A 45681-nucleotide genomic window follows, 5' to 3' on the forward strand; every position below is an offset into this window, starting at 1 on the left:
GCTTTGCTCCTTTCCCCTCCGGGGAGAGGGTCGGGGTGAGGAGCCGGGGCGGCTTGCGAAGGTGCCTGCGTGTGCGTTGAGTGGTTTCGAGCTGCTCCGGTCCTGATGGCTGGTTTCTCGCCAGCCCGAGCGCTCACCCCAGCCCTCTCCCGGAGGGGAGAGGGAGAAAAGCAAAGGGGGCGCATCGCTGCGCCCCTTCCTCAACCTTTTCGTGCGGCTCAGAAGCCCAGGCCGTACGGGTCGTTGCCGACCAGTTCGGTCGCCTCCGCCCCGCCGCCTTCGGACAGCCGGATCTTCAGCGCCAGGCCATCGCGCGAGTCGGCCTTGGCCAACGCCTCTTCCAGCTCGATGCGGCCGCTCTTGTAGAGCTTGTAGAGCGACTGGTCGAACGTCTGCATGCCTTCCTGCAGGCTGCGGTCCATCGCTTCCTTGATCTCGTGGATCTGGCCGCGGCGGATCATGTCGCGGATCAGCGGCGTGTTGAGCAGCACTTCCACCGCCGGCACGCGGCGGCCGTCCTTGCCGATCACCAGGCGCTGGCTGATCACCGCGCGCAGGTTGAGCGCCAGGTTCATCAGCACGTTCTTGTGCGCCGATTCGGGGAAGAAGTTGAGGATGCGCTCCAGCGTCTGGTCGGCGTTGTTGGAGTGCAGCGTCGCCAGGCACAAGTGGCCGGTTTCGGAGAAGGAGATCGCCGCTTCCATCGTGTCGGTGTCGCGGATCTCGCCGATCATGATCACGTCCGGCGCTTCGCGCATCGCGTTGCGCAGGGCCTCGTGATAGGTGTGCGTATCCAGGCCCACTTCGCGCTGGTTGACGATCGACTTCTTGTGGCGATGCAGGTATTCGATCGGGTCCTCGATGGTGAGGATGTGCCCGGACGAATGGCTGTTGCGCTGGTCGAGCATGGCCGCCAGCGTGGTCGACTTGCCCGAGCCGGTGGCGCCCACCACCAGGATCAGGCCGCGCGGTTCCATGATCAGGTCGCGGAAGATCGCCGGTAGCTGCAATTGATCGATGCTGGGGATTTCGCTCTTGATGGCGCGGATCACCATGCCCACTTCGCCGCGCTGCTTGAATACGTTGATGCGGAAGCGACCGGCTTCTTTCACCGCCAGCGCCATATTGAGTTCCAGGTCACGCTCGAACTGCGGCACCTGTCCTTCGTCCATCAGCGAATAGGCGATTTTCTTCACCATGCCGCTGGGTAGCCCGGTATTGCCGAGCGGGTACAACTTGCCCTCGACCTTGATGTTCACGGGGGCGCCCGTCGTCAGGAACATGTCCGACGCGCCCTTGTCCACCATCAGCTTGAGGAAGTAACCGATATCCACCTTAAAGACCCCAGTTTTTGATGCATTGCATTCAAGGATTATGCCCGACCACAATACGCCTTGACGCTCCGAGAGGAATGAGTGATGGTCCACATATTTTCCCCGTTCGCGGTGCGTAAAAGGCGCATCCCGACGGTGGCGCCGGCGCTGGCGCTGGCTGTAACGCTGAGTCTGGGCGGCTGCGCAAGCGTACCGCCACCGGACAACCTGATGAACCAGGCGCAAGCACAGTTGCAAAGTGCGCGCGATGCAGGCGCGCCTGATTACGATCCGGTCGATTTCGGCTTCGCGCAGGACAAATTCCAGCAAGCGCAGCAAGCCATGGCCAATCGCAAATATGCGCAGGCGGCCGATCTGGCCGACGAGTCGCGTGCGGATGCCACGCTGGCGCGCACCAAGGCGCAGCTCGCGCAGGCACGTGCCCAAATACAGTCCAAAATGGACGCAAACAGTCGCTTGCGCGCGCAGAACGCCGCAGCGCAATCGGAAAACGATCAGCACTACCAGCAGCAGAAGGCGCAGCTCGCCGCACAGATGGCCGCCGCGCAGCAGCCGGCCGATGGCCAGGACAACGGCGACAACGGCGGCAACCCGGCGTCATCTTTGTCCAGTGCGCCCGCGCCGGCCGCCAGCTCGCCGCTGCCGCCGCAGACGCCCATGCAGCAGGACATGCCGGCGCCTTCGTCCTCGGTGCTGGGCAATCCGCAGCCACAGCAACAGGGGCAGGGCTTCCAGACCTTGCCTGATCCTGGTCAGCAGAACCCTGGTCAGCCCAATCCTGGTCAGCAACAGAATCCGGGAGGCCAGTAATGAAATCCGCCATGTCTAAGAAATTTCGCCTGTCGCTCATCGCCGTATCGCTATTGACCCTGCTCGCCAGCGCAACCGTGCAGGCGCGCAAGGACGACATGGATGTCGACCGTTTGACCAATAACTTGAATCAGCTCGCTGCCGATCCGAATCTAGGCACCTACGCCCAGGCCGACCAGGCGCTGGCGCGCGATGCGATCAACCAGCTCGCCCAGGCCGGTTCGCGCGAACGGCCGCATGCGCTGTACATCGCGCAGCGCCGGGTCGACCAGGCCAAGACCGAAGCGCAGCTGCAGGCGTCGCAGCGCCAGCTCAACCAGCTCGACCAGGAAAACGCGCAACTGCAACTGGAGCGCAGCCGCATCGACGCCACGTCTGCGCAGCAGCAGCTGGAGATCCAGCGCATGCAGTACCAGATCGCCCAGCAGGAAACCATGCGCTTGCAGGCGCAAGGCCAGATGGCCGCCGACCAGGCCGCCCAGGCCAAGGCCGAAGCCGAGCAGGCCCGCAAGCTTGCCGCGGCCCAAAGCAGGGTCGCCGCGGCGGCCCGGCGCCAGGCCGATCTGGCCGCCAAGGCGGCCAAGGCGCTGCGTTCGCAGATGCAGGACCAGTCCGGCGGCGGCAAGTAGGCCGTCCTCCATTCCCTCTCCCCGCCCGGGGAGAGGATTGCGGCGAGGGGCCAGCCACGTCCCGCGATTTCGATGAAATATCCTCCCTCTTTACAGCTTTTTGACTACCTTCCGCGCTGCCATGCGCCTTCCCGAGGGGTCCTTGCGCACCTGTCAGGTCGGGAGTAGGGTCGAAGTCGCCGCGGCCCATCAGCCGCCGCGGCCTACCGACTGAATCATGCGCATACCTGTCATTTCCATGTCGCCCATTTCCCCTTCCAGGGGCGTGGGTTTTGGTCATGCGTGCGATTTGCATTTGTTTGCGAGCGCCCCGCGCGGGCGCCGTGAGTCTTACCGCGAGGAGGTTGGATCATGTTCGAAGATCAGCAGCGTGATGATGTTGAAGCTCTAAAAAAAGCGGACGCCAATTTTCGCCGGCTCTGCCAGCGACATACGGAGCTCAACAGCAAGGTGGATAGTGCCGAACGAGGCATACTCCCTGTTGACGACATGGCCCTCAAAGCGATGAAGAAAGAAAAACTGCACATCAAGGAACGCCTGCAGGATATGTGGGATCACCGGCGCGAAAATTACGTGCATTGAAGCCAAAGGATGTACCGCAAAAACCCTGGAACGGAAACGTTCCAGGGTTTTTTTTGACGGGGCCGAGGCGCCGCTCACTGCTTCCATGCCGCGCCCATTATGATTGCGCCTCATAACCCAGCCCTGCCGACGGAGTTTTCATGACGGTCAATGCCAGTGTCCTCGAACTGATCGGCAACACCCCCATGGTGCGCGCACAGCGCCTGGATACCGGCCGTTGCGAGCTGTTCCTGAAACTGGAAAGCGCCAACCCGGGCGGCTCGATCAAGGACCGCATCGGCCTCTCGATGATCGAAGGGGCGGAAAAGGCCGGCAAGATCAAGCCCGGCGCCACCCTGGTCGAGGGCACCGCCGGCAACACCGGCCTGGGGCTGGCGCTGGTCGCGCAGGCCAAGGGCTATCGCCTGGTGCTGGTGGTGCCCGACAAAATGAGCCGCGAGAAGATCTTCAACCTCAAGGCGATGGGCGCCGAAGTGGTGCTCACGCGCTCGGACGTCGCCAAGGGGCATCCGGAGTATTACCAGGACATGGCCGAGCGCATCGCGCGCGAAACGCCTGGCGCGTACTTCATCAACCAGTTCGGCAACCCGGATAATCCGCGGGCGCACATCGAAACTACCGGCCCGGAAATCCTCGCGCAGATGGATGGCAAGGTGGATGCAGTGGTGGTCGGCTGCGGCTCCTCCGGCACCATGACGGGCTTGTCGCAGTACTTCGCCAAAACCTCGCCGCACACGGAAATCGTGCTGGCCGATCCGGTCGGCTCGATTCTTGCGCAATACATCAACGAAGGCGTGCTCTCCACCAAGTCCGGCAGCTGGATGGTGGAAGGCATCGGCGAGGATTTCCTGCCCACCATCAGCGATTTCTCGCGCGTGAAAAAGGCCTACGCCATCTCCGACAAGGAAAGCTTCCTCGCCGCGCGCGAACTGCTGGCGAAGGAAGGCGTGCTGGGCGGTTCCTCCACCGGCACGTTGCTGTCCGCCGCTTTGAAATACTGCCGCGAGCAGACCGAACCCAAGCGCGTGGTGACGCTGGTATGCGATACCGGCAACAAGTATCTGTCGAAGATGTACAACGACTATTGGATGCTCGATAACGGCTTCATCGAGCGCGAACAGCATGGCGACCTGCGCGATCTGCTGCTGCGCCCGTTCTCGCGCCGCGACACCGTGGTGGTCGGCCCGAACGAACTGCTGATGACGGCGTATACACGCATGAAGCTCTACGACATCTCGCAGTTGCCGGTGATGGACGGCCACCGGCTGGTCGGCATCCTGGACGAATCCGACGTGCTGATGCATGTGCACACCGATGAAACGCGCTTCCGCGATTCGGTCGCCACGGCGATGATCAGCGATCTGCAGATGCTCGACGTGCGCTCGCCCATCCAGGCCTTGCTGCCGGTATTCGAGCGCGGCCACGTCGCCATCGTGATGGACGACGGCCAGTTCCTCGGCCTGATCACTCGCATCGACCTCTTGAACTACCTGCGCCGCAAAGTGCATTGACGATCTGCTCACTCGCTTTCCGGCAAGGATGGCAGGAGTTGATCGAAATCAAATTTGCCTCGATGCAAATGCGTGCGCCAGCTTCCATGGCGGTGGGGCGCAGCGTAGTCTCGCCAGCCATGAACCCTGTTGTCGAAAGTTTGTCGAAACGGCAGCTCGTCAAAGTCGCCGCCTTCATTGGCTTGCCATAGGATCCCGACCATGTGTGGAATCGTTGCCGCCACCGCTCAGCGCGATGTCGCGCCATTGCTGATCGCCGGCCTCAAGGCGCTGGAATATCGCGGTTACGATTCGGCCGGCCTGGCCGTGCTGGAAGACGGTGAAGTGCACCGTGTACGCGCCAAGGGCAAGGTGCGCGAAATGGAATCGCTGTACCTGGCCCATCCGTTCCCGGGCGGCACCGGTATCGCGCATACGCGCTGGGCCACGCATGGGGTGCCCAACGAAGTGAACGCGCATCCGCACATGATCGGCCGCGTCACCATCGTGCATAACGGCATCATCGAAAACTACGCGCAGCTGCGTAGCGATCTGCAAGCGAAAGGCTATGTGTTCGCTTCGGAGACCGACACCGAAGTGATGGCTGCGTTGATCGATCGGCACCTGGACCAAGGCATGAAGCTGCGCGAAGCGGTGCTCGCCACCGTGCGCGAACTGGAGGGCGCCTATGCCATCGCCGTGATCGATCGCAACGAGCCCGGTCGCGTGGTCGGCGCGCGCCGCGGTGCGCCGCTGCTGGTGGGTGTGGGCATCGGCGAAAACTTTCTCGGTTCCGATGCGCAGGCCCTGGTGCAAGTCACCAACAAGATCATCTATCTGGAAGAAGGCGACGTCGTCGAAATCAGCCGCGAAGGCGTGCAGGTCTATACGCTGGATGGCAAGCCGGTCGAGCGCGGCGTCCAGGAAAGCGAACTGTCTGCCGATGCGGTGGAGCGCGGCGAATACCGCCACTACATGCAGAAGGAAATCTTCGAACAGCCGCACGCGGTCGCCAATACGCTCGAGGCCCGCATCAACGCGCACGGCGTACTGCCCAACGTCTTCGGCATCGACGGCGACCAGCTGCTGGCCAAGGTAAAAGGTGTGCACATCGTCGCCTGCGGCACCAGCTACCACGCCGGCCTGGTGGCGAAATACTGGATCGAAGACTACGCACGCCTGCCCGTCAACGTGGAAGTGGCCAGCGAATACCGCTACCGCGAAACCGTGGTGCCGGAAGGCTCCTTGTTCATCGCCATCTCGCAATCGGGCGAAACCGCCGACACGCTGGCCGCCATGCGCGAGTCGCGCCGCCGCGGTTATCTAGGCACACTCGCCATCTGCAACGTGCCCGAATCATCCGTGGTACGCGAAGCCGATTTGAAACTGATGACGCACGCCGGCCCCGAAATCGGCGTGGCTTCCACCAAGGCGTTCACCACCCAGCTCGCCGCACTCGCACTGCTCACGCTGCATCTGGCCAAACAGCAAGGCCTGGATGCAGAGCGCTACCGCGACCTCACCGAACAACTGTTGCGCCTGCCGCGCGCGCTCGACGAAGCGCTGCGCCTGGAACCGCAAGTGATCGAACTGGCCGAACGCTTCGTCCATCGCCACCATGCATTGTTCCTGGGCCGCGGCGCGCACTATCCCGTGGCTTTGGAAGGTTCGCTCAAGCTCAAGGAAATCTCATACATCCACGCCGAGGCCTATCCCGCCGGCGAACTCAAACACGGCCCGCTCGCCCTGGTCGACGAAGACATGCCCGTCATCGCCGTCGCCCCGAACGGCCCCCTGCTCGACAAACTCAAATCCAACCTGCAGGAAGTCCGCGCCCGCGGCGGCGAACTGATCGTCTTCGCCGACACCAAAGCCCAATTCGACGGCCACCCCACCCGCGGCGCCGTACTGCGCATCGACGCCGGCGGCGATTTCATCGCCCCGGCGGTATTTACCGTGCCGCTGCAATTGCTTGCGTATCACGTGGCGGTGTTGCGCGGGACGGATGTGGATCAGCCGCGTAATTTGGCGAAGTCGGTGACGGTGGAGTGAGGCCTGACTGGCCCGGAAGGTTGTTGGAATTATTTTGACGCGCATTTGCTGGAGTCTAGTAACTTGAAACCGCACGGCTGCGCGGTTCCAGTTGGAATTTCTATTAGGTCGTACCACTGGGATAGTTGTTCCAATTACGTCATAGATGGACCAGCTGGCTTGCAGATGCCGCAAAAGCTGGTCCAACTGATTGCTGGGGCCAGCAAGGTTTCGAGATCCTCGGCGGCCTCGTATTTGGACGTAAACGGGCAGGTGCGCTAGCTGCAGCATGCCTACGCCAAGCTTGCGTGAGGCTATCTTTAGAAAAATTTCGCGTCGGCATTTCCGTCGGAGCGGCGTCAAACGTCTTTGAGTCAATGACGTGCTGACAGTGAAGCGAGCCAATGGTACGCAAGCTACCTGAAAGGGTTTATTGCAAAAGGGTCATGACAATGACCGACAATTTTACTTTGCGTCCCCACGCGAATTGAATCTCTGACGCCTCTTCGGGTTTCTCGAATCCATGTACAAATATTCAACAGTAACTGCGGTGTCCGACATCGCGGCAGCAGCCAGACGCATGCCGCTTGTCGGCATTCTCGGTTGGCAGGATGTTCGCCAGCGCTATCGAAGGTCAGCCCTCGGGCCGCTGTGGCTGACGATCAGCATGGGGGTAATGATCGCGACGATCGGTATCGTCTTCGGCTCGCTCTTCAATAGCCCGATGACGGAGTTTCTGCCATCGCTGGCGAGCGGCATCATCCTGTGGGGCTTCATATCGACGGTAATCAGTGAAGGGTGCACCAGCTTCATTGCCTCTGATGCGATCATCAGGCAATTGCCGATTCCGCTATTCGTTCATGTGCTTCGCATGGCGTGGCGCAACGTGATCATCCTTGGTCATAACCTGTTGATATTGCCGATCGTGTTTATTGCGGTCGGTAAATCCGTTCATCCCGTCCTGTTTGTTTCCATACTCGGGTTCGCATTGCTGGTTGTGAACCTTCTATGGATGGCGCTGATTCTGGGTGCGGCATGTGCGCGTTTTCGCGACTTGTCCCAAATCGTTGGCAGCGTATTGCAAGTGATATTTTATCTAACGCCCATCATGTGGTTGCCGCAGAGCCTTCCAGCGAAGGTGTCTGCGTATCTGCTGGACTTCAACCCTGCCTACCACTTGCTGGAAATTGTTCGGGCTCCGCTGCTGGGACACCCTCCGAGCGCGATGAACTGGACGATATCGGGTGCATTGGCAATCGCCGGCTGGACAGTGGCGGTGCTCTTCTATGGTCGCTTTCGGCGGCGTATTGCTTACTGGCTGTAACGGCGAAAGATGCGTGTCATCCCCAGCCATCCTGCATTGACTGAAGGTCCTATGGCGCTCATAGAATTTGAAAACGCGACTGTCGAATTTGCGATATACAACGCAACCGGGCGTTCATTGAAGAAGCAGCTCTTCCAGATGGCAACCGGCGGCCAGATCGGTTCGGATGAACGTGGTCGCGTTGTAGTACGTGCGCTTGAGAACCTGACATTTTCCCTGCGCGAGGGGGACAGGGTAGGGTTGCTTGGCCATAACGGAGCGGGCAAAAGCACCTTGTTGCGGGTGCTCAGTGGGGTTTATGAACCCTCCTCGGGGAGTGCGCGCATCCGAGGAAAAGTCGGTTCGCTTATCGATATCTCGCTCGGTATCGACCACGAGGCCACTGGGCTGGAGAACATATATACGCGTGGTGCACTGCTTGGTATGACGCGTGCAAGCATGAAGCAGCATATCGACGAGATTATTGAATTCTCCGAACTTGGCGATTTCATCAACATGCCGTTGCGCACGTATTCCACGGGCATGCATCTGCGTCTTGTCTTTGCTGTTTCGACCATTCTTCGTCCCGAGATACTACTGATGGACGAATGGCTTTCCGTTGGCGATGAGGGATTCAAGCATCGTGCGGAAGCGCGGCTGACCAGCATGGTCGAGGCCACCAAGATTCTGGTGCTTGCATCGCATTCCAGGGAGCTCATCATGAAAACGTGCAACCGCGTCATCTGGCTGGAACATGGGAAGATCCGCATGATGGGCGACACCCGGACAGTGACGGATGCCTACTTCGGGATGCCAAACGAGCTTCATGCTGCCTAGTAGATCGTCGAGAAACCTGTGCAGATATTCGCGGTCATCTCCCTGGCCATGCCGAAACCCATCTCGCCGACGGACCCAAGCGCAGCCTTCGGTCGGTGAGGATCCAGCTTGCAGAACGTGCAGGCTGCAAACTCGGTAACGGTGGAGCGAGTGTTTTAGCGTGATCCGCCATTACGCCGCTTTGCCGATCAAACGCCTGCTTGCCACCGTCTGAGAACGCACCAGCAAATAAAACGCGACACAATGCGTGATCATAAGCACCGGCACATAGATGACCGGAATCGCGTACGCGGCGCCCAATTCGCCCGCAATCGATGGAAGGTCCGCACGCACGGCGTGGTAATAGTCGAGCAGGATGTCGATGGTTCCGGCTACGTTGAATGCAACGACGAACAGCCAGAACAGGGGGCGTATCTTTGCTGAAAGCAGCGCCAGCATGGCGAGTATGGCCGTCGCCAGGTCGCCGTATGCGGCGAACGGGGCGAAACTGGCGGGTAGATGGCTGCCTACGACGCCGGGCAGGATGATCACGAGGCCGAAGAAGCGGAAGCTGTGCAGCGTGGCAATGGCGCGTTGCGCTTCGAAGAGGTCGAGTGTCTTCAAGCGCGGCCAGATGTATGCGCCGAAACACAGCAGCCACGCGACGTAGCCCAGGATAAGGCCGGAAAGAAACACGAGTTGCGCTGGCATGTTGCCCCCTGTCACCGATGAGTGGATGTGGCTTCGAAGACCGCCATCAGGATGCCGAGCCGGCCTTCCATAAGGTTCCGGCCAAGATTGCTGGTCAGTTGCACAAAGTCCGGTCCCATCACCACGCCAAGATTGGGAGACGGCGGCGGTCCGGATGCGCGCAATTGAGTGACCCAGGTTCGCGCGGCCTCGGTGTCGTCCTGCCATGCCAGCGTGTGGAAGCCGGCTTGTTCGACCGCTTCGCGTGTCGCCTCGGGCGTAAGCAGAAAACTCGTTTCCGGCGTGCGCGCCCAGGGAACGGGATAGTGCGGTTCGCCGCTGTTCAGGACGACATCGAAGGTGGCGAACTTGCCGCCGGTTTTCAGTACGCGACGGATTTCCCGATAAAGCTGCGCGCGATCGACGATGTTCATCGCCACGTGTTGCAGCAACACCACGTCGAAGCGGCCATCGTCGAAGGGAAGCGCCAGCGCGCTGGCGGTCTGGAACGATACTTGTCCGTCTTGCCCGGTACGTTCGGTCAAATAGCGTGCGGCGTCCACGAACGGTTCGCTCAAGTCGATACCGGTAACCCGGCAGCTGCAGGTGTCGGCAAGGAAACGCGCGGGGCCGCCGACGCCGCAGCCGACGTCCAGCACCAAGGCGCCGGTCGCGATGCGGACCAAATTCGCCAGGTCGGCGGTCGCGGCGAGTCCGCGTGTATGGAATTGATCGAGGATGCCCAGTTGCTGGGGTGTCAAACGCTGGTCTTCCGGGCCGAACACGGCGAGCGCGGTCTTCAGTCGTTGGGTCAGGCCCGTGGCGCGGTAGTGGCTGCGCACGTCTTCGAGTAGTACATCGGCCATGGTGGTTTCCTCGCAGGCAGGGATCGAGGCATGTGCTGTATCGGCACAGGCCCTGTGGACGAAACCAGATGTACCATCGCGTCGATTGGGTGACTATTCGCCATAATGTGGACGGGGTATGAAGCAGAACTTCACAGTCCGGCAAGGCGCGCTCGATGGGGTCGAGGTGTTCCTGAGCGTTGCTCATCACCGCAGTTTTCGCAAAGCGGCGGTGGAGCTCGGGGTAAGTCCCTCGGCGATCAGCCAGGCGATACGTGTGCTCGAAACACGCGTCGGCGCGGCCTTGTTCATGCGCACGACGCGCAGCGTCGGCCTGACCGAAGCCGGCGAGCGATTTTTTTCGCGCGCGAAACCTGCCTTCGAAGAACTCATCGCGGCAAGCGAAGCGGCGCGCGGACTGGGGCAACGGCCAGCCGGGTTGTTGCGGCTATCGGTGCCGCGGGCCGTGGTACCGATCCTGCTGGAACCGCTGATCGCATCCTTCTGCCAGGCCTATCCGGAGATCGAAGTGGAAATCGCTGCCAGCGAGGAGTTGGTCGATCTTGCGGCCGAAGGCTTCGATGCCGGCATCCGAATGGGCCAGTTCGTCGCCGCCGACATGGTTGCGGTAAGACTGACGCCGCCGTTCCGTTTCGTTACCGTCGGCAGTGCCGCGTATTTCAAGCGCCATGCGCAACCCAAGCATCCGAATGACCTGCAGCAGCATGCGTGCTTGCGGATGCGCCGCTCCAGCGGTGCGCTTGCGCCGTGGTCGTTCAACGAGAACGGCCACGTCTTCGAGATGGCGGTCTCCGGCCCGATGATCGCCAACGACTTTCCTACCATGCTCGGCGCAGCCATCGAAGGCGTGGGGCTTGCGCAGGTGCCCGAACCGATCGCCGCCGCACCGATGCGGGCCGGAAACCTGATGCAGGTGCTTGAACCGTTCGCGCCGATGACGCCGGGTGTGTTTCTTTACTATCCCAGCCGCCGGCAGATCATGCCGAAATTGCGGGCGTTCATCGATCACGTGAAGAGCCGCGAGAATGCCAAGAGCGAAGCCCGAAACAAGCCGCACAAGAAACATTGAGTCCCGACGGATAGGGCGCACCGCCTTGTCATAAGCAAGCGCGTGCCTGCGAGCGCCACCCGTGCGTTAGCATAACCATCGCCACAGTCAGGGGGCGAAGGGGCGCATGGTCTCGACAGGGGAGCTTGTTGCATTGAATCCGGTGCTCGTCGTCGAAGACGACGGGCCAACGCAGCAGCGTCTTGTTCGCCTGCTGGAAGAACTCATGGGCGCCAACGGCGATATGGCGGTGGTGGATACCATTGCGGAGGCCAAAGCCATCGTCCCCATCTTTCAGCCCCGCCTGGCGCTGGTCGACATCGGGCTGCCTGATGGCAATGGCGTGGAGCTGATCGGCTGGGTTGAAAATCGCCACCCCGGCACGACCACGGTAGCGATTTCGGCGTGGGGGCATGAGGAGACGGTGTTGGCTGCATTGCGCGCCGGCGCTGTTGGCTATCTGATGAAGGAGCGCGACGATGTCGAGCTTCGCGCGGCCTTGCAAAGCATTCGCCACGGCGGCGCCTTGATTGATCCGCTCGTCGCACGCCGCATTCTTGCCTACGTTCCATCGATGTCCAAAGAGCCCACCGCACCGCCCACGTCTAGCGTCGAAGCGCCACGCGCCGATATAGCGCTTTCGGACCGGGAATCGGAAATTCTGCAGTTTGTCGCGCGTGGGTTCAGCAATCGGGAAATTGCCGATCTCACCGGTCTTTCGCGCTTTACCATCGAAGGCTATACCAAAAGCATCTATCGCAAACTGGCCGTCAGCTCGCGTACGGCTGCGGTATTCGAGGCCAAGTCCATGGGACTGCTGTAGGTGCCCATGTACTCAAGCACAGCAGCGCATTGCGGGTGCATGTTGCCGCCATTGTGTCCTTAGAATTGTTTTTGCACGCCAATCCGGATGCTCTGGTCGCGCGCATGCGGCATCAGTAGATACTCGTATTCGGTGGTGATCAGCAGATCGTTCTGGAGCTGCCAATCGCCGCCGAGGCCTGCTCGCAAGCTTGTGCCGTTCGCCGAATAAGGATTGGCCAGCACGCTCCACGAGCCGGCCGATGGAACGAAGGCATAGCTCAATGCAGCGTTGCTGGTGCCCTGGAAATCGTGGCCGACTTCCAGGCGCGCGTGCGGTATCAGCCAGCCGCTGCGCCACGTCAGCTTGCCGCTCGCACGAACACCCGCAACGGCTTGTGACGTGCGTATCGTCTGCGTGCCATAGCGCAAAGCGTCGGCGGCACCACCGCTTTCCGAGAAACCGTTGAGCGATGACAGCGACCAGGCCAGTCGACCATAAGGCGACACCGCCCATCCGCCGGTTTGATATTCATAGCCTGCCGTGAGCGAAGCGAACCATTGGCTGCCGTTGCGATGGCCGATCAAAACAGTGCCACTGTCAGTCGCATCGCGGCGGCTGTCGAAACGCAAACCGCCGCCGCCCACAACGCCGTCGAGATATACGTGCGCAGCCGGTTGGTAGCTGCCGTAGAACGCCGCGGTGTAGCCACGTGCCAGGCTACGCGTACCATCGTGGCCGATCTCGCTGTTGTCGTGGTTGTAGCCGACGCTGAAACCCATCAGGGCGCGTTCGCCGATGCGCTGATCGACGCCCGCGCTGACGGCCACGTTGTCCGAATCGAAACCTGCCGCTTGCCGGTATGCATCGAACGCACCGAAGTTGGCCGTGCCATTGATCCATGTGCCCAATCCCGAGGATGGCTTGTCCGCGGCGCGCGTGTTGCTTTGGGGTGTCATATTTGTCGAAGGCAATTCGCCACCGGCACCTTCGCTGGCGCCAATGCCCGGAAGCATGTCGGCCGGCTCTCGGTTTGCTTGCTGCGCATTGGGTGGTGCGTTGCGCGACGGCGCACTCAATGGCTTGCCATCCAGGCTGATCGACAGGTTATTGGTGAAACGCGAAGCGTCGTTTCCATCATGCAAGCTGTCCAGACGGCTTTGAATATTGCTGAGCTGGTTCTGGGCAAAGCGTTCGGCCTGCATGGTCTGCGCGTTGACCAGACCAAGCACGTCCTGATTGCGGGACGGGTCGGGCTGGTTGCTCACCAGCACCAGCACGTCGACCGTCTGCGATTGTCCGTTCGATGCGATCAGCACGGCGGTGATCTGCACAAGGCCGTGGAAATTCGACGCTGGCGTGAACGACAACATGGCAGGTTGGCTCACTGTCGCGTTGCCCGCACTGGCGGGTGACAGCCCCAGCAGCGCCGACGACACATAGGTGCCCGAGGCAATGCTGGCCAGATTCACCGATACCGCGCTGCCTGGCTGCGCTGTCACCGTGCGAGTCAGGCCCGATGCACTGCCTGCTGCCGTCACCGTTATGGTGATGGCACTCGGCGCGGATACGCCGAAGTGGTTGCTCAACTGATAAGTGAAAGTATCCGTCCCGACAAAACCGGAAGCCGGCGTATAAACGATCCGTTCGCTGTTTGCTGTGGCCGTTCCATGCGTTGGCTGCGTCGCTATATTCAAACCAGTCAAAGGCTGCGGACTGCTTGCTTCGGCTGCTGCTTCGATAAGCACTGGCGTGCCTGTCGTGGTGGCCACTGAAAGTGCGGCGGCAACGGGTGTGCTTAGGGGCGTCACCGTGACCGTCACCGTCGCGGGCAATGAATTTCCGCCCGGATTGCTTGCCACGTAAGTAAAGCTGTCGGTGCCGCCATAGAACGTGGCCGATGGCGTATAGGTAACGGTTTCGCCGGACATGCTCACGGTGCCATGGCTTGGATTGCCCGCGACGGCGATGCTCGTGACGTCCGTTCCCGTGATTGCATTGGCCAGATTGATGTTCGTTGCCGTGTTGTACGGCGTCGTCACCGATTTGGCGGCAACCGTAGGCAGCGCCACTTCGCCTACCGTCACGGTCACCGTCGCAGGCGATGAGGTTCCACCGGGATTGGTCGCCGTATAGGTGAAGCTGTCGATGCCGCCGTAGAAGCTTGCGGATGGTGTGTAAGTCACCGTTTCGCCCGACACGTTCACGGTGCCATGCATCGGGTTAGTGGCGATGCTGACGCGGGTAACGTCCGTTCCCGAAATCACACCCGCCAGGTTGATGCTCGTTGCCGTGTTGTACGGCGTCGTCGCGGACTTGGCGGCAACCGTAGGCACCGCGACTTGGCCTATCGACACGGTGACCGTCGCAGGCGAGGAGGTTCCACCTGGATTGGTTGCCGTGTAGGTAAAGCTATCGGTACCGCCATAGAAGCTTGCAGACGGCGTGTAAGTCACCGTTTCGCCGGACACGCTTACCGTGCCATGCGCCGGCGCGCTGGCGATGGTTACTGCGGTGATGTCCAATCCGGAAATTGCGGCTGCCAGATTGATGCTGGCTACCGTGTTATACGAAGTTGTCGTCGATACAGCGGCAGTGGTCGGTGCGGTCACCGTGCCCACGGTTACTGTCACGGTTGCCGGTGTCGACGTACCACCCGGGTTGGTTGCGGTGTACGTGAAACTGTCGGTGCCGCCATAGAAGGTCGCGGACGGCGTATAGGTCGCCGTTTCGCCTGACACGCTCACCGTGCCATGGCTGGGATTGCTGGCGACGGTGACGCCGGTAACGTCCAGGCCGGAAATCGCGCTCGCAAGATTGATGTTCGTGGCCGTGTTGTAGGGCGTTGTTGCCGATATGGCGGCGACGGTGGGTACCGGTGGTGGATTGACCGTGATCGACACCGTTGCCGGCGCGGAGGTGCCTGCACTGTTGCTTGCCGTATAGGTGAAGCTGTCCGCTCCGATATAACCGGCGGCAGGCGTATAGGTGATGGACGTGCCGCTAGCTTGAGCCGTGCCATGCGAGGCGGCGCTGGCCAAGGCCACCGATGTGGGGTTGCCGCTCGTGCTCACTGGAATGCTGTTGCTGCTGCTGTCGAATGCCACGCTGGTCGTGATGGCATTGGCCGTCGGCGCCTGGAACGTAAAAGAGCCATTGGTGGCCGTACCGGCATCGGTGATCACGATGATCGGCACCGTACCCGAGCCATCAGGAACGGTGGCGGTGATCGAGCTGCCGTTAGTGACCGTGAAGCTGGCCGGCGTGCCGCCGAAGCTCACGGCGCGGGTTCCGTAAAAGCCAGAACCTGTAATGGTTACTGTTTGTCCGCGGGTGGCGGACCACGGACTGATGCTCGACACGCCCGGTGCAGCCGATGTGCAGGTGAGGCTGTACGTAACCGAGCCATTGCTTAGATTGTCCAAGCCATCCGCGCCTGCACCGGAATCTGCTTCCGTGCCGGATACCGTGCCGCCGGAATCGAGCAAGTTGATAAAGGATCCGATGTAAGACACCGGTCCTCCCGAAATCGTGAGGCTGACCTGATCGCCCTGATTGACGGGCTGGCTGTTTGACAGAAGCCCGACGTACTGATGGGCAGCGAGCGTGCCCGACTGCCCATTTACAGCCTGACACCCCGGCGATGCCGACACCCAGCCAGGCAATCCAAGTGCAACGAGCAGCGCGAACCAAACTTCCCCACACCAAACCCGCCGTGTTCCCCTGCCGCACATGGCGCTCATGCCCCTGTCCCACGCTTTCAAAAGCCATCATTGTGTTCATGGCGACGTGGGTGGACACCCCTGATTTCGGGGATAGGCAACGAAGCGAAAACCTCTATAAAAGCCAGCGAGGCTCGGATGCAGTTCCAGCATGGACGCAAGGAGAAAAAGGGGGCTGTCATCCCGGCCTTGTGGCACGATGAACGCCCATGCCCAGGCGAGTATCGCGCGATGTTCGAGTTTTCCACGCTGACCACTTTCGTCGCCGTCGTGCTGGGCTTGTTCCTGATTCCCGGCCCTGCTGTTTTGCTGGTACTGACGCGCACGATGCAAGGCGGGCGCAGGACCGGCGTCCTCACCGGGCTCGGCATCGCATGCGGCGATTTCGTGCATGCGCTTGCGGCAGCGGTGGGGTTGTCCGCGTTGCTGATGACGTCGGCGCTGGCGTTCAATGCCGTGAAGCTGATCGGCGCGGGTTATCTCATCTATCTGGGGATCAAGGCCTTGCGCGCGCCGCCCGCGGATCCGTCGCTGCCGAAGGTGCCATCCGTATCGGCAGCAAGGGCGTTCTGGCAGGCAATTCCGGCGGAAGTGCTCAATCCGAAGACGGCGCTGTTCTTTCTCGCCTTCCTGCAGCAGTTCGTGCATCCGGAGCGGGGCTCCACCTTGCTGCAGTTCATGCTGCTCGGGGCGATCTTCGTGGTGATGAGCGCGGCCTACACGACGCTGATCGTGATGGTGATGCGTCCGTTATCGCATATCGTCAAACGGTTACGCTGGATCGGGCGCTGGCAGGGCAAGATCATCGGTTCGATCTTCATTGCGCTTGGTTTGAAGGTGGCGATGCAGCATCGTTAGGAACGCCGCGTAGGTTGGGGTGCAAACTCCAACATCGCATCACGTTTGAAATCGCAACGTTGGGGTTTGCACCCCAACCTACGACGTGGATCGCGCGTTGCTCAAAGTTCCAGATGCAGGAACTGGTTGAAATCGCTCTTTTGGTAATCGGAGAAAGCTGCGCCGTTGATGAAGCCGTATCGCCGATAAAGCGCAAGCGCAGGCTCGAAGGCTGGGCCACTGCCGGTCTCCAGGCTCAGGCGATGCAAGCCGCGCGCTCGCGCTTCGTTGATGATGTGCTCCAACAGCGCCGCGGCCACACCGCGGCGCAGGTAATCGGGATGGGTGCGCATCGACTTTATTTCACCCGCGTGGGCATCGAGCTGTTTCAGCGCGCCGATGCCGCAGATGTCACCGCCATTCCATGCACTCCACACCGTCACGTTGGCGCACGTAAGGCCGGACAGGTCGAGTGCGAAGACCTGTCCTGGTGGCGAATTGGAATGCATCCCCGCAAGGTGCAAATGCAACAGCGAGCGGGTCGCGGCACTGGAAAGATCGTCGATACGAATCTCCATATTCCCTCCCCCTACTGTCGATACAGCGCCACCACATAGCGGCACGGTTTGCTGGTTTCGTTGGCGAAGACGACGTCGGATGGTGCGCCAAAGGCCAGGCAATCTCCCGCGTTCAAGCTGTGCCGCTCGCCGCCTTCGGTGAGGGTGAGCGTGCCGGAGCGTACCCACACCAGCTGGCGGATCAGCGCGAAGCTGTGCGCGGGAAAGCTCACGCTGCCGGCCGGCGGCAATTCGATTTGCGCCAGCTCCAGCGGGTGATCAGGAATGGCCAGTACTTGCTTGCGGACATAACCGGTTTCCGGATCGGTCCATTGCGGTTGATCCGCGGCGCGCGAGATGCGTCCCGCATGGCCTTCCGCGCGCACCAGCAGGCCGGCAAGCGTAAGGCCGAACGCCGATGCGAGACGCACGAGCAAGGCGGCGGTGGCGCTGACCTCGGCGCGCTCGATCTTGCTGATCATGGTCTTGGAAACGCCCGAGCGTTCCGCCACTTCCGCCAGCGACCAGCCGCGCGCCTCGCGCTCGAGCCGGAGCCGTCGCGCCAGGCTCGCATCGATATCCAATACCTCACTCATGGGACGGAGCTCCTTCCGGTGTGCGGCGGGCGTCGAGCGTCAGCTGCAGAAAAACCAGGTCCAGCCATCGCCCAAATTTGGCACCAACTTGTTTCAAGTAGCCCGCCTGTTCGAAACCAAGCTTGTAATGCAGACGGATCGATGCGTCGTTTTTCGCTTCGATGCCTGCGACCAACACGTGCTTGCCGATGTCGCGCGCGCGTTCGATCAAGGTTCGAAGCAATGCCTCGCCGATACCCTGGCCGCGCTGGTCGGCGCGTACGTAGATCGAATGCTCCGCGCTATGGCGATAACCCTCCCACGCGCGCCAATCGCCGAACGAGGCGTAGCCGAGTACGTCACCGGCAACGTTCACGGCGACCAGCACCGGATGGCCAGCCTTGTTTCGATCGGCGAGCCACGCCATGCGCTGGGTGACGTCGGCCGTCTGCTCGTTCCAGATCGCCGTGGTGTGCAGGACTGCATCGTTGTAGATCGCCGTAATGCCTTCGGCATCGCACGGATTGGCTTCTCGGATGAGCATGGCCGGTCCATTCACTATAGGGGACATATGTTCACTATGGTGGATAGTTGCACGGCCGGTTCCACCGCCGCAAGCGGGGTGGAAAACCGAAACGCAGCGCCAAAGATGGCTGCGGAAACGCGTCCGGTGCTGCACCCTGTCGGTGCAAGCTCCAGCCGTATTAGCCCTTAGCTGGTGCTCGGCGCAAACTGGACATGCGCGGCTTGTGCTTGAAAACGCTAGGAAACTCGCGGACCGGATCGCTGGCACAAATGATGCAACGCATCATCCATCAAGGTCCGCTGATCGGCGTTTTCGCGCGACGGACGGGCCAGGGCCAGGGGCAAGTCTTCAGCGGGGTAGGGCATGTCGAGCAAAGCTACGCGGATCGAGTTATTCCAACTGCGCACGCCACAAATGCGGGCGTTCCATTTGAGCTGGCTGGCGTTCTTCGTCTGCTTCTTCGCCTGGTTTGCGGTGGCGCCGTTGATGCCGCTGATCAAGGGCGAGTTCCATCTCAGCAAGGACCAGCTCGCCAACATCAGCATCGCCGCGGTAGCGGTCACCGTGTTTGGACGGCTGATCGTCGGGCCGCTATGCGATCGCTTCGGGCCGCGGCGCACGTATACGTGGTTGCTGGTGCTGGGGGCGATTCCGGTGTTCGGCATCGCCTTTGCGCACAGCTATGCGTCGTTTCTGTTTTTTCGCCTAGCGATCGGCATCGCCGGTGCGGGCTTCGTCATTACCCAGTACCACACCTCGGTGATGTTCGCGCCGAACGTGGTGGGCACCGCCAATGCCGCGGCGGCCGGCTGGGGTAATGCCGGCGGTGGCGTGGCGCAGTCGGTGATGCCGTGGGTGCTGGCTGCGGTGGTTGCGCTGGGCGTGCAGCAGGGCATGGGTTGGCGTGCGGCGATGTTCGTGCCGGGTGTGGCGATGCTCATCGTCGCCGCGCTGTATTGGCGCTATGGCCAGGATTGCCCGCATGGCGATTACCGCGAGCTGCGCGCGATGGGCGTGCTGACCGAGTCGGGCAAGGCCAGCGGCTGGCGCGTGTTCGCCACCGCCGCAAGCAACTACCGCGTGTGGATGCTGTTCGTGACGTATGCCGGCTGCTTCGGCATCGAGCTGTTCGTGCACGGTGTGGCGGCCAGCTATTACGTGGATCGTTTCGGCCTGGATCTGAGCCATGCCGGACTTGCAGCAGGCAGCTTCGGCTTGCTGGCGCTGTTCGCGCGCGCGCTGGGCGGCATTGCATCGGACCGCTTGTCGCGCGGGCACGGGCTCGCCTCGCGCAGCTGGCTGCTGGGCGCGTTGATGCTCGGCGAAGGGCTGGGTTTGTTGTGGTTTTCCAATACGCAGACCGTGAGCCTCGCCGTGGCGGCGATGATCACCTTCGGCTTGTTTACGCATATGGCCTGCGGCGCCACTTATGCGCTGGTGCCGTTCATCGATCGCAAATCGCTCGGCGGCGTGGCCGGCAACGTCGGCGCGGGCGGCAATGTCGGCGCGGTGGCGGCGGGCTTTCTGCTCAAGAGCACCGGTTCCGTGCAGCACACCTTCGCCTTGCTCGGCGGCTTCGTGATCGCCGGTTCGCTGTGCGCGCTGGCAGTGCGCTTCAGTGCCGAACACACCGCGCGCGAGGAAGAGCTTTATCAGGAAGCGTTGGGATTGAACCAGGTCGAACCGGCGGCCTCGTCGGTGGCGGCGTAAGCGGAAAGGGGTGCGGCACATGACAGTGAAACTGTTGGTCATCGGCAACGGCATGGTCGGGCACAAGTTGCTGGAGGAGCTGATGGAGCGCCAGCCGCCGGATCTGGATATCACCGTGCTGTGCGAAGAAAGCCGGCCCGCGTACGATCGCGTGCACCTGTCTGAATTTTTCAGCGGCAAATCCGCGCAAGACCTGTCGCTGGTCAAGCCGGGCTTTTTCGATCAGCCGGGCATTCAGTTGCGCCTTGTTGCGCGCGCTGCGCATATCGATCGTCAGCAGAAGCGCGTCACCACTGCCGACGGCGAAGTGCTCGCCTACGACAAACTGGTGTTCGCCACCGGTTCCAGGCCGTTCGTGCCGCCGATCCCCGGCAATGATCGCGACGGCTGCTTCGTCTATCGCACCATCGACGATCTGCTGGCCATGCAGGAGTGCGGTGCGCGCTCGAAGATCGGCGTGGTGATCGGCGGCGGCCTGCTCGGCCTGGAATGCGCCAAGGCGTTGCGCGACTTAGGCTTGGAAACGCACGTGGTGGAATTCGCACCGCGCTTGATGGCGGTGCAGGTCGATGACATCGGCGGCCAGATCCTGCGGCGCAAGATCGAAGAGCTCGGCGTCACCGTGCACACCGGCAAGAGCACGCAGGAAATCGTCGACGGCGATGGCACGCGCCATCGCATGAAATTCGCCGACGGCAGCCATCTCGACGCGGACATGATCGTGTTCTCCGCCGGCATTCGCCCGCGCGACGAACTGGCGCGTCAGTGCGAACTCGGCGTCGGCGAGCGCGGCGGCATCCACGTGGACAACTACTGCCGGACACGCGACTGGGACGTCTACGCCATCGGCGAATGTGCGTACTGGGGCGGTAAAACCTTCGGCCTGGTTGCGCCAGGCTACGACATGGCACGCGTGGTGGCGGCGCACTTGGGCGCGCTGCTGGAACGCAAGCACGCGCTGCAGCTTCCGGAATTCGCCGGCGCCGACATGTCCACCAAGCTGAAACTGATGGGTGTGGACGTGGCCAGCCTCGGCGATGCGCATGGCGCCACACCCGGCAGCCGCAGCTATCAATTCAGCGACGAGCGCCGGCAGATCTACAAAAAACTCGTGGTGTCCGGCGATGGCAAGCGCCTGCTCGGCGGTGTGCTGGTGGGTGACGCCAGCGAGTACGGAACGCTGCTGCAGATGATGCTCAACGAGATCGAGCTGCCGGAGGAACCAGAATTCCTGATCCTGCCGTCCTCCGATGGCAAGGCCAAGCCTGGCCTGGGCGTGGACGCGCTACCGGCGTCGGCGCAGATCTGCTCGTGCAACAACGTCTCCAAGGGCCAGCTGTGCCAGGCGGTGGCCGATGGCGCCACTTCGATCGGCGCGCTCAAGAGCATCACCAAGGCCGGCACTACCTGCGGCGGCTGCGTGCCGCTGGTCACGCAGGTGATGAAGGCGGAGATGAAGCGCCAGGGCCTGGCGGTGAACAACCACCTGTGCGAGCACTTCGCCTATTCGCGCCAGGAGCTGTACCACCTGGTACGCGTGGAACGTATCAAGCACTTCGACGAATTGCTTCAGCGGCATGGCAAGGGCTTGGGTTGCGACATCTGCAAACCGACCGTGGCAAGCATCCTCGCTTCATGCTGGAACGAGTTCGTGCTGCAGAAAGAGCACGCCTCGCTGCAGGATTCCAACGACTACTTCCTGGCCAACATCCAGAAAGACGGTACCTATTCGGTGGTGCCGCGCATGGCCGGCGGCGAAGTGACGCCCGACGGCCTGATCGCGGTGGGCGCGATCGCCAAGAAATACGGCCTCTACACCAAGATCACCGGCGGCCAGCGCGTGGACATGTTCGGCGCGCGGCTGGAGCAGTTGCCGCTGATCTGGGAAGAGCTGATCGCTGCCGGTTTCGAATCCGGCCACGCCTACGGCAAATCGCTGCGCACGGTGAAATCCTGTGTCGGTTCCACTTGGTGCCGCTACGGCGTGCAGGATTCGGTCGGTACCGCGATCGACCTGGAAAACCGCTACAAGGGCCTGCGTTCGCCGCACAAGCTGAAGTTCGCCGTCTCCGGCTGCACGCGCGAATGCGCCGAAGCGCAGGGCAAGGACGTGGGGGTGATCGCCACCGAGAAAGGCTGGAACCTGTACGTGTGCGGCAATGGCGGCATGAAGCCGCGCCATGCGGAACTGCTGGCGGGCGATCTGGATACGCCCACGCTGATCAAGTACATCGACCGCTTCTTGATGTTCTACATCCGCACCGCCGACCGCCTGCAGCGCACCAGCGTGTGGCGCGACAACCTCGAAGGCGGGCTGGATTACCTCAAAGACGTGATCGTGCACGACAAGCTCGGCATCGGCGCCGAACTGGAAGCGGACATGCAGCGCGTGGTCGACACCTACGAGTGCGAGTGGAAGAAGGCAGTGACCGATCCGCAGACGCGCAAGCGCTTCCAGCATTTCGTCAACAGTCGCGAGCAGGACAGCAACGTGGAGTTCGTGCCCGAGCGCGGCCAGATCCGCCCGGCGCGTCCGGAAGAAAAACGCCGGCTCATTCACGCACACGTCACGACGGAGTAAAGGCTATGGACGATACGGTGACCGTGCAAGGCTGGGTCCAAGTGTGTTACCTGGACGACATCGTTCCGAACACCGGCGTATGCGCGCTGGTGGATGACGAGCAGGTGGCGATCTTCCGCGTCGGCGAAAGCGGGCTCTACGCGCTGGACAACTACGACCCGAATGCGGAAGCCTCGGTGCTGTCGCGCGGCCTGGTCGGCAATCTTGGCGAGCGCCTCGTGGTGGCCTCGCCGATCTACAAGCATCATTTCGACTTGCGCACCGGCGAATGCCTGGAGGCGCCGGAACATTCGGTGCACGCATGGCAGGTCAAGCTGCACGGCGAGCACGTGGTGTTGAGGCGCTCGTCACGATGAGCGCACCGCGGCCCAAGCTGGTCGTGATCGGCAATGGCATGGCCGGCATGCGCACGGTGGAAGAGCTGCTGCAGCTCGCTCCCGGCCTGTACGACATCACGGTGTTTGGCGCGGAGCCTTACGGCAATTACAACCGCATCCTGCTGTCGATGCTGTTGAGCGGCGAGAAGGGCGCGGACGAGATCATGCTCAATACGCGCGAGTGGTATGCGGAAAACGGCATCACGCTGCATGCGGGCGATCCGGTGGTATCGATCGATCGCCGCCGGCGGCGCGTGCATTCGCGCAAGGGCGTGGAAGTGCCATACGACCGCCTGCTGATCGCCACCGGCTCCAAGCCGTTCATGCTCCCGCTGCCCGGCGGTGATTTGCCGGGCGTGATCGGCTTTCGCGGCATCGACGATGTCGAACAGATGCTCGAGGCGGCCAGCACCTACAAGCATGCCGCAGTGATCGGCGGCGGCCTGCTTGGCATCGAGGCCGCCAACGGCCTCCTGCGTCGCGGCATGCAGGTGACGCTGCTGCATCGCATCGATGTGCTGATGGAGCAGCAGCTCAACGCGGATGCATCGCGCCTGCTTTCGCACAGCCTGAAGGCGCGCGGCCTGAACGTGCTGTTGAACGCGCAGACCTCGGAACTCTACGGCGATGGCCGCGTGCAGGGCATTGCACTGGCCGACGGTAGCCGCATCGACGCCGACCTGGTGGTGATGGCGGTAGGCGTGCGTCCGGATATCGCGCTGGCCAAATCCTGCGGGCTGCATTGCGATCGCGGCATCGTGGTCGACGACACCATGCAGACCTATGATCCGCACGTTTACGCCGTCGGCGAATGCGTGCAGCATCGTCGCCTTACCTTTGGCCTGGTGGCGCCGGTATGGGAGCAGGCGCGTGTCTGTGCTTCGCACCTGGCGCGCGTGGGTCATCGCCGTTATCGCTTCACGCGCACTGCCACCAAGCTCAAGGTGACGGGTATCGATCTCTATTCGGCCGGCGATTTCATCGGCGGTGCCGGCACGGAGGATCTGGTGCTGCGCGATCCGCGCCGCGGTATCTACAAGCGACTGGTGCTGAAGGACAACCAGATCATCGGCGCGGTGTTGTACGGCGATGTGAAGGATGGCGGCTGGTATTTCGACTTGATCCAGAGCGGGGCGGACATCACGCCGATTCGCGATCGCCTGTTGTTCGGCAGGCAGTATTGCCAGCCGGCGGAGGTGGCGGCATGAACCCGTGTAGGCTGGGGTGCGAACCCCAACATCGTCATCTCCCATGCATCACGACGTTGGGGTTTGCACCCCAACCTACGGAGCTGGCATGACCGTTGCCACCACCTGCCCCTACTGCGGCGTCGGTTGCGGCGTGCTTGCGCGCGCCGACGCCGATGGCTCCGTGCATGTGGAAGGCGATGCGAAGCATCATGCCAATCGAGGCCGCCTGTGCGTAAAGGGTTCGGCGCTTGGCGAAACGGTCGATCTGCGCGGCCGTCTTTTGCATCCCTTGCTGCGAGCGCCGGATGGCACGCTGCAACGCGTCAGCTGGAACGATGCGCTGGACCGCGTGGCCGAAGGCTTCCGCCGCGTGATCGAACAGCACGGCCCGGATGCGGTGGCGTTCTACGTCTCCGGCCAGTTGCTTACCGAGGACTACTACGTCGTCAACAAGCTGGCCAAGGGTTATATCGGCACGGCCAATATCGATACCAATTCGCGCCTGTGCATGTCCTCCGCTGTGGCCGGGCACAAGCGCGCGTTCGGCGAAGACGTGGTGCCGGGTTGCTATGAAGACCTGGAGCAGGCCGAGCTGATCGTATTGGTGGGTTCGAACACCGCCTGGTGCCATCCCATCGTGTACCAGCGCATCGCCAAGGCGAAGGAAAGCGGCACGCCGCCGCGCATGGTGGTGATCGACCCGCGCCATACGGCGACCTGCGAATCGGCCGACCTGCATCTGCCGGTGAAGGCCGGCACGGACGTATGGCTGTTCAACGGCCTGCTGGCGTTCCTGTTCCAGCATGGCGCGATGGATGCGCGGTTCGTGGAAGCGCATACCGAAGGTTTCGCGCAGACATTGGCGGCGGCGCAGGCAGATGCCGGCGATCCGGCCGAAGTGGCGCGCATCTGCGGCGTGCAGTTGGCGGACCTGTTGAATTTCTATCGCTGGTTCGCGCGCTGCGAGCGCACGATTACGCTGTTCTCGCAAGGTGTGAACCAGTCTTCCAGCGGCACCGACAAGGTCAACAGCATCATCAATTGCCATCTGCTCACCGGGCGCATCGGCAAGCCGGGCATGGGGCCGTTCTCGCTCACCGGTCAGCCCAATGCGATGGGCGGACGCGAAGTCGGCGGCCTGGCGAACATGCTGGCGGCGCATATGGAGCTGGAAAATCCAGTGCATCGGCAGATCGTGCAGACGTTCTGGCAATCGCCGCGCATGACGGAGCGGCCAGGCCTCAAGGCAGTGGATCTGTTCGACGCCATTGGCGATGGCAAGGTGAAGGCGTTATGGATCATGGCCACCAATCCGGTGGTGAGCCTGCCCGACGCCGATCGCGTAAAGCAGGCGCTGGCGCGCTGCGAATGGGTGGTGAGCTCTGACATCGTCGCGCAGACCGATACCAATGCCTACGCGCACGTGCTGTTGCCCGCGCTGGGCTGGGGCGAGAAAGACGGCACCGTCACCAATTCGGAGCGGCGCATTTCGCGCCAGCGCGTATTCATGCCCGCGCCGGGCGATGCGCGCGCGGATTGGCGCATCGTGTGCGACGTGGCGCAGCGTCTTGGCTTTGCCGAGGGCTTCCAGTTCGATGACGTGCATGCGATCTTCGCCGAGCACGCGCAGCTTACCGCCTACCGCAATCACGAGCCGCAATCGGAAGATGCGCCTGCCACCCGCCGCCTGCTCAACCTGGAAGGATTGGCCAACCTCGATCGGCACGCCTACGACGCGCTGGCGCCGGTGCAGTGGCCGGTGGCGGCAAACGGGGAAGGGGTGGCGCGCCTGTTTGCCGATGGCCGGTTTTCGCACGCGAACGGTCGCGCGCGCTTCGTCGCGACGCCGGCACGGGCGCCGGTGCATGCCGTCGACCGCGAATACCCACTGGTGCTCAACACCGGCCGCGTGCGCGATCAATGGCACACCATGACGCGCACCGGCAAGGCGCCGAAACTCACCGGCCATATTCCCGAGCCCTTCGTCGACATGCACCCGCACGATGCGCTGCGCTGCGGTGTACGCGAAGGCGAGCTGGCGCGTGTGCAATCGCGCTGGGGCGGCATGGTGGCGCGCGTCAAGCACAGCGGTGGCATGCGTGCGGGCAATGTGTTCGTGCCGATCCATTGGAACGATCAGTTCGCTTCCGACGCGCGCGTGGGCAGCTTGGTGAACCCGGTGGTCGATCCCGTCTCCGGCGAGCCGGAGTTCAAGCACACGCCGGTGAGCGTCGAACCGTTTCCGGTGCGCTGGTACGGTTTTGCGCTCAGCCGCAATCTGCTGGCGCCGGATGGTTTGAGTTATTGGACGTCGATCCAGGGCGATCGCTTTCGGCGCTACGAGATCGCGCATCGCGAACGGCCATCCGAATGCAGCGCCTGGGCGCGTGCCTGGCTGGGCGTCAGCGATCCGGATGCCGATTGGCTGGAATACGAAGACCGCAGTACGGGTGTGTATCGCGCAGCGCATGTGATCGACGATCGCATCGAGGCCTGCGTGTTTCTTTCATCGCGCCCGGATCTGCCGTCGCGGCATTGGCTGGCCGGCCTGTTCGTGCGCGAGCAACTGGACGAAGCCGACCGCATGGCGTTGCTGATCGGCGAACCGGCCGATCCCGGCGCGGCGACCGGGCCAATGGTGTGTTCGTGTTTCGGTGTGGGCCGCAACACGATCTGCGAGGCGATCCGCAAGCAGGGTTTCGAGTCGCCAGCGCAGATCACCGCGGCCTTGCGTGCGGGTGGCAACTGCGGTTCGTGCGTGCCGGAGTTGAAGCAGCTGATTGCGGAAATGAAGGCCGAAGTGAACGCGTAGGTTGGGGTGCAAACCCCAACATCGTTACGTTACGGCACCGGATGTTGGGGTTTGCACCCCAACCTACGAACCCAGCCGCGCGATCAACGCCTGCGTCAACGGCTTCAGGTAGAAATTGTCTTCCGGCACCACTTGCGGTTGCACGCCGTGTGCGCGCAACGCATCGGCGACGATCGGGCCGATCGCCGCAACCAGCGTATGCGCAAGGGCCTGCCGCAGCCGCTCGGCTTCGATCAGGCGAAACAAGCGCTCTACCTGCTGCAGGCTGGTGAAGGCGATCGCATCGACCTCGCCTTGTTGCATGGCTTGGATCAACGCCTGTACTTGTGCATCGGCGGCGGCATCGGCGTACACATACGGCCATACCGGCAAGGCGTGCGCACCCGCACCGGCGAGAAAATCCATCAGCGCCTGGTTCGGCTCCGTGCCGTAAAGCTGCACGCCCACGCGGCGTCCCTTGAGATCGAGTGTTTGCAACAGTGCGATCATGCCGGGCGTGGTGGCGGGATCGGCGACCAGCGTGGGCTTCAGGCCAAGCTCGCGCAGCACGCGGCCAGGCTTGGGGCCGCGCGCAAACGTGCGCACGGTGCCGAGTTGCGTGATGAAGCGTTCGCGCAGGTCAGGCGCATGGTGCTCGATCAGGCTCAACAGGCGGCGCACGCCTTCGCCGGTGAACAACAGCAGGTCATCGCAACCGCCGGCGCAGAATGTGCGCAGCCATTCCAGCACGGGCACGGGGTTGGGCGTGTCGCGAATATCGACCAGCGGGCAGCGCAGCACCGACGCGCCGCGGCGTTCCAGCAGCGAGGCGAACATGTCCAGCTCGCGCGATTCGGGAATGGCGATGCGGCGGTTTTGCAGCGGCTGGTCGGAAGTTGATTCGGTCATGCCTGATAAGACCCGGAAGCGTGTATGTCCCTCACCGTCATTCCGGCGAAAGCCGGAATCCAGTCTAACTATGCGTCCGAAGGACCCAGAAACTTAGTTAGAGTAGCTTCGCACAACGTATTGAACTGGATTCCGGCTTTCGCCGGAATGACGGTGAGGCAAATGTAGCGCTAAGCGCCAAACCATGCATGCTCGCGCGCCAATGCCGCCACTTCGCCAACGATCAACAGCGCAGGGGGATGGATATCACGTTCCTTCGCCCGCGCCGGCAACTCCTGCAACACCCCGCGCACCACGCGCTGCTGCGGCAGCGTGCCGTTTTCGATGATCGCAAAGGGCGTATCCGGCCGCCGGCCATGCTCCAGCAGACGCTGCGTGAATTCCTCCAGCCTGGCCATGCCCATGTAGACGGCCAGGGTCTGGTGATCCTGCGCCAGCGCGGGCCAGTCCATCGCATCGAGCGATTCCTTGCCATGGCCGGTCAGCAGATGCACTGAGCGTGCATGCTCGCGGTGGGTGAGCGGAATGCCGGCGTAGGCGGCGCATGCGACCGCGGCGGTAACGCCCGGGACGATTTCGCAGGCAATGCCGTGCTGGTGCAGGAATTCCATCTCCTCGCCGCCGCGGCCGAACACGAAGGGATCGCCGCCTTTCAATCGCACCACCAGCTTGCCTGCTTGCGCTTGTTCCAGCAGCAGCTGGTGAATCTGTTCCTGCTGCGTATGGCGTCCGCCGCAGCGCTTGCCCACGTCGATGCGTTCGGCATCACGGCGCGCCAGCGCAAGCACCGCTTCGCTGACCAGCGAGTCATGCAGGATCACATCGGCCCGGTTGAGTGCACGCAGGGCGCGCAAGGTAAGCAGGCCAGGGTCGCCAGGGCCGGCGCCGACCAGCGCCACCGAGCCCCTTTTCGAAGTGGGCTCGTTCGCATCCAGCGCATCCAGCAAAGCCCGTTCGGCCAGATCAGGGCGCGCGTTGCGCAAATACGCCATCACTGGCCCGTCGTGCAGCCAGTCGTAGAACGCGCGGCGTTCGGCCAGGTCAGGCCAGCGCAGGGAAATGCGCGTGCGATAGCGCTGCGCGAGCGCGGTGAGAGCACCCAACGCATGGTCGAGTTCGGTTTCAAGCATTTCGCGCACGCGCCGTGCGATCACGGGCGCTGCGCCGCCGGTGGAGACGGCCACTGTCAATGGCGTGCGATCCACCATCGCCGGTACCTGAAAACGCGACAGGGCAGGGGCATCCACCACGTTGGCCAGGATGCGTCGGTCCTCCGCCGTGGCGGCCACGCGGGCATTCAATTCGTGATCGTCGGTGGCGGCGACGACCAGCCATACATCATCCAGCCAGGCCGGTTGGAACATGCCGGCGAGATGCTCGATCTTGCCTTCGTCGGCCTGCTGCATCAGTACGGGCGTGAGCGATGGCGCGCCCACGCGCACCTTGGCACCGGCAGAAAGCAGTGCGGCCGTTTTGCGTTCGCCGATGTGGCCGCCGCCCACCACCAGCACGGGCAGGCCGGTGAGGTCGGCGAAGAGTGGATAGAGCCCCATGGTGCGTTTTTTTTCTCGATGCACGGACGTGTGTGTCTAGATTAATGCGGAAGCGCATAGATGCTTTGCGACTATCCGGAATAAAGCGATGACTTGCCCCCTCCCCTACGTGTAGTAGGGGAGGGTTGGGGGTGGGGTGAAGCAGCCTTGCGCGGAATTCAAGCTATGCGGCAAGCCCATGCAACCCCACCCCAGCCCTCCCCTGCCAAGCAGGGGAGGGAGCCATAGCTCAAGGCCGCACCGCCATCACCTCGATCTCCACCCGGAACCCGGGATTGGCCAACCCCGCTACCTGGAACGCCGAACGCGCCGGCAGCTTCGGCTGCTCCTTGGTGCCGAAGAACTGCGTATAGCCAGCCATGAATCCGGCGAAATCCATATGCCCGCCGTGCGCTTCGTCGCCGACCAGGAACACCTGCATCTTCACCACGTCGCCCATATCCAGGTGCATGCTCTGCAATTGTTTCTCGATTGCGGTGAGCACGCCGATGGTTTGCGTCTTGGTGTCGCCATAGGCCGCCGCCGAATCCTTCGGCGCTTTCGCATCGACCACCGGCGGCACCATGCCGCTCAGGAACACGATGGATTTGCCCGCCGGTATTTCCACCGCGGCGGAGATCGGGAAATTGCTGTTGGGCAGCTTGTAGCGCGTCACGTCCTGCGCATGCGCGAACGCGGGGGCGGCGAGCAACAAAGCCAGGGCGACGAACTTGGATGTCTGCATGGGTTGTCTCCAATCAGGGATGCATGCCGGCAACCTCTTGGGCGGTGATGCGGTCCGCGTAGTGATTGCCGAAGTGGGTGCGCACGTAGTTGATCACATCTGCGATCTGCGTGTCGTTGAGCCTGGAGTTTTCCAGCGGCCCGCTATCGCCGGTCTGGATGAACGAAGGCATGTCGCGTCGGCCGTGCAGGATCACGGCCGCCATATAGGCCGCCGACACCAGGCGCGGGTTGCCGGTGAGCGCGGGATAGCTGCCGGCGCCGGTCGCCCCTTTGGCGTCGGGCATATGGCAGCCCTGGCAGATGTGCTCGAACACCGTCTTGCCGTCGGCAAAGCCAGGTGATGACTGCGTGTGCGTGGTGTTGTCCGATGATTGGGCGTGCAACGTCGTGGCATGCGAAAGCAGGCCCAGGTACAGAAACGTGGTCAAAAGCCGATGGATTTTCATGCACGAGCCTCAGCGACGGCGCGTCGATGGATACGCTCGATCACGTCCAGCGCGGAAGTCACCGCGCCCTCCTGCCATGCCGGAAGATACGATGCGTGTTCGCCGGCCAGCGCGATGCGGCCGTCGATCTGGCAGAGGTTGTCGTAGTGTTTCGCACGCGTGTCGTCCGACCACAGGCCGAAGCAGCCCATGGTGAAGGGCGACCGATGCCAGCCCACCGCGACGCCGGTCTCGAATTCCCGGTGATATTGCGGGTGAATCTGGCTGCCGTATTCCAGCGCTTTCTGGATGCGCTGCGCCGGTGTCATCGCGGTGAACTCGAACGCATTGAGCCCCCAGATATAGGCGCCAAGCAACACACCCTTGCCGCTGCTGTGAAAGCCACTGCTCGGGTAGCCAATAGTGGCGATGGGCAAATCCGTATACGTGATGCCGCCATAGATATGCTCGTCTTCCTCCCAGAAGCGGCGCTTGAATTGCAAGCCGACTTTTACCGATGCGGCATACGGCACCGCGCTGATCGCCGCCGCCATAGGCGCGCTGACATTCATCGGGATCTGGCTGAGTATCGACAACGGGATCGTGCAGATGCACCAGTCGGCATGCGCCTTGTGCGTGCTGCCATGTTTGCCGGCGTCTTCATAGCTGACGCTGACGCCGTGCGCGTCCTGCTGGATCGCGGTGACCTTCGCGCCATAACGGATCACGCCATCCAGCGCACGGCCGAAGGCTTCGCCGATGCGTCCCATACCGCCGACCGGCTGGAACAGGCTGGTCTGGAATTCGTAGATTTCGCCCGCGCTGAGCGCGCTCCACAAGCGCGAACCGAGCAATTCGTCGAGCGCGATCGGTGTGGAGGGAACCGGACGGGCGGAAAGACCGCCGCCGGGATCCTTGTCGAAGCCGCGCCGGTTGCTGCTGGCGATGCCGCTGCTGTAGGCAAAATTTTTGTCGAGCGCGCCCCAGTCGCGCAGGGATTCGAGCAGCTTTTCCTGATCCTCTTTGCTCACCGTCTCGTCGAGCTTGCCTTGCTGCGTGCTTTTGGCGAGGAGTTCCGCCACGTGTCCGCGATAATCGGTGTTGATGGTGCGATACCGCTGCGGTTTGCCACCGAACGCGCTGGCGCTGTGCACATAGGCGTTGTGGTTCACCTGCACGAACGGTTCGAGCTGCACGCCGAGTTTCTTGCAATAACTCAGGATGCCGTGATGGTGATACGGCAGGCGCCATGGTCCGGGATTGAGATAGCAGCCGTCATCGAACTGGCAGTGCTGCGAGAAGCCGCCAAGCTCGGTGAAACGATCCCCGCCGCGCAGTGACCAGTTGCGTCCTCCGGCGCGCTGGTTGTATTCCAGCACCTGCACTTTGTAGCCCGCCTGGCGCAATTCATATGCCGCCACCATGCCGGCGATGCCGGCGCCGAGGATCAGTACCGAGGTGTTGCCCGGCGCGCCCTGCAGTGTCGGTGAACCTTTGAAGCTCGATTCGGCAGCAAGGCCAAGGCTGCTCATCGCCTGGTACATCGCCGCTGCGCCGGCGCTCATGCCGATCATGCGCAGCAGGTCGCGGCGTTTCATGGAAAACATACGGCCGTCGTCTTGCATCGGGATACCTCGCGCTTCAATTCAAGCAAGGGGGCTGACAAGGATGCTCAACGCGCAGAGATCGGCTCCCTCCCCTACGTGCAGTAGGGGAGGGCTGGGGTGGGGTGAAGCCAACCTTGCGGCAAGCTCAAACAACCCCACCCCAACCCTCCCCTGCAAGCAGGGGAGGGAGCTCGTCACTCGCATGGATGAATTGCGACACCAGCCATGGATCAAAAGCGGTACGTCACCTTCCCGTACCAATACCGCCCGTTGAAACCGAACGGCGACAACGACGAATACTGCAGACCATCGGCACGATCTTCGTACACGTTGTTGAGCGAGGCCTTGGTCGGATATTGGTTGGTGACGTTGTCTGCACCCGCAGTGAAGGTCCAGGCCTGCCAGGTGTAGCTGGCGGACACGTCGAAGATCCAGCGTGCGGAGAACACCTGGTCTTCATCGGCGTTGGCGTCGTCGCCCAGGCGCGTCACGCTGCCGTAGCGCGTGGCATTGGCGTGGAAGTCAAAGCCGTGGATCAGCCAGTCGCCGGCCAGCACGAACTTCGTGCGCGGCGCGGCATCGGTCAGCAGGCCCTGGCTGGCGCGGCCGAACGCGGGCGTGGAAACGTGCAGGACCGTCGTCTGGTTGTAGTTGGCGCTGCCGGTGAGGTTGAGCGCACCCCAGTTGTTCAGGTCCAGGTGGTAGCTGGTGATCACGTCCGCACCGCGCGTGCGTGTGGTAGCGCCGTTGACGAAGAACTGCGCGCCGGTGACCTGGTCGCCGGGAATGCTTACCGGAATCTGGTCCGAATACAGGATCTGGTCCCAGATGCGGATCTGGTAGACGTCGACCGTGGCGGTGAAATTACCAGTCGGCTGCCACACGCCGCCAAGGCTGTAGTTCACCGATTTTTCCGGCACCAGCGGTTTTGCGCCCAGGGCGATGGCGGTGGGATTGGACGTGCGATAGGTGCCGATCTGCGCGAGCGTGCCGTTCTGGATCAGCGTCACCACCGATTCGTAGTTCTGCTGTGCCAGCGACGGCGCGCGGAAGCCGTTCGACACCGTGCCACGCAGTGCGAAGGTGGGTGTCAATTGATACCGGGTGGAAAGCTTGCCCGAACGGGTGGAGCCGGCGTCGCTGTAATCCTCGTAACGGGCGGCGATACCGGCCGACCATTTGTCGGTGAGATCGCTTTCCAGATCGATATACGCCGCCTTGCTGTGGCGGGTGAAATTGCCCGCCACTTCCGGCGTCAGCCCCGGATACACCTGGGAGCCGCCAGCATACGGATTACTCGTGCCGGGAATGAGCGTGTTCGGATCGAAGAAATAGGAATCCGCATCGCCTGCGCCGATGTCGTAGCTCTCGTTGCGGTATTCGGCGCCGAACGCCACCGTCACCGGGTTGGGCAGGAAGCCAAAGTTGAATTCCTTGCTCAGGTCCACGTTGAGCACGCCCTGCTTGTTGGCAAACGTGCCGGCGTGGAAATACGTGGGCGAATAGCCTTTGGTGTAGTACAGGTTGGTGTTGACGCTGTGCTGGATATCGAACACCAGGTTGTTCTCGCCGTAATCGGCCGAGACGTCCCAGTGCCAGCCGCCGTCGGTGTGGCCTTTTACGCCGAACACGAAGGCCGCGTCATTGGTGTGGTTGACGATCTGCGGAAGGAAGCCGTTCGGGTAGATTTCCGGCACGTTGCGCGCGGAATTGTACGCACGGTAGTAACCGTTGGAAGTGACGTCGCGCTTGCTGCCGTTGAGATAGCCGTACAGCTGGATGTTCGGCGTGATGTCGTAGGCGAAGTTGAGCAGCAGCTGATAGGTTTTTTCGGCCGGATCGCCGTAGCGTTCGTAGGGGTAGCCGGTGGTGTTGGTCGCGCCCGCGATGGTGGTGCCGCGATCGGTATTGGCGGAGCGGTTGGTACTCATCTGGCTCTGGTAATTCCAGGCCAGGCGCATCCATCCGGGTGCCTTGCCGTTGGTGCCGCCCAGCGGAATGCCCACCGAACCCTGCACGCCGTTGTTGGCGCCGTCGCCCTCGTCCATGATGCCGGCGTTGGCGGTGACGTCGTTGCCGCCCAGCTGGCTGCCGTGCTTGAGCACGATGTTGATCACGCCGGCGATGGCATCGGAGCCGTACTGCGCTGCCGCGCCGTCACGCAGCACTTCGATATGGTCGATCGCGGAAATCGGAATCGAATTCAAGTCTACCGGCGCCGAACCACGGCCCACCGCGGAGTTGTAATTGACCAGCGCAGAGGTGTGGTAACGCTTGCCATCCACCAGTACCAGCACGTCATCGGGCGAAAGTCCGCGCAGCGAGGCGGGCCGGATGGCGTCGTTGCCGTCGTTGATGGCGGGGCGGGGGAAATCCAGCGAAGGGAGCACTGTATTGAGCGCGCTGGCCAGATCCGTGTAGCCGCTGGAGGAAAGATCGGTGGGCGAGATAATGTCGATCGGAGAGAGCGATTCGTCGGCGGTGCGATTGGATGCGCGAGTACCGGTAACGACGACTTGTTGAAGCTGTTTGGCGGTCTGGGGGCCGGGTGCATCGGCCGGCGTGTCATCGGCCCAGGCGGCGGTAGTGAAAACGATACCTACGGTAAGCAAGGGCAGCACGGCGGCTGCTAACGGATGTCGAGCAAGTCGTTTCATTGAGATCCCCACAAAAGTTTTAAGGCAAAAGTCGTCCCTCCAAGGGAACTTGGATGTATGCAAATCGCAGGTTTGCGCCGCAGCAATGTGTCTCCCCGGCTACGGCAATTTGAGGCTATGACACGTGTTGCGGTGCGTCAATAGTTGGTCATGCCATTGCTATGCGTTTGACACATTTGTGTGCATGCAGGCGCATTTTTGTGGGCCACGTTGGTGCAAACCAAGCATGGCGCGTGCTTTTTGAGTTGCCGATCTACGCTTGCGCAGCCAACTGACCCAATCGACGCATGGCGCGATCGAGCTTGTCGTTCCACGGCAAGCCGCAAGTCAATCGCAGGCAATCGGCGTAGTCGCCGCGACTGGAAAACAGCACGCCCGGCGAGGTGCCGATGCCTTCGCGCAAGGCCGTTCCAAACAGCGTCTGTGCATGCGCGCCCGGCAATTGCAGCCACAACGAGAGGCCGCCTTGCGGCGTGCAGGCGCGCGTCGAGGCGGGCCAGTGACGCGCGATCGCCTCGTGCATGCGCTGCGCGTTGTCCGCCAGCGCACGGCATAGCTGGCGCAGGTGGCGTTGCAGATCGTGGCGCTGCAGGTAATCGGCCAGCGCAAGCTGCGGCAGGCTGGCGCTGCCGACGGTGGAAAAATACTTGGTGCGCAGCAGCGACTCGGTCCAATCGCCGCCGACCATCCAGCCCACACGCAAGCCGGGCGCCAGGATCTTCGAGAACGAGCCACAGGTGATCACGTTGCCGTCCCAGCGCCTGAGCGGCGCGGGACGTTGGCCGGACCAGGCCAGCTCGCCGTAGATGTCGTCCTCGATAATCACCGTCTTGTGCCGCGCGCAGCACTTCAACAGCGCCTGCTTTGCGGCATCGTCGGTCACGCTGCCGAGCGGGTTGTTGAAGTTGGGCACCAGCACCGCCGCGCGCACCTTGTTCTGCTGCAGCAGCTGTTCCAGCCGCGCGACGTCGATGCCGCGACCGGGCAGGTTCGGCACTTCCAGCACCTTCAGTTTCAGCGCCGCGACCGCCTGCAGAATGCCGTGATAGGTGGGCGCTTCGACCAGCACCACGTCGCCGGGTTCGGTCAGCGTGCGCAAGGCCAGGCTGATCGCTTCCATTGCGCCGGCGGTGATGACTATTTCGTCCGGCGAAACGGTGACGCCGACTTGCGCATAGCGCTGCGCAATCTGCCGGCGCAATGGGAGATGGCCTTGCGGCGGCGCGTAATCCAATGCGGCCGTGGTGGTGTGGCGCAGGCAGCGCGACAGCGATGCGGTGAGCGCCGCCTGCGGCAGCAAGGCCGGCGAGGGCGTGGCGCTGTGCAGTGGCAACAGGTCGTTGCGCGCGAGCATGTCCAGCACGTCCTGCAGCATCGGATTGCTGACCGTGTTCGGCGTGCGCCGGCGTGAAGGGCGCGTTTCGGGCGCCAGCGGCGTGGCGGCGCGTACGAAATAACCTGAGCGAGGGCGCGCTTGCGCCAGGCCTTCGCGCTCCAGTTGCAGGCAAGCCTGCACGGCAGTGGCGATGCTCACCTCGTGGCTGCGGGCGAGCTGGCGGATCGAAGGCAGGCGCTCGCCAGCGCGCAGCGTGCCCTGGGCGATCTGCGTGCGCAATTGGGTGGCGAGCTGTTCGTAGAGCAGCATGGGTGCTCCAACTGTACCGGTCGAAATGGAGATTATCTGAATCTGTATCGGTTGGGCGTAGTGTCGTAGGTTGGGGTGCATACCCCAACATCGCCAATGGCCATGCATCCGGACGTTGGGGTTTGCACCCCAACCTACGTCGGAAAATCCATGCTCGAACAACAGAACAATCGCGCGGCGCTGGCTCAACTGCTCTTTGCCGAATTGCTTATCGGTTCGGTCGGCGTGTTCGTCCACGAAAGCGGCCAGGACGCGGTCACCGCCGTGTTCTATCGCTGCGTGTTCGGCAGCCTGTTCCTGCTTGGCTGGGGCCTGGCGCGCGGTCATCTGCGTGGCCTGTGGCAGGAACGCACGCTGATCCGCGGCGCGATCCTGAGCGGCGTGCTGCTGGTGTTGAACTGGGTGTGCCTGTTCGCCGGCATGGCGCGTTCGTCGATCGGCGTGGCGACGATGGTGTATCACTTCTTTCCGTTCGTAATGCTGATGCTGGCGGCGCTGCTGCAAGGCGAGCGCACGCGTCCGGTCGATGTGATGTGGACGGTGATCGGTTTCGTCGGCGTGGCGTGTTCGGCCGATCCGCAGCGCATGTGGCATGGCGCCGATACGTCCTACCTGATCGGCATCGGGCTTACCTTCCTGGCGGCCTTGCTATGCGGCGCGTCGCTGCTGATGTCGCGCATAGTCGGCAAACAGCGTCCGTTTGCACTGGTAACGATCCAGTGCTGGGTCGGCGTGGCGATGCTGGCGGGGTTTTCCAGTTCGAGCGCGCTGCACTGGGGCACGCACTGGTTCTGGCTGGTGGGCCTGGGCGTGATTCACAGCGGCATCGTCTACGTGTTGTTCTATACCTCGTATCCACGCTTGCCGGTGGTGACCATTGCGGTAATGGCGTTCGTGTATCCGCTGGTGACGCTGTTGCTGGATTATGTGCTGTACGGGCATCGCCTGGCTGTCATCCAGCTGGCGGGGCTTGGCTTGATTGTGCTGGGTACGCTGGGCGTGAACCTGAAATGGACGCTGGGCGTTTCACGCAAGCATGCACTCACGGATCACCCGTAGGTTGGGGTGCAAACCCCAACGTAAGGAACACCAGGCATGGCGATGTTGGGGTTTGCACCCCAACCTACGTTCGGTGCCACCATGCGGTGATGTCGGTGGCGATGGCGTCGACGGTTCTCGTTGCATCGATCGTCAGCACAAGCGGCTCGCCGGTCGGCGGCTCCAGATCGCGAAACTGGCTTTCGATCAATGACGCCGGCATGAAATGATCGCGGCGATGCGTGACCCGCTGTGCCGCCTGTTCGGGCGTCAGCGCCAGGAATACAAAACCCAGATCCGGCACAACGCTGCGCAAAGTATCGCGGTAGCGGCGCTTGAGCGCGGAGCAGGTGAGCACCACGCGTTGCGATAGATGGAGTTGATCGAGCGTTTCCCGCGCCAGCTGCTCCAGCCAGCCTTGCCGGTCGGCGTCGTTCAGCGCAATGCCCGCGCTCATCTTGCGGACGTTTTCGGGCGGATGAAAGGCGTCGCCTTCGATCAGCTGTGCGCCGGTGCGTTGGCAGACGGCGGCGGCAATGGTGGATTTGCCGCAGCCGGAGACTCCCATGATGACGATGGCGCGTGTTTTCATTACCCAATGATACGAAATGTCGCTCCCTCCCTTGCTGGCAGGGGAGGGTTGGGGTGGGGTTGCGAGCGCTTGCCGCGCCAGCGAGTTTGCCGCGAGGTTGCTTCACCCCACCCTGGCCCTCCCCTACTGCACGTAGGGGAGGGGACTGCATCTCGCAATCAGGCCGCCATTTCTTCTTTTTCCACCACCGGCAGGCGAATCAGATAATCGAACGCACTCAGCGAAGCCTTCGCGCCATCGCCCATCGCGATCACGATCTGCTTGTACGGCGTGGTGGTCACGTCGCCCGCCGCGAACACGCCCGGCACCGAGGTTTCGCCGCGAGCATCCACTTCGATTTCGCCGCGCGGTGTCAGCTTCAGCGTGCCCTTCAGCCATTCGGTGTTCGGCAGCAGGCCGATCTGCACAAATACACCTTCCAGGTCTACGCGCTGGCTCTGGCCGCTCGTGCGATCGATATAAGCCAGGCCGGTCACTTTGTTGCCGTCGCCAAGCACTTCGGTGGTCTGTGCGCTGACGATCACCTTCACGTTCGGCAGGCTGCGCAGCTTGCGTTGCAGAACTTCATCGGCGCGCAGCTTGCTGTCGAATTCGAACAGGGTGACGTGCTCGACGATGCCGGCCAGGTCGATCGCCGCTTCCACGCCGGAGTTGCCGCCACCGATCACCGCTACGCGCTTGCCCTTGAACAGCGGGCCATCGCAATGCGGGCAATAAGTGACGCCCTTGTTGCGATATTCCTGCTCGCCCGGCACGTTCATGTTGCGCCAGCGCGCGCCGGTGGAAAGGATCACCGTGCGGGACTTCAGCGACGCGCCATTGGCCAGGCGCACTTCGATCAGGCCGCCTTCTTCCGTGGCCGGGATCAGCGCTTCGGCGCGCTGCAGGTTCATCACGTCCACATCGTATTCGCGCACGTGGTTTTCCAGCGCGGAAGCGAGCTGGGGGCCTTCGGTGTAGGAGACGGAGATGAAGTTCTCGATCGCCATCGTATCCAGCACCTGGCCGCCGAAGCGCTCGGCCGCTACACCGGTGCGGATGCCTTTGCGCGCCGCATAGATCGCCGCCGCGGCGCCGGCCGGGCCGCCGCCCACCACCAGCACCTCGAACGGCGCCTTGGCGTTGAGCTTTTCCGCATCGCGCTGCGCGGCCTTGGTGTCCAGGCGGCTGACGATCTGTTCGATCGTCATGCGGCCCTGGTCGAACGGCTGGCCGTTCAAGAACACGGTGGGCACGGCCATCACCTGGCGCTCGGTCACTTCGTCCTGGAACAGCGCGCCGTCGATGGCGACGTGCTTGATGTTGGGATTGAGCACGCTCATCAGGTTGAGCGCCTGCACCGTATCCGGGCAGCTGTGGCAGCTGAGCGACATGAAGGTCTCGAACACGAACTCGCCTTCGAGGTTGCGCACCTGCTCGATCACGTCGGGCTCGGCCTTGGGCGGATGGCCGCCGACCTGCAGCAGCGCCAGCACCAGCGAGGTGAATTCGTGGCCGAGCGGAATGCCCGCGAAGCGCACGCTCACGTCGGTGCCGGCGCGGGTGATGGCGAACGATGGCTTGCGTGCCTCGTTACCATTGGTGCGCAGCGATACCTGCGGCGACAGCGATTCGATATCGCGCAGCAAGCCGAGCAGTTCCTGCGAGGCGGCGCTGTCATCGACGGAAGCGACCAGCTCGATCGGATGGGTCACCTTTTCCAGATAGGCCCTGAGTTGTTCTTTCAGATCGTTGTCCAGCATGGTGTGTCTCCATCAATGACTTGAATGTGGAGCAGGCGCCACCGGCATCCGATAAAAACTGGATGGGCGGCGTGTGCTTCGGGTAAAGGGTGCGGGCCCGGCGGGAGGGGGAAGTCGGGCCCGCGGCGATTCCCGTTGCGGGAATCGCCAAGCTTGAAACTTAGATCTTGCCGACCAGGTCCAGCGACGGCTTCAGCGTGGCGGCGCCTTCCTTCCACTTGGCCGGGCACACTTCGCCCGGGTGGGAGGCGACGTACTGGGCGGCCTTCACCTTGCGCAGCAGTTCGGAAGCGTCGCGGCCGATACCGTTGTCATGGATTTCGCACAGCTTGATCTGGCCTTCCGGGTTGATCACGAAGGTGCCGCGCAGGGCCAGGCCTTCCTCTTCGATCATCACGTCGAAGTTGCGAGTGAGAGTACCGGTCGGGTCGCCTACCAGCGTGTACTTCACCTTCTTGATCGCATCGGAGGTGTCGTGCCATGCCTTGTGCGCGAAATGGGTGTCGGTGGAAACACCGTAGATCTCAACGCCCAGCTTCTGGAATTCGGCGTAGTGGTCGGCCAGGTCTTCCAGTTCGGTCGGGCACACGAAGGTGAAGTCGGCCGGGTAGAACACGACCACGGACCACTTGCCCTTCAGCGAGGCGTCGGTCACTTCAATGAACTTGCCATCTTTATAAGCGTTGGCCTTGAACGGTTTGATTGCGGTGTTGATCAACGACATCGGCTGTTTTCCGTGTTGGTGGGTGGTGAGGCTTGCAAAGATACGGGAGCTCGATTGAAAGAGCCAATTGATTGTTGGGATAAGAATGATTCATCGAGCCTATCAGTGTCCTACCCGCAACGTCCTCGCATATGAGGGTACCCGGCGGGTATTTCAAAGCGGGCACGGTCCGGCGGCGGGGTCGCCAATGCCTATGGCGGGCTGAAACCGGGTGAAGTGCGCAAGGTAGTCGCTGCGGCATCCAGCCCCCGTCAAGGCGTGCGGGGGCAGCGGTGCCGGGTCCACGCCGCGTCGATGGCGTAACGACACCGCCTGCACGATTCGGATTGCTTAATGCATCAAGCTCGACAATCGGACTGGCGCCGATCGATGCATGACGCAATCCAGTGGCTGCACCTTCTCGCGCTCGGCTCGCTTGGCCTGGCAAGCCTTTGCGCGGCGGTGATCTTCGCGCACATCAATGGCCATCCCCAGCGCATGGGCATCATGGACGCGGTATGGCCGATCTGCGCGCTGTTCGGTTCGGTGCTGGTGCTGATCGCCTACTTTTGCTACGGCGTGCGGGATGCGGAGGATGCCACCGAAGCGGAGCGCGAACCGGCGCCGTTCCCGGTGATGGTGGCCAAGGGCACGCTGCACTGTGGCAGTGGATGCGCGGTCGGCGACATCGTGGCAGAGACCTTGCTGCTGATCTTTCCCGCGGCGGCCACCTGGTTCGGCTGGCATTGGCTGTTTCAGGAAAAGCTGTTCGCCGCGTGGGTGCTGGATTTCATCCTTGCCTACGCCGCCGGCATCGCCTTCCAGTATTTCTCGATCGTGCCCATGAAAAAGCTTTCGCCCAGGGAGGGCATCGTCGCCGCATTGAAGGCGGACAGCCTCTCGCTTACCGCCTGGCAGCTGGGCATGTATGGGGTGATGGCGCTGCTGCAGTTCGAAGTGTTCAAGCCCTTGCTGCATGCGCCGGTATCGGCCGGCATGCCGGAGTTCTGGTTCGCCATGCAGTGGGCGATGATCGGCGGCTTCATCACCAGCTATCCGGTGAATGCGTGGCTGATCCGTGCCGGCATCAAGGCGGCCATGTAACGCGGATTCGGCGATGCATAGCGACGATCTGCAAATGCCCACCGACATCCGCGACTACGCGGTCGTCGGCAATTGCCACGGCATTGCGCTGATCTCCAGGGAAGCGCGCGTGGAATGGTGCGCGCTGGAGAGCTTCGACGCCGCGCCGGTGTGCTTCCGGATGCTGGACGACCACATCGGCGGCTACCTGGATACGCGCCCCGCCGATCCTTTCGAGGTCACGCGCCGCTACCTGCCGAAAACCAATGTGCTGGAAACCACCTTCACCACGGCGGCGGGCAGCGCGACGGTGACCGATTTCATGCCGCTGGGCCGCCACCCGGACGCCGCGCCCGACGATTTCGTGCGCCTGCAGCCATTGCCGTGGCTGGTGCGCATCATCCGCGCCAGCGAAGGCGAGCTGGATATCAAGCTCGATATGCTGCCGGGCGTGGGCTGGGGCACTTGCGAGCCCGACGTGCGCCGGATCGACCACGGCGTGGCCTTGAACGGTGCAAGCCTGCTGTGCAGCCATCCGATCGAGGTGGACGATGGGCACATAAGCGCCGTGATGCATGTGCGCGCCGGCGATGAATTGCGGCTAGTGCTGATGGCCGGGCACTGCGCAATGCCGTCCGACGTGCTTGCCAGGCTGGATCGGCTGCTCGCCATCACCGTGGCCTACTGGAAAGCGTGGATCGGCCGCTGCGGCTACAAGGGCCCGTACGTCGACGCCGTCGAGCGCAGCGCGCTGGCCCTGAAGCTGCTCACTTACGCGCCGAGCGGCGCCATCGTCGCCGCCGGCACCACCTCGTTGCCGGAAGTGCTCGGCGGCAGCCGCAATTGGGATTACCGGCTGAGCTGGGTGCGCGATTCCACCTTGAGCCTGTTCGCCTTGTCCGTGCTGGGCTATCGCGAGGAGCCGGAGGCGTTTCGCAAGTTTCTCTTCGACTGCGGCACCGGCGCGGTGTTTCCCACGCAGATCGTCTACGGCATCCATGGCGAACACGACCTCACCGAGCGCGAGCTCACGCATCTGCGCGGTTACGGCGGCGCCCGTCCGGTGCGGATCGGCAACGCCGCGCATCGCCAGCGCCAGTTCGACGTGTACGGCGAGGTGATGGACTGGCTGACCCTGCATTGCGAACTCGGCGGCAGCCTGCGCCCGCCGGAGCTGGAACTGCTGCGGCGCACGGCCGATTACGTGGCCGAGCACTGGTGCGAACCGGGGCAGGGCTTCTGGGAAGAACGCGACGAGCCGCGGCATTTCGTCTACGGCAAGATGATGTGCTGGGTGGCGCTGGACCGCGCGCAAGTCTTGCTCAAGTGCCACGACTACGACGACGTGATGCGCGCGATGGTGGAAGACGTGCACCGGCGCGGCATCGCACCGCGCGGCTACCTGCGCAAATGCTACGGCAGCGACCTGGTCGATGCGGTCTTGCTGCGCACGCCTACGCTCGATTTCCCGCTGCTGCCCGGCTGCCTTCAGGCCACTATCGACGAGGTGATGGCCAAGCTGGCCACGCCGCGCGGCGTGTACCGGTACCGCGGCCGGGACGGACTCGATGGCGACGAAGGCACCTTCATCGCCTGTGGTTTCTGGCTGCTGGATGCCTTGCTGTTTACCGGGAAAAAAAAGGAGGCGCAGGACTGGTTCGAAACCATGCTGCAGCAGGCGAACGACGTGGGCCTGTACGCGGAAGAGCTCGATCCGCAAAGCGGGCAATTCCTGGGCAATTTTCCGCAGGCGCTATCGCATCTGGCCTTGATCCATGGCGCGGTGCTGCTCGATTTCGTCGAACACGGCGGCCCCGAGGCTTTGAAAGGCACGCATGCCGACCGTGTGCAGCACGCAGTGCGGATGATGGAGGAGGCCAAGCGAGCCAGGCAGGCGCCGCATGCCGAGATCGGCGCGGACGAGTGGCTGCTGGATCTTGCCGCGCTGGGGCTGGGGTAGGCGGTTGTCTTCCGCTTCGAAAAAAGATTGGTGCAGATTGTCAGAGCGTTGAGGCCACTGTCCCGGGGAAATGGGGCCTATTTGGACAAGCCTTGCTGTACCTCATCGTCATTCCGGCGAAGGCCGGAATCCATTTGTATCCAAGCGGTATGCATCGGCCCATGAAAATTCTCCGCAACGGTCACCATGGATTCCGGCGTTCGCCGGAATGACGATGAGGCGAGATCAAGAGGCGCGGCTTCGCCCGAAATGACCATCAGGCAGCCACACCTACATCTCCCGCCGCAACGGATTCCTCGGCATCCTGCGCGAAAACGCCACCGCCGCCAGCGCGCCAATACCAAGCAATACCGCATTGCGATTCGACGTCAGCCACCATTGCATGCTGTGCGATTTGGCGCGCGCATCGAAGCGCCCGTGCGTGCCGTAATCCACCGGCGCCGCGTCGAACAGATTGTCCGGACGTTCCTCCGGCACCGGTTCCATGTCGACCTGGCCCTGATAGCCCTTGCGTGCCAGTACGCGATCGACCAGCGACGGGAACCACTTGTTGATCGCGATCGCCTTCACCGCGGGGAAGCCCACGCACACTTCGCGCCGCCGGTGATGCGCGGCCCAATGCACGCCCTTGGCCGCCAGCTCCGGCTGGAAGATCGGCGGCACCGGTTGCGGGCGTCCGTGCAGGCGGTTGCGCGCCCATTCGAATTGCGGCGTGTTGAAGGCGGACAGTTGCACCATCGTCACATGCACCTTGCTGCGGTCGTGCAGCAGTTCCACGCGCAACGCGTCGGTGAAGCCGCGGATGGCGAACTTGGCGCCGCAGTACGCGGCCTGCAGGGGAATCGCGCGATAGGCGAGGGCCGAGCCTACCTGCACGATGCTGCCGCGGTTGCGGCTGCGCATGCGTTTCAAGGCGGCCAGCGTGCCGTGCACGGTGCCGAGGTAGGTCACCTCGGTGGCGCGGCGGAATTCTTCGGCGGGCGTCTCGCTGACCGGCGCAAACACGGTCGCCATCGCCGAATTGATCCAGATATCGATCGGTCCCAGCTCCTGCTCGATGCGTTCGGCCGCCGCTTCCACCTGCGCCGCATCGGAGACGTCCAACGCAATCGGCAGCGCCGTGCCGCCCAGTTCGCGCACCTCATTGGCGGCGTGTTCCAGCGCGGGGTTGTCGCGTGCGAGCAAGGCCACGCGCGCGCCGTCTTTGGCGAAGCGCTGCGCGGTGGCGCGGCCGACGCCGGCGGAGGCGCCGGTGATCACCACTACTTCGGGTTTCCTGGTCATGGTCAGTCACCTGCGTAGGCGATGGTGGAAATAAGCGCGAGCGCCTCCTGCCGCGCATCCAGGCGCGTGTGCTGCACCACGATGGGCAGATCCGATTCGATCAGCGTGGCGTAGTCGGTGTCGCGAGGGACGGGTTCGGGATCAGAAAGATCGTTGAAGCGCAGATGCAGCGTGCGGTGCGCGGGCACGGTGGCGCGGTACGGGCCGGCCGGTTCGCGATCCTTGAAATACAGCGTCAGGGTCACCTGCGCTTCCCGGTCGTTGGTGTTGAGCAGGCAGGCCGATTCGTGACTCATCAGGCGCGGATCGTCGTTCGGCTTTTCATCGATGGGGATGTAGCCTTCGGCGATGGCCCAGCAACGGCTGCCGACAGTATGCGTGGCGATCATCAGGAGTTCTCCTTGTGCTTATTCAGTGTTGCCTTAGACAGCGCGAGGCCGGCGTCGGTGTCGTAGTCCTTATGCAGTTGCACGGGGGCTTCGGTCATGAT

38 protein-coding genes are annotated in these 45681 nt (G+C 62.7%); 18 read left to right on the forward strand and 20 right to left on the reverse strand.

Annotation, left to right across the window (positions count from 1 at the left end):
* Window positions 1-218: 218 nt before the first annotated feature.
* Window positions 219-1334 (reverse strand): PilT/PilU family type 4a pilus ATPase, encoded by a 1116-nt coding sequence (locus ACTHNE_RS17405; protein WP_440269900.1) that lies wholly within the window; start codon window positions 1332-1334, stop codon window positions 219-221.
* Window positions 1335-1418: 84 nt separating this feature from the next.
* On the opposite strand from ACTHNE_RS17405, the gene ACTHNE_RS17410 reads away from it, so the two are divergent.
* The 4 genes from ACTHNE_RS17410 to ACTHNE_RS17425 all read left to right on the forward strand — a co-directional run bounded on the left by ACTHNE_RS17410 (window position 1419) and on the right by ACTHNE_RS17425 (window position 4866).
* A complete protein-coding gene (locus ACTHNE_RS17410) occupies window positions 1419-2144 on the forward strand; it encodes a DUF4398 domain-containing protein (protein ID WP_440269901.1) in 726 nt (241 codons plus the stop codon).
* A gap of 11 nt (window positions 2145-2155) precedes the next feature.
* On the forward strand, window positions 2156-2773 hold the full coding sequence (locus tag ACTHNE_RS17415) for a hypothetical protein (RefSeq protein WP_324947227.1): 618 nt from the start codon (window positions 2156-2158) through the stop codon (window positions 2771-2773).
* A 351-nt stretch (window positions 2774-3124) separates the two neighbouring features.
* Entirely contained in the window at window positions 3125-3355 is a 231-nt protein-coding gene (locus tag ACTHNE_RS17420; RefSeq protein WP_324947229.1) for a YdcH family protein, read from the forward strand.
* Between the two features lie 140 nt (window positions 3356-3495).
* Window positions 3496-4866 (forward strand): pyridoxal-phosphate dependent enzyme, encoded by a 1371-nt coding sequence (locus ACTHNE_RS17425; protein ID WP_324947231.1) that lies wholly within the window; start codon window positions 3496-3498, stop codon window positions 4864-4866.
* 8 nt (window positions 4867-4874) lie between these two features.
* On the opposite strand, the gene ACTHNE_RS17430 is transcribed toward ACTHNE_RS17425, so the two are convergent.
* Window positions 4875-5069, reverse strand: a complete 195-nt coding sequence (locus ACTHNE_RS17430; RefSeq protein ID WP_440269902.1) for a hypothetical protein — start codon at window positions 5067-5069, stop codon at window positions 4875-4877.
* Between ACTHNE_RS17430 and glmS the strand changes: the two genes are divergently transcribed.
* The 3 genes from glmS to ACTHNE_RS17445 all read left to right on the forward strand — a co-directional run bounded on the left by glmS (window position 5068) and on the right by ACTHNE_RS17445 (window position 9016).
* Entirely contained in the window at window positions 5068-6897 is a 1830-nt protein-coding gene (gene glmS / locus ACTHNE_RS17435; protein WP_324947235.1) for a glutamine--fructose-6-phosphate transaminase (isomerizing), read from the forward strand. The two genes, ACTHNE_RS17430 and glmS, sit on opposite strands and share 2 nt — an antisense overlap.
* 529 nt (window positions 6898-7426) lie before the next feature.
* Window positions 7427-8200: an ABC transporter permease gene (locus tag ACTHNE_RS17440; RefSeq protein WP_440269903.1), complete on the forward strand. Its 774-nt coding sequence runs from the start codon at window positions 7427-7429 to the stop codon at window positions 8198-8200.
* 51 nt (window positions 8201-8251) lie between these two features.
* Window positions 8252-9016, forward strand: a complete 765-nt coding sequence (locus tag ACTHNE_RS17445) for an ABC transporter ATP-binding protein (protein ID WP_440269904.1) — start codon at window positions 8252-8254, stop codon at window positions 9014-9016.
* Window positions 9017-9187: 171 nt separating this feature from the next.
* On the opposite strand, the gene ACTHNE_RS17450 is transcribed toward ACTHNE_RS17445, so the two are convergent.
* The gene (locus ACTHNE_RS17450; protein ID WP_440269905.1) at window positions 9188-9706 is read right to left on the reverse strand and encodes a hypothetical protein; all 519 of its coding nucleotides are present in this window, start codon (window positions 9704-9706) and stop codon (window positions 9188-9190) included.
* Window positions 9707-9717: 11 nt separating this feature from the next.
* Window positions 9718-10551, reverse strand: a complete 834-nt coding sequence (locus ACTHNE_RS17455; RefSeq protein ID WP_440269906.1) for a class I SAM-dependent methyltransferase — start codon at window positions 10549-10551, stop codon at window positions 9718-9720.
* A gap of 118 nt (window positions 10552-10669) precedes the next feature.
* Here ACTHNE_RS17455 and ACTHNE_RS17460 point away from each other — a divergent pair, with 118 nt between their 5' ends.
* Window positions 10670-11620, forward strand: a complete 951-nt coding sequence (locus ACTHNE_RS17460) for a LysR substrate-binding domain-containing protein (protein WP_440269907.1) — start codon at window positions 10670-10672, stop codon at window positions 11618-11620.
* Between the two features lie 106 nt (window positions 11621-11726).
* Window positions 11727-12422, forward strand: coding sequence for a response regulator (locus tag ACTHNE_RS17465; RefSeq protein ID WP_440269908.1), 696 nt, complete (start codon window positions 11727-11729; stop codon window positions 12420-12422).
* Window positions 12423-12481: 59 nt separating this feature from the next.
* On the opposite strand, the gene ACTHNE_RS17470 is transcribed toward ACTHNE_RS17465, so the two are convergent.
* Entirely contained in the window at window positions 12482-15916 is a 3435-nt protein-coding gene (locus ACTHNE_RS17470) for an Ig-like domain-containing protein (RefSeq protein WP_440269909.1), read from the reverse strand.
* Between the two features lie 438 nt (window positions 15917-16354).
* Between ACTHNE_RS17470 and ACTHNE_RS17475 the strand changes: the two genes are divergently transcribed.
* On the forward strand, window positions 16355-16981 hold the full coding sequence (locus ACTHNE_RS17475; RefSeq protein ID WP_440269910.1) for a LysE family translocator: 627 nt from the start codon (window positions 16355-16357) through the stop codon (window positions 16979-16981).
* A gap of 101 nt (window positions 16982-17082) precedes the next feature.
* Here ACTHNE_RS17475 and ACTHNE_RS17480 read toward each other — a convergent pair whose 3' ends face one another.
* The 3 genes from ACTHNE_RS17480 to ACTHNE_RS17490 are packed head-to-tail and all read right to left on the reverse strand — an operon-like array spanning window position 17083 to window position 18636.
* Window positions 17083-17538 carry a GNAT family N-acetyltransferase gene (locus ACTHNE_RS17480; RefSeq protein ID WP_324947251.1) on the reverse strand — a complete coding sequence of 152 codons (456 nt, stop codon included), beginning with the start codon at window positions 17536-17538 and terminating at the stop codon, window positions 17083-17085.
* Between the two features lie 11 nt (window positions 17539-17549).
* A complete protein-coding gene (locus tag ACTHNE_RS17485) occupies window positions 17550-18113 on the reverse strand; it encodes a helix-turn-helix domain-containing protein (protein ID WP_440269911.1) in 564 nt (187 codons plus the stop codon).
* Entirely contained in the window at window positions 18106-18636 is a 531-nt protein-coding gene (locus ACTHNE_RS17490) for a GNAT family N-acetyltransferase (protein WP_324947256.1), read from the reverse strand. Before ACTHNE_RS17490 ends, ACTHNE_RS17485 begins: the two co-directional genes overlap by 8 nt.
* A gap of 345 nt (window positions 18637-18981) precedes the next feature.
* Here ACTHNE_RS17490 and ACTHNE_RS17495 point away from each other — a divergent pair, with 345 nt between their 5' ends.
* The 5 genes from ACTHNE_RS17495 to ACTHNE_RS17515 all read left to right on the forward strand — a co-directional run bounded on the left by ACTHNE_RS17495 (window position 18982) and on the right by ACTHNE_RS17515 (window position 27288).
* Entirely contained in the window at window positions 18982-20328 is a 1347-nt protein-coding gene (locus tag ACTHNE_RS17495) for an MFS transporter (protein WP_440269912.1), read from the forward strand.
* Between the two features lie 19 nt (window positions 20329-20347).
* Window positions 20348-22909: a nitrite reductase large subunit NirB gene (nirB, locus tag ACTHNE_RS17500; RefSeq protein WP_440269913.1), complete on the forward strand. Its 2562-nt coding sequence runs from the start codon at window positions 20348-20350 to the stop codon at window positions 22907-22909.
* A gap of 5 nt (window positions 22910-22914) precedes the next feature.
* Window positions 22915-23265 carry a nitrite reductase small subunit NirD gene (gene nirD, locus ACTHNE_RS17505; RefSeq protein ID WP_324947264.1) on the forward strand — a complete coding sequence of 117 codons (351 nt, stop codon included), beginning with the start codon at window positions 22915-22917 and terminating at the stop codon, window positions 23263-23265.
* Entirely contained in the window at window positions 23262-24494 is a 1233-nt protein-coding gene (locus ACTHNE_RS17510) for an NAD(P)/FAD-dependent oxidoreductase (protein WP_324947266.1), read from the forward strand. Before nirD ends, ACTHNE_RS17510 begins: the two co-directional genes overlap by 4 nt.
* A gap of 88 nt (window positions 24495-24582) precedes the next feature.
* Window positions 24583-27288, forward strand: a complete 2706-nt coding sequence (locus ACTHNE_RS17515; protein WP_324947268.1) for a molybdopterin-dependent oxidoreductase — start codon at window positions 24583-24585, stop codon at window positions 27286-27288.
* 63 nt (window positions 27289-27351) lie between these two features.
* Here ACTHNE_RS17515 and ACTHNE_RS17520 read toward each other — a convergent pair whose 3' ends face one another.
* The 7 genes from ACTHNE_RS17520 to ACTHNE_RS17550 form a co-directional block, all read right to left on the reverse strand.
* Window positions 27352-28176 (reverse strand): uroporphyrinogen-III synthase, encoded by an 825-nt coding sequence (locus tag ACTHNE_RS17520; protein WP_324947270.1) that lies wholly within the window; start codon window positions 28174-28176, stop codon window positions 27352-27354.
* 170 nt (window positions 28177-28346) lie between these two features.
* On the reverse strand, window positions 28347-29729 hold the full coding sequence (gene cysG, locus ACTHNE_RS17525) for a siroheme synthase CysG (protein ID WP_324947272.1): 1383 nt from the start codon (window positions 29727-29729) through the stop codon (window positions 28347-28349).
* A 229-nt stretch (window positions 29730-29958) separates the two neighbouring features.
* Window positions 29959-30453, reverse strand: a complete 495-nt coding sequence (locus ACTHNE_RS17530; protein ID WP_324947274.1) for a RidA family protein — start codon at window positions 30451-30453, stop codon at window positions 29959-29961.
* Window positions 30454-30466: 13 nt separating this feature from the next.
* Window positions 30467-30901, reverse strand: coding sequence for a c-type cytochrome (locus ACTHNE_RS17535; RefSeq protein WP_440269914.1), 435 nt, complete (start codon window positions 30899-30901; stop codon window positions 30467-30469).
* Window positions 30898-32478, reverse strand: a complete 1581-nt coding sequence (locus ACTHNE_RS17540; RefSeq protein ID WP_324947278.1) for a flavin monoamine oxidase family protein — start codon at window positions 32476-32478, stop codon at window positions 30898-30900. The genes ACTHNE_RS17535 and ACTHNE_RS17540 overlap by 4 nt, the downstream gene beginning before the upstream one ends.
* Before the next feature lie 239 nt (window positions 32479-32717).
* Entirely contained in the window at window positions 32718-35144 is a 2427-nt protein-coding gene (locus ACTHNE_RS17545) for a TonB-dependent receptor plug domain-containing protein (RefSeq protein ID WP_440269915.1), read from the reverse strand.
* 253 nt (window positions 35145-35397) lie between these two features.
* Window positions 35398-36789 (reverse strand): aminotransferase-like domain-containing protein, encoded by a 1392-nt coding sequence (locus ACTHNE_RS17550; protein ID WP_324947282.1) that lies wholly within the window; start codon window positions 36787-36789, stop codon window positions 35398-35400.
* A 150-nt stretch (window positions 36790-36939) separates the two neighbouring features.
* Between ACTHNE_RS17550 and ACTHNE_RS17555 the strand changes: the two genes are divergently transcribed.
* A complete protein-coding gene (locus ACTHNE_RS17555) occupies window positions 36940-37848 on the forward strand; it encodes a DMT family transporter (RefSeq protein ID WP_440269916.1) in 909 nt (302 codons plus the stop codon).
* A 64-nt stretch (window positions 37849-37912) separates the two neighbouring features.
* Here ACTHNE_RS17555 and ACTHNE_RS17560 read toward each other — a convergent pair whose 3' ends face one another.
* From ACTHNE_RS17560 to ahpC, 3 genes are all read right to left on the reverse strand, one after another.
* Window positions 37913-38419, reverse strand: coding sequence for a gluconokinase (locus tag ACTHNE_RS17560; RefSeq protein ID WP_440269917.1), 507 nt, complete (start codon window positions 38417-38419; stop codon window positions 37913-37915).
* A gap of 158 nt (window positions 38420-38577) precedes the next feature.
* Window positions 38578-40161, reverse strand: a complete 1584-nt coding sequence (ahpF, locus tag ACTHNE_RS17565) for an alkyl hydroperoxide reductase subunit F (RefSeq protein WP_440269918.1) — start codon at window positions 40159-40161, stop codon at window positions 38578-38580.
* 160 nt (window positions 40162-40321) lie between these two features.
* Window positions 40322-40885 carry an alkyl hydroperoxide reductase subunit C gene (gene ahpC, locus ACTHNE_RS17570; protein ID WP_440269919.1) on the reverse strand — a complete coding sequence of 188 codons (564 nt, stop codon included), beginning with the start codon at window positions 40883-40885 and terminating at the stop codon, window positions 40322-40324.
* Between the two features lie 369 nt (window positions 40886-41254).
* On the opposite strand from ahpC, the gene ACTHNE_RS17575 reads away from it, so the two are divergent.
* Together ACTHNE_RS17575 and ACTHNE_RS17580 are read left to right on the forward strand one after the other, a co-directional pair.
* Window positions 41255-41968 carry a DUF4396 domain-containing protein gene (locus tag ACTHNE_RS17575; protein ID WP_440269920.1) on the forward strand — a complete coding sequence of 238 codons (714 nt, stop codon included), beginning with the start codon at window positions 41255-41257 and terminating at the stop codon, window positions 41966-41968.
* Between the two features lie 34 nt (window positions 41969-42002).
* On the forward strand, window positions 42003-43907 hold the full coding sequence (locus ACTHNE_RS17580; protein ID WP_440269921.1) for a glycoside hydrolase family 15 protein: 1905 nt from the start codon (window positions 42003-42005) through the stop codon (window positions 43905-43907).
* 270 nt (window positions 43908-44177) lie between these two features.
* Here the strand turns inward: ACTHNE_RS17580 and ACTHNE_RS17585 are convergent, their stop codons facing one another.
* Together ACTHNE_RS17585 and ACTHNE_RS17590 are read right to left on the reverse strand one after the other, a co-directional pair.
* Complete coding sequence (locus ACTHNE_RS17585) at window positions 44178-45191, reverse strand: SDR family oxidoreductase (RefSeq protein WP_324941101.1); 1014 nt, start codon at window positions 45189-45191, stop codon at window positions 44178-44180.
* 2 nt (window positions 45192-45193) lie between these two features.
* The gene (locus ACTHNE_RS17590; RefSeq protein WP_440269922.1) at window positions 45194-45580 is read right to left on the reverse strand and encodes a sensory rhodopsin transducer; all 387 of its coding nucleotides are present in this window, start codon (window positions 45578-45580) and stop codon (window positions 45194-45196) included.
* Window positions 45581-45681: the final 101 nt, after the last annotated feature.

Origin of the sequence: Dyella sp. (assembly GCF_051954575.1) — a bacterium.
Classification (GTDB): Bacteria; Pseudomonadota; Gammaproteobacteria; order Xanthomonadales; family Rhodanobacteraceae; genus Dyella_B.

Bases quoted from the DNA above. Each gene is read 5' to 3' on its own strand.
- glmS (WP_324947235.1), top strand. From the start codon at position 5,068: ATGTGTGGAATCGTTGCCGCCACCGCTCAGCGCGATGTCGCGCCATTG.
- ahpF (WP_440269918.1), bottom strand. From the start codon at position 40,161: ATGCTGGACAACGATCTGAAAGAACAACTCAGGGCCTATCTGGAAAAG.
- ACTHNE_RS17520 (WP_324947270.1), bottom strand. From the start codon at position 28,176: ATGACCGAATCAACTTCCGACCAGCCGCTGCAAAACCGCCGCATCGCC.
- ACTHNE_RS17420 (WP_324947229.1), top strand. From the start codon at position 3,125: ATGTTCGAAGATCAGCAGCGTGATGATGTTGAAGCTCTAAAAAAAGCG.
- ACTHNE_RS17515 (WP_324947268.1), top strand. From the start codon at position 24,583: ATGACCGTTGCCACCACCTGCCCCTACTGCGGCGTCGGTTGCGGCGTG.
- nirB (WP_440269913.1), top strand. From the start codon at position 20,348: ATGACAGTGAAACTGTTGGTCATCGGCAACGGCATGGTCGGGCACAAG.
- cysG (WP_324947272.1), bottom strand. From the start codon at position 29,729: ATGGGGCTCTATCCACTCTTCGCCGACCTCACCGGCCTGCCCGTGCTG.
- ACTHNE_RS17560 (WP_440269917.1), bottom strand. From the start codon at position 38,419: ATGAAAACACGCGCCATCGTCATCATGGGAGTCTCCGGCTGCGGCAAA.
- ACTHNE_RS17465 (WP_440269908.1), top strand. From the start codon at position 11,727: ATGGTCTCGACAGGGGAGCTTGTTGCATTGAATCCGGTGCTCGTCGTC.
- ACTHNE_RS17580 (WP_440269921.1), top strand. From the start codon at position 42,003: ATGCCCACCGACATCCGCGACTACGCGGTCGTCGGCAATTGCCACGGC.
- ACTHNE_RS17535 (WP_440269914.1), bottom strand. From the start codon at position 30,901: ATGAAAATCCATCGGCTTTTGACCACGTTTCTGTACCTGGGCCTGCTT.
- ACTHNE_RS17510 (WP_324947266.1), top strand. From the start codon at position 23,262: ATGAGCGCACCGCGGCCCAAGCTGGTCGTGATCGGCAATGGCATGGCC.
- ACTHNE_RS17445 (WP_440269904.1), top strand. From the start codon at position 8,252: ATGGCGCTCATAGAATTTGAAAACGCGACTGTCGAATTTGCGATATAC.
- ACTHNE_RS17410 (WP_440269901.1), top strand. From the start codon at position 1,419: ATGGTCCACATATTTTCCCCGTTCGCGGTGCGTAAAAGGCGCATCCCG.
- ACTHNE_RS17490 (WP_324947256.1), bottom strand. From the start codon at position 18,636: ATGCTCATCCGAGAAGCCAATCCGTGCGATGCCGAAGGCATTACGGCG.
- ACTHNE_RS17480 (WP_324947251.1), bottom strand. From the start codon at position 17,538: ATGGAGATTCGTATCGACGATCTTTCCAGTGCCGCGACCCGCTCGCTG.
- ACTHNE_RS17530 (WP_324947274.1), bottom strand. From the start codon at position 30,453: ATGCAGACATCCAAGTTCGTCGCCCTGGCTTTGTTGCTCGCCGCCCCC.
- nirD (WP_324947264.1), top strand. From the start codon at position 22,915: ATGGACGATACGGTGACCGTGCAAGGCTGGGTCCAAGTGTGTTACCTG.
- ACTHNE_RS17425 (WP_324947231.1), top strand. From the start codon at position 3,496: ATGACGGTCAATGCCAGTGTCCTCGAACTGATCGGCAACACCCCCATG.
- ACTHNE_RS17460 (WP_440269907.1), top strand. From the start codon at position 10,670: ATGAAGCAGAACTTCACAGTCCGGCAAGGCGCGCTCGATGGGGTCGAG.
- ACTHNE_RS17430 (WP_440269902.1), bottom strand. From the start codon at position 5,069: ATGGTCGGGATCCTATGGCAAGCCAATGAAGGCGGCGACTTTGACGAG.
- ACTHNE_RS17495 (WP_440269912.1), top strand. From the start codon at position 18,982: ATGTCGAGCAAAGCTACGCGGATCGAGTTATTCCAACTGCGCACGCCA.
- ACTHNE_RS17475 (WP_440269910.1), top strand. From the start codon at position 16,355: ATGTTCGAGTTTTCCACGCTGACCACTTTCGTCGCCGTCGTGCTGGGC.
- ACTHNE_RS17450 (WP_440269905.1), bottom strand. From the start codon at position 9,706: ATGCCAGCGCAACTCGTGTTTCTTTCCGGCCTTATCCTGGGCTACGTC.
- ACTHNE_RS17545 (WP_440269915.1), bottom strand. From the start codon at position 35,144: ATGAAACGACTTGCTCGACATCCGTTAGCAGCCGCCGTGCTGCCCTTG.
- ACTHNE_RS17590 (WP_440269922.1), bottom strand. From the start codon at position 45,580: ATGATCGCCACGCATACTGTCGGCAGCCGTTGCTGGGCCATCGCCGAA.
- ahpC (WP_440269919.1), bottom strand. From the start codon at position 40,885: ATGTCGTTGATCAACACCGCAATCAAACCGTTCAAGGCCAACGCTTAT.
- ACTHNE_RS17575 (WP_440269920.1), top strand. From the start codon at position 41,255: ATGCATGACGCAATCCAGTGGCTGCACCTTCTCGCGCTCGGCTCGCTT.
- ACTHNE_RS17540 (WP_324947278.1), bottom strand. From the start codon at position 32,478: ATGAAACGCCGCGACCTGCTGCGCATGATCGGCATGAGCGCCGGCGCA.
- ACTHNE_RS17585 (WP_324941101.1), bottom strand. From the start codon at position 45,191: ATGACCAGGAAACCCGAAGTAGTGGTGATCACCGGCGCCTCCGCCGGC.
- ACTHNE_RS17415 (WP_324947227.1), top strand. From the start codon at position 2,156: ATGTCTAAGAAATTTCGCCTGTCGCTCATCGCCGTATCGCTATTGACC.
- ACTHNE_RS17550 (WP_324947282.1), bottom strand. From the start codon at position 36,789: ATGCTGCTCTACGAACAGCTCGCCACCCAATTGCGCACGCAGATCGCC.
- ACTHNE_RS17555 (WP_440269916.1), top strand. From the start codon at position 36,940: ATGCTCGAACAACAGAACAATCGCGCGGCGCTGGCTCAACTGCTCTTT.
- ACTHNE_RS17485 (WP_440269911.1), bottom strand. From the start codon at position 18,113: ATGAGTGAGGTATTGGATATCGATGCGAGCCTGGCGCGACGGCTCCGG.
- ACTHNE_RS17455 (WP_440269906.1), bottom strand. From the start codon at position 10,551: ATGGCCGATGTACTACTCGAAGACGTGCGCAGCCACTACCGCGCCACG.